At 66.4% G+C, this 56,737-nt stretch carries 53 protein-coding genes, 1 pseudogene and 1 riboswitch; of the genes and pseudogenes, 38 read left to right on the top strand and 16 right to left on the bottom strand.

The genetic code is table 11. The annotated features are described in order from the left end of the window. The first annotated feature begins 69 nt into the window (after positions 1–69). The 8 genes from coxB to LC092_RS18475 all read left to right on the top strand — a co-directional run bounded on the left by coxB (position 70) and on the right by LC092_RS18475 (position 7,029). Positions 70–960, top strand: coding sequence for a cytochrome c oxidase subunit II (gene coxB / locus LC092_RS18510; RefSeq protein ID WP_224808947.1), 891 nt, complete (start codon positions 70–72; stop codon positions 958–960). A 104-nt stretch (positions 961–1,064) separates the two neighbouring features. Next, positions 1,065–2,663, top strand: a complete 1,599-nt coding sequence (gene ctaD / locus LC092_RS18505; protein ID WP_224808939.1) for a cytochrome c oxidase subunit I — start codon at positions 1,065–1,067, stop codon at positions 2,661–2,663. A 172-nt stretch (positions 2,664–2,835) separates the two neighbouring features. Further along, entirely contained in the window at positions 2,836–3,786 is a 951-nt protein-coding gene (locus LC092_RS18500; protein WP_224808937.1) for a heme o synthase, read from the top strand. Continuing rightward, the gene (locus tag LC092_RS18495; protein WP_224808936.1) at positions 3,783–3,944 is read left to right on the top strand and encodes a hypothetical protein; all 162 of its coding nucleotides are present in this window, start codon (positions 3,783–3,785) and stop codon (positions 3,942–3,944) included. The genes LC092_RS18500 and LC092_RS18495 overlap by 4 nt, the downstream gene beginning before the upstream one ends. Before the next feature lie 13 nt (positions 3,945–3,957). Next, positions 3,958–4,611: a cytochrome c oxidase assembly protein gene (locus LC092_RS18490; protein WP_224808934.1), complete on the top strand. Its 654-nt coding sequence runs from the start codon at positions 3,958–3,960 to the stop codon at positions 4,609–4,611. Between the two features lie 54 nt (positions 4,612–4,665). After that, a complete protein-coding gene (locus LC092_RS18485) occupies positions 4,666–5,526 on the top strand; it encodes a cytochrome c oxidase subunit 3 (RefSeq protein WP_224808932.1) in 861 nt (286 codons plus the stop codon). 281 nt (positions 5,527–5,807) lie between these two features. Beyond that, complete coding sequence (locus tag LC092_RS18480; protein WP_224808930.1) at positions 5,808–6,218, top strand: DUF983 domain-containing protein; 411 nt, start codon at positions 5,808–5,810, stop codon at positions 6,216–6,218. Next, positions 6,208–7,029 carry an SURF1 family protein gene (locus LC092_RS18475; RefSeq protein ID WP_224808928.1) on the top strand — a complete coding sequence of 274 codons (822 nt, stop codon included), beginning with the start codon at positions 6,208–6,210 and terminating at the stop codon, positions 7,027–7,029. The genes LC092_RS18480 and LC092_RS18475 overlap by 11 nt, the downstream gene beginning before the upstream one ends. A 72-nt stretch (positions 7,030–7,101) precedes the next feature. Here LC092_RS18475 and LC092_RS18470 read toward each other — a convergent pair whose 3' ends face one another. Next, positions 7,102–7,590: a peroxiredoxin gene (locus tag LC092_RS18470; RefSeq protein ID WP_224808926.1), complete on the bottom strand. Its 489-nt coding sequence runs from the start codon at positions 7,588–7,590 to the stop codon at positions 7,102–7,104. A gap of 145 nt (positions 7,591–7,735) precedes the next feature. Further along, positions 7,736–8,575 carry a protein-disulfide reductase DsbD domain-containing protein gene (locus LC092_RS18465; RefSeq protein ID WP_224808923.1) on the bottom strand — a complete coding sequence of 280 codons (840 nt, stop codon included), beginning with the start codon at positions 8,573–8,575 and terminating at the stop codon, positions 7,736–7,738. Between the two features lie 308 nt (positions 8,576–8,883). Here LC092_RS18465 and LC092_RS18460 point away from each other — a divergent pair, with 308 nt between their 5' ends. From LC092_RS18460 to LC092_RS18440, 5 genes are all read left to right on the top strand, one after another. After that, entirely contained in the window at positions 8,884–9,471 is a 588-nt protein-coding gene (locus tag LC092_RS18460; RefSeq protein WP_224808921.1) for a YqgE/AlgH family protein, read from the top strand. 286 nt (positions 9,472–9,757) lie between these two features. Beyond that, positions 9,758–11,167 (top strand): threonine synthase, encoded by a 1,410-nt coding sequence (thrC, locus tag LC092_RS18455; RefSeq protein WP_224808920.1) that lies wholly within the window; start codon positions 9,758–9,760, stop codon positions 11,165–11,167. After that, the gene (locus LC092_RS18450; RefSeq protein ID WP_224808919.1) at positions 11,167–12,450 is read left to right on the top strand and encodes a M16 family metallopeptidase; all 1,284 of its coding nucleotides are present in this window, start codon (positions 11,167–11,169) and stop codon (positions 12,448–12,450) included. Before thrC ends, LC092_RS18450 begins: the two co-directional genes overlap by 1 nt. Before the next feature lie 17 nt (positions 12,451–12,467). Further along, positions 12,468–13,178 carry a GNAT family N-acetyltransferase gene (locus LC092_RS18445; RefSeq protein WP_224808918.1) on the top strand — a complete coding sequence of 237 codons (711 nt, stop codon included), beginning with the start codon at positions 12,468–12,470 and terminating at the stop codon, positions 13,176–13,178. Positions 13,179–13,242: 64 nt separating this feature from the next. Then, the gene (locus LC092_RS18440) at positions 13,243–16,122 is read left to right on the top strand and encodes an EAL domain-containing protein (protein ID WP_412103609.1); all 2,880 of its coding nucleotides are present in this window, start codon (positions 13,243–13,245) and stop codon (positions 16,120–16,122) included. 77 nt (positions 16,123–16,199) lie between these two features. Here the strand turns inward: LC092_RS18440 and rnhA are convergent, their stop codons facing one another. From rnhA to ispH, 4 genes are read right to left on the bottom strand one after another with little or no spacing between them, the layout of a single operon-like run. Beyond that, positions 16,200–16,658: a ribonuclease HI gene (rnhA, locus tag LC092_RS18435; RefSeq protein ID WP_224808916.1), complete on the bottom strand. Its 459-nt coding sequence runs from the start codon at positions 16,656–16,658 to the stop codon at positions 16,200–16,202. Next, positions 16,655–17,620 carry a homoserine kinase gene (thrB, locus tag LC092_RS18430; protein ID WP_224808915.1) on the bottom strand — a complete coding sequence of 322 codons (966 nt, stop codon included), beginning with the start codon at positions 17,618–17,620 and terminating at the stop codon, positions 16,655–16,657. Before thrB ends, rnhA begins: the two co-directional genes overlap by 4 nt. 58 nt (positions 17,621–17,678) lie before the next feature. After that, entirely contained in the window at positions 17,679–18,311 is a 633-nt protein-coding gene (locus LC092_RS18425; RefSeq protein ID WP_224808914.1) for a LysE family translocator, read from the bottom strand. 53 nt (positions 18,312–18,364) lie between these two features. Then, entirely contained in the window at positions 18,365–19,312 is a 948-nt protein-coding gene (ispH, locus tag LC092_RS18420) for a 4-hydroxy-3-methylbut-2-enyl diphosphate reductase (protein ID WP_318245935.1), read from the bottom strand. Between the two features lie 303 nt (positions 19,313–19,615). Between ispH and LC092_RS18415 the strand changes: the two genes are divergently transcribed. The 9 genes from LC092_RS18415 (at position 19,616) to LC092_RS18375 (ending at position 27,705) form a co-directional block, all read left to right on the top strand. Then, a complete protein-coding gene (locus LC092_RS18415) occupies positions 19,616–20,236 on the top strand; it encodes a hypothetical protein (protein WP_224808912.1) in 621 nt (206 codons plus the stop codon). Between the two features lie 130 nt (positions 20,237–20,366). Further along, positions 20,367–20,457, top strand: a riboswitch (glycine riboswitch). 183 nt (positions 20,458–20,640) lie between these two features. Then, entirely contained in the window at positions 20,641–21,780 is a 1,140-nt protein-coding gene (gene gcvT / locus LC092_RS18410) for a glycine cleavage system aminomethyltransferase GcvT (protein WP_224808910.1), read from the top strand. Between the two features lie 118 nt (positions 21,781–21,898). Continuing rightward, complete coding sequence (gcvH, locus tag LC092_RS18405; protein ID WP_224808908.1) at positions 21,899–22,270, top strand: glycine cleavage system protein GcvH; 372 nt, start codon at positions 21,899–21,901, stop codon at positions 22,268–22,270. A 4-nt stretch (positions 22,271–22,274) separates the two neighbouring features. Then, the gene (locus LC092_RS18400) at positions 22,275–22,796 is read left to right on the top strand and encodes an OsmC family protein (protein WP_224808906.1); all 522 of its coding nucleotides are present in this window, start codon (positions 22,275–22,277) and stop codon (positions 22,794–22,796) included. Position 22,797: 1 nt separating this feature from the next. Next, positions 22,798–24,144, top strand: a complete 1,347-nt coding sequence (gcvPA, locus tag LC092_RS18395) for an aminomethyl-transferring glycine dehydrogenase subunit GcvPA (RefSeq protein ID WP_224808905.1) — start codon at positions 22,798–22,800, stop codon at positions 24,142–24,144. Continuing rightward, complete coding sequence (gcvPB, locus tag LC092_RS18390) at positions 24,141–25,733, top strand: aminomethyl-transferring glycine dehydrogenase subunit GcvPB (RefSeq protein ID WP_224808904.1); 1,593 nt, start codon at positions 24,141–24,143, stop codon at positions 25,731–25,733. Before gcvPA ends, gcvPB begins: the two co-directional genes overlap by 4 nt. 133 nt (positions 25,734–25,866) lie before the next feature. Further along, positions 25,867–26,337: a MarR family winged helix-turn-helix transcriptional regulator gene (locus tag LC092_RS18385; protein WP_224808903.1), complete on the top strand. Its 471-nt coding sequence runs from the start codon at positions 25,867–25,869 to the stop codon at positions 26,335–26,337. A gap of 22 nt (positions 26,338–26,359) precedes the next feature. Continuing rightward, positions 26,360–27,043, top strand: coding sequence for a cysteine hydrolase family protein (locus LC092_RS18380; RefSeq protein ID WP_224808902.1), 684 nt, complete (start codon positions 26,360–26,362; stop codon positions 27,041–27,043). A 77-nt stretch (positions 27,044–27,120) separates the two neighbouring features. After that, the gene (locus LC092_RS18375; protein WP_224808901.1) at positions 27,121–27,705 is read left to right on the top strand and encodes a hemerythrin domain-containing protein; all 585 of its coding nucleotides are present in this window, start codon (positions 27,121–27,123) and stop codon (positions 27,703–27,705) included. 121 nt (positions 27,706–27,826) lie between these two features. Here LC092_RS18375 and LC092_RS18370 read toward each other — a convergent pair whose 3' ends face one another. Further along, positions 27,827–28,987: a site-specific DNA-methyltransferase gene (locus LC092_RS18370; protein WP_224808900.1), complete on the bottom strand. Its 1,161-nt coding sequence runs from the start codon at positions 28,985–28,987 to the stop codon at positions 27,827–27,829. A 458-nt stretch (positions 28,988–29,445) separates the two neighbouring features. Between LC092_RS18370 and LC092_RS18365 the strand changes: the two genes are divergently transcribed. Further along, on the top strand, positions 29,446–30,915 hold the full coding sequence (locus LC092_RS18365; RefSeq protein ID WP_224808946.1) for an AMP nucleosidase: 1,470 nt from the start codon (positions 29,446–29,448) through the stop codon (positions 30,913–30,915). 15 nt (positions 30,916–30,930) lie between these two features. Here LC092_RS18365 and LC092_RS18360 read toward each other — a convergent pair whose 3' ends face one another. Together LC092_RS18360 and mutY are read right to left on the bottom strand one after the other, a co-directional pair. Then, a complete protein-coding gene (locus LC092_RS18360) occupies positions 30,931–31,479 on the bottom strand; it encodes a 2OG-Fe(II) oxygenase (protein ID WP_224808899.1) in 549 nt (182 codons plus the stop codon). An 85-nt stretch (positions 31,480–31,564) separates the two neighbouring features. Next, complete coding sequence (mutY, locus tag LC092_RS18355) at positions 31,565–32,680, bottom strand: A/G-specific adenine glycosylase (protein ID WP_224808898.1); 1,116 nt, start codon at positions 32,678–32,680, stop codon at positions 31,565–31,567. Positions 32,681–32,893: 213 nt separating this feature from the next. Between mutY and LC092_RS18350 the strand changes: the two genes are divergently transcribed. The 8 genes from LC092_RS18350 (at position 32,894) to LC092_RS18315 (ending at position 40,595) form a co-directional block, all read left to right on the top strand. Further along, complete coding sequence (locus LC092_RS18350; RefSeq protein WP_224808897.1) at positions 32,894–33,442, top strand: DUF721 domain-containing protein; 549 nt, start codon at positions 32,894–32,896, stop codon at positions 33,440–33,442. A 142-nt stretch (positions 33,443–33,584) separates the two neighbouring features. Beyond that, entirely contained in the window at positions 33,585–34,220 is a 636-nt protein-coding gene (locus LC092_RS18345) for a DsbA family protein (protein ID WP_224808896.1), read from the top strand. 66 nt (positions 34,221–34,286) lie between these two features. Beyond that, positions 34,287–37,757 carry a chromosome segregation protein SMC gene (gene smc, locus LC092_RS18340; RefSeq protein ID WP_224808893.1) on the top strand — a complete coding sequence of 1,157 codons (3,471 nt, stop codon included), beginning with the start codon at positions 34,287–34,289 and terminating at the stop codon, positions 37,755–37,757. A gap of 197 nt (positions 37,758–37,954) precedes the next feature. Next, positions 37,955–38,323, top strand: coding sequence for an AtpZ/AtpI family protein (locus LC092_RS18335; RefSeq protein ID WP_224808891.1), 369 nt, complete (start codon positions 37,955–37,957; stop codon positions 38,321–38,323). A 54-nt stretch (positions 38,324–38,377) separates the two neighbouring features. After that, on the top strand, positions 38,378–39,136 hold the full coding sequence (locus LC092_RS18330) for a F0F1 ATP synthase subunit A (RefSeq protein WP_224808889.1): 759 nt from the start codon (positions 38,378–38,380) through the stop codon (positions 39,134–39,136). Positions 39,137–39,215: 79 nt separating this feature from the next. After that, positions 39,216–39,443: a F0F1 ATP synthase subunit C gene (locus LC092_RS18325; protein WP_029060187.1), complete on the top strand. Its 228-nt coding sequence runs from the start codon at positions 39,216–39,218 to the stop codon at positions 39,441–39,443. A 101-nt stretch (positions 39,444–39,544) separates the two neighbouring features. Further along, positions 39,545–40,105, top strand: a complete 561-nt coding sequence (locus tag LC092_RS18320; RefSeq protein WP_318245934.1) for a F0F1 ATP synthase subunit B — start codon at positions 39,545–39,547, stop codon at positions 40,103–40,105. Positions 40,106–40,115: 10 nt separating this feature from the next. Then, positions 40,116–40,595: a F0F1 ATP synthase subunit B gene (locus tag LC092_RS18315; RefSeq protein ID WP_224808885.1), complete on the top strand. Its 480-nt coding sequence runs from the start codon at positions 40,116–40,118 to the stop codon at positions 40,593–40,595. A gap of 64 nt (positions 40,596–40,659) precedes the next feature. Here LC092_RS18315 and LC092_RS18310 read toward each other — a convergent pair whose 3' ends face one another. From LC092_RS18310 to LC092_RS18295, 4 genes are all read right to left on the bottom strand, one after another. Then, positions 40,660–41,319: a ribonuclease HII gene (locus tag LC092_RS18310; RefSeq protein ID WP_224808884.1), complete on the bottom strand. Its 660-nt coding sequence runs from the start codon at positions 41,317–41,319 to the stop codon at positions 40,660–40,662. A gap of 81 nt (positions 41,320–41,400) precedes the next feature. Continuing rightward, positions 41,401–42,543 carry a PA0069 family radical SAM protein gene (locus tag LC092_RS18305; protein ID WP_412103607.1) on the bottom strand — a complete coding sequence of 381 codons (1,143 nt, stop codon included), beginning with the start codon at positions 42,541–42,543 and terminating at the stop codon, positions 41,401–41,403. 166 nt (positions 42,544–42,709) lie between these two features. Beyond that, positions 42,710–42,943, bottom strand: coding sequence for an EF-hand domain-containing protein (locus LC092_RS18300; protein ID WP_224808883.1), 234 nt, complete (start codon positions 42,941–42,943; stop codon positions 42,710–42,712). 315 nt (positions 42,944–43,258) lie between these two features. Next, positions 43,259–44,245 carry a helix-turn-helix domain-containing protein gene (locus LC092_RS18295; protein ID WP_224808882.1) on the bottom strand — a complete coding sequence of 329 codons (987 nt, stop codon included), beginning with the start codon at positions 44,243–44,245 and terminating at the stop codon, positions 43,259–43,261. A gap of 198 nt (positions 44,246–44,443) precedes the next feature. On the opposite strand from LC092_RS18295, the gene LC092_RS18290 reads away from it, so the two are divergent. The 3 genes from LC092_RS18290 to LC092_RS18280 all read left to right on the top strand — a co-directional run bounded on the left by LC092_RS18290 (position 44,444) and on the right by LC092_RS18280 (position 48,763). Then, positions 44,444–46,381 (top strand): methyl-accepting chemotaxis protein, encoded by a 1,938-nt coding sequence (locus LC092_RS18290; RefSeq protein WP_224808881.1) that lies wholly within the window; start codon positions 44,444–44,446, stop codon positions 46,379–46,381. A 283-nt stretch (positions 46,382–46,664) separates the two neighbouring features. Then, positions 46,665–47,165: a cupin domain-containing protein gene (locus tag LC092_RS18285; protein WP_224808880.1), complete on the top strand. Its 501-nt coding sequence runs from the start codon at positions 46,665–46,667 to the stop codon at positions 47,163–47,165. Positions 47,166–47,236: 71 nt separating this feature from the next. Next, positions 47,237–48,763, top strand: a complete 1,527-nt coding sequence (locus tag LC092_RS18280; RefSeq protein ID WP_224808879.1) for a flavin-containing monooxygenase — start codon at positions 47,237–47,239, stop codon at positions 48,761–48,763. A gap of 291 nt (positions 48,764–49,054) precedes the next feature. Here LC092_RS18280 and LC092_RS18275 read toward each other — a convergent pair whose 3' ends face one another. Next, positions 49,055–50,023: an MBL fold metallo-hydrolase gene (locus LC092_RS18275; RefSeq protein WP_224808878.1), complete on the bottom strand. Its 969-nt coding sequence runs from the start codon at positions 50,021–50,023 to the stop codon at positions 49,055–49,057. 116 nt (positions 50,024–50,139) lie between these two features. After that, a complete protein-coding gene (gene moaB, locus LC092_RS18270) occupies positions 50,140–50,697 on the bottom strand; it encodes a molybdenum cofactor biosynthesis protein B (protein ID WP_224808877.1) in 558 nt (185 codons plus the stop codon). 133 nt (positions 50,698–50,830) lie between these two features. Between moaB and LC092_RS18265 the strand changes: the two genes are divergently transcribed. The 3 genes from LC092_RS18265 to LC092_RS18255 all read left to right on the top strand — a co-directional run bounded on the left by LC092_RS18265 (position 50,831) and on the right by LC092_RS18255 (position 54,545). Next, a complete protein-coding gene (locus tag LC092_RS18265) occupies positions 50,831–51,493 on the top strand; it encodes a ceramidase domain-containing protein (protein ID WP_224808876.1) in 663 nt (220 codons plus the stop codon). 81 nt (positions 51,494–51,574) lie between these two features. Then, positions 51,575–53,890 (top strand): NADP-dependent malic enzyme, encoded by a 2,316-nt coding sequence (locus LC092_RS18260; RefSeq protein WP_224808875.1) that lies wholly within the window; start codon positions 51,575–51,577, stop codon positions 53,888–53,890. Between the two features lie 97 nt (positions 53,891–53,987). Continuing rightward, a complete protein-coding gene (locus tag LC092_RS18255; protein ID WP_224808873.1) occupies positions 53,988–54,545 on the top strand; it encodes a flavodoxin domain-containing protein in 558 nt (185 codons plus the stop codon). Positions 54,546–54,641: 96 nt separating this feature from the next. On the opposite strand, the gene LC092_RS18250 is transcribed toward LC092_RS18255, so the two are convergent. After that, positions 54,642–56,321 (bottom strand): electron transfer flavoprotein-ubiquinone oxidoreductase, encoded by a 1,680-nt coding sequence (locus tag LC092_RS18250; protein WP_224808871.1) that lies wholly within the window; start codon positions 56,319–56,321, stop codon positions 54,642–54,644. A gap of 177 nt (positions 56,322–56,498) precedes the next feature. On the opposite strand from LC092_RS18250, the pseudogene LC092_RS18245 reads away from it, so the two are divergent. Further along, positions 56,499–56,737, top strand: a pseudogene (locus LC092_RS18245) (hypothetical protein); the annotation flags it as partial.

Raw genomic sequence — 56,737 nt, 5'->3', positions numbered from 1 at the left:
CCGGACCTCATGCGACGGTCGGGTCAGGAAGGGAGACCGGACGTGACACAGTTGGTCAAGCGTCTGACGATGATCGGCGCGGCGATCGCCGCGCTCAGCGGATTTGCCGGCGGCGCGTTCGCTGCACAGCCCACGGACTGGCAGATGGGCTTCCAGCCCTCGGTCACGACCGTGATGGACGACATCACCTGGTTCAACAATTTCACGCTGGTGATCATCACGGTGATCACGCTGTTCGTGCTGGCGCTGTTGCTGTGGTGCATCTTCCGCTTCAACGCGAAGGCGAATCCGACGCCGTCGCGCACCTCCCACAACACCATGATCGAGGTGGTGTGGACGCTGGCGCCGATCCTGATCCTGGTGATGATCTCCATTCCCTCCTTCCGCCTGCTCTACAAGCAGATCGAGGTGCCGGAATACGACATGACCATCAAGGCGACCGGCCTGCAGTGGGCCTGGAGCTATGCCTACACCGACGAGGGCATGGAGGACGTCATCCTTGATTCCTACATGCTCGACAACGAGGGACGCGCCGAAAAGGCCGCCCAGTTCAACCGCCCGGCGGAAGAATTCCCGCGCCTTCTGGCCGTCGACTACGAGATGGTCGTTCCGGTCGACAAGGTCGTCCGCCTGCAGGTCACCGCAGCCGACGTCCTGCACTCCTTCGCCATGCCGGCCTTCGGCGTGAAGATGGATGCGGTGCCCGGCCGCCTGAACGAGACCTGGTTCAAGGCCGAGAAGACCGGCATCTACTACGGCCAGTGCTCGGAGCTTTGCGGCAAGGACCATGCCTTCATGCCGATCGCCATCCGCGTGGTCGAGGAAGAGCAGTACCAGGCGTGGGCGGATGCCGCCAAGGACGACGTCGATGCCGCCAACGAGCAGCTGATGGCGTCGATCAACGCCGCCGCCAAGACCGCCGACGCCGGCACTGGCGAACTGGATGTCGCGACGCGCTGATCGCGCGTCGCCGAACCGCAATTCCGCAGGCTATGGCGCCTGCGGCCGAGATCCGACCGCGGTGACTGGCCCGGTCGGGCGACTGTGAAAGAGGGAGCTGGAAGATGGCCTATGCAGCGCACGCGCAAGGCGACCATGACCATCCGACCGGATGGACGCGCTGGGTCTATTCGACCAACCACAAGGATATCGGCGTTCTGTATCTGATCTTCGCGATCATCGCCGGCATCATCGGCGGCGCGCTCAGCGTCGGCATCCGCATGGAACTGCAGGAACCGGGGATGCAGTTCTTCTCCGATCCGCATGTGTTCAACGTGTTCACGACCTCGCACGGCCTGATCATGATCTTCTTCATGGTGATGCCTGCGCTGATCGGCGGTTTCGCCAACTTCTTCGTGCCGATCATGATCGGCGCGCCGGACATGGCCTTCCCGCGGATGAACAACATCTCGTTCTGGCTGCTGCCGCCGGCATTCCTGCTGCTGCTGCTGTCGCTCTTCGTCGAAGGGCCCCCGGGCGCCAACGGCGTGGGCGGTGGCTGGACGATCTACCCGCCGCTGTCGACCTCGGGCCAGCCCGGTCCGGCGATGGATCTCGCGATCCTGTCGCTGCACGTGGCCGGCGCCTCGTCGATCCTGGGTGCGATCAACTTCATCACCACGATTTTCAACATGCGCGCCCCGGGCATGACGCTGCACAAGATGCCGCTCTTCGCCTGGTCCGTGCTGGTGACGGCCTTCCTGCTGGTGCTCTCGCTCCCGGTTCTCGCCGGCGGCATCACCATGCTGCTGACCGACCGCAACTTCGGCACGACCTTCTTCGATCCGGCCGGCGGCGGTGACCCGATCCTGTTCCAGCACCTGTTCTGGTTCTTCGGTCACCCGGAAGTGTACATCCTGATCCTGCCGGCCTTCGGCATCGTCAGCCACATCATTTCCACCTTCGCCCGCAAGCCGATCTTCGGCTATCTCGGCATGGCCTACGCCATGGTCGCGATCGGCGTCGTCGGCTTCATCGTCTGGGCCCACCACATGTACACCGTCGGTCTCGACGTGGACACGCAGGCCTATTTCGTCGCCGCCACGATGGTCATCGCGGTGCCGACCGGCGTGAAGATCTTCTCCTGGATCGCCACCATGTGGCAGGGGTCGATCACCTTCAAGACGCCGATGCTGTGGGCCGTGGGCTTCATCTTCCTGTTCACCGTCGGCGGTGTGACGGGCGTGCAGCTCGCCAACGCCGGTCTCGACCGGGCGATGCACGACACCTACTACGTCGTGGCGCACTTCCACTACGTGCTGTCGCTGGGTGCGGTGTTCGGCATCTTCGGAGCCTGGTACTACTGGTTCCCGAAAATGTTCGGCTACATGTACAACGAGACGATCGGCAAGGCCCATTTCTGGATCACCTTCGTGGGCGTGAACCTGATCTTCTTCCCGCAGCACTTCCTCGGGCTCGCCGGCATGCCGCGCCGCTATGTCGACTATCCCGATGCAATGGCCGGGTGGAACGCGGTCTCCTCCTACGGGTCCTACATCTCGGCCTTCGCGGTCCTGGTGTTCCTGTTCGGCATCGTCGAGGCCTTCTCCAAGAAGCGCGTCGCCGCCGACAATCCGTGGGGCGAAGGTGCGACCACGCTGGAGTGGACGCTGTCCTCTCCGCCGCCGTACCACCAGTTCGAGACCCTGCCGCGCATCCGCTAAGCGCGACGGGCCTGTAGCAAGACGACCGCGCCGGCATCCCGCCGGCGCGGTCATCGTCCGGCGGACGACGATGGGCGAGGGGCCGCATCGTCACCAAGCCGGCACGTATTCGAGACTGCCAGCCGAATGGACCCGGACCGGTTCCGGGCCGCGAACGCGAAAGACCTGCTTGATGTCGCTTGCCGAAATCCAGGACACACCGCTCGACGAAACCGGCTTCGGTGGAGGCCAGGGCGAGGTCGGCGATTACATCGCGCTCCTGAAGCCGCGGGTGATGTCGCTCGTCATCTTCACCGCCTTCGTCGGCATGCTGATCGCGCCGGGCGGGATCCATCCCGTTCTGGGCGCAGTCGCCATCCTGTGCATCGCCATCGGGGCCGGCGCCTCGGGCGCGCTGAACATGTGGTATGACGCCGACATCGACGCCGTGATGTCGCGCACCAAGGGCCGTCCCGTCCCCGCCGGCAAGGTCACGGCGCAGGAGGCGCTTGTCTTCGGGCTGACGCTGTCGGCCTTTTCGGTCCTCGTGCTCGGACTGACCGTGAACTGGCTTGCCGCCGGACTGCTGGCCTTCACCATCTTCTTCTATGCCGTGATCTACACGATGTGGCTGAAGCGCGCGACGCCGCAGAACATCGTCATCGGCGGCGCCGCCGGCGCCTTTCCTCCGATGATCGGCTGGGCGGCTGTGACCGGCGACATCTCTGTCGAGAGCGTCGTCCTGTTCCTGATCATCTTCATGTGGACGCCGCCGCATTTCTGGGCGCTGTCGCTGTTCAAGCGCGGCGACTACGAGAGCGCGCGCATCCCGATGCTGCCCGTCGTGGCCGGCGAGGATGCGACCCGTCGCCAGATCCTTGCCTATTCGGTCCTGCTTGCCCCCGTCGGCGTCGCGCCGGCGCTGCTCGGCTTTGCCTCGCCGGTCTATGGCGCGATTGCGGCCGTCCTCGGCGTCGCCTTCGTCTGGTATGCGGTCAAGGTGTTTCGGGAGCGCGAGGGCGATGCGGCACGCAAGGCCTCGGTGCAGCTCTTCAAGTTCTCGCTGCTCTATCTGTTCCTGGTGTTTGCGCTGCTGCTCGGCGACAGCCTCTTCGCGGCCCTCTTTTCCGGAGGTTTTGCATGAGTGACGACGACGGCATCCGCCTGAGCGACGACCAGAAGCGGCGCCAGCGCGGACGATCCATCGCCATCGGCCTCGCGCTTGCGGGTCTTGTGGTGCTTTTCTATGTCGTGACCCTGGTCAAGATGGGACCGGGCGTGCTCGACAAGGGCATGTATTGAGGAGGTGACCCGCATGACGCGCGAATCCGATTCGACCTCGCGAGACCATGACGCGCAGCCGGTGGCGGACGCAGGCAGCAACACCCGCCTGCAGCGGTCCAACCGCCGCGTGGCGATTGCCGTTTTCGGCGGCGTCGTCGCGATGACGGGCATGGCCTATGCGGCGGTGCCGCTCTACGAATTGTTCTGCCAGGTCACCGGCTACGGCGGGACCACGCAGCGCGCCGAAGCTTCTTTCGGGGAGGTCATCGACCGCAAGATCACGGTGCGCTTCGACGGCAACGTCAACGCGGCGCTGCCCTGGAAGTTCGGCCCCGAGGTGCGCTCCGTCACGCTCAAGATGGGCGAGACGACGCAGATGGCCTATTCCGCGACCAACCAGGGCGCAGCGGGCACCGTCGGCACGTCGACCTTCAACGTCACGCCCTTCGAGGCCGGCGCCTATTTCAACAAGATTGACTGTTTCTGCTTCACCGAGCAGCCGCTTGCCTCCGGTGAAAGCGTCGAGATGCCGGTCGTGTTCTTCGTCGATCCGGAGATGGACAAGGACCCGAAGTTGAAGCACATCAAGGAGATCACGCTCTCCTACACGTTCTTCCCGGCAAAGCAGCCGGAAACACCCGTAGCGGCCCGGCCGGATGCGACCGGCACCCGCGACAACCTATAACTCTGCACGCCCGCGGCATGCGCGGCACTCGTTGAAAGATCGGGGGAGACACCCATGGCGCACGCCAAGAACCACGACTACCATCTCGTCGATCCGAGCCCCTGGCCGTTTCTTGGCGGCGTCGGCGCCTTCATTATGGCGCTCGGGGCCATCGGCCTGATGAAATATACGCAGGACCGCGAGTTCCTCCTGTTCGGCGTCGATCTGGCCGGTTGGGGCATCTTCACGGTCGGAACGCTGATCGTTCTCTACGTGATGTACGGCTGGTGGCGCGACACCGTGCGCGAGTCGCTTGCCGGCGATCACACGCCCGTCGTGCAGCTGCATCTGCGCTACGGCATGCTGCTGTTCATCGCCTCGGAAGTGATGTTCTTTGTGGCCTGGTTCTGGGCGTTCTTCGACGCGTCGCTCTTCACCAATGAAGCCGCGCAGTTCGCCCGCGTCGAGGCGACCGGTGGCGTCTGGCCGCCCGAGGGCATCGAGACTTTCGATCCCTGGCACCTGCCGCTGTTCAACACGCTGATCCTGCTGACCTCCGGCACCACGGTGACCTGGGCGCATCACTCCCTGCTGCACAACGACCGCGAGGGCCTGAAGTGGGGCCTGACGCTGACCGTGGTGCTCGGCGTGCTGTTCTCCATCGTCCAGGCCTATGAGTACAGCCATGCGGCCTTCGGCTTCTCCGGCTCGATCTACGGCGCGACCTTTTACATGGCGACCGGCTTCCACGGCTTCCATGTGATCGTCGGCACCATCTTCCTGCTGGTCTGCCTGATCCGCGCGTCGATGGGACAGTTCACCCCGCTGAAGCACTTCGGCTTCGAGGCTGCCGCCTGGTACTGGCACTTCGTTGACGTGGTGTGGCTGTTCCTCTTCGTGTCGATCTACGTCTGGGCCGCCGGCCCGGCGCATTGACCGGGGCGGGCGCATCAGCCAGAGCCAGAGCCTGAGCCTGAGGGCATCGTCGCCCGATCCAGAGTTTCGCGTCCGCGGCGGTTCCCACCGTCGCGGACGTTTCGTTTCAGCCCGGGAAACCGGATCCGCGCCGACCGGCCGGCGTCTTCCGGTCCGCAGGGGCGACCGGTGCCTCCAGACGGTGCATCAATCTGTCGTCTCGACAAATGCCTGCGCCGCCGGCAGGCAGACGCGACATGCAGGCGCGCCCGGCCGGGCGTGCAACACGGGATCACGAGATCATGACGCAGCCACCGCGCACCGACCAAAGCCCTCAGGGCGATCGCGCGCAATATCCGCAGCAGAACCCGCTGCGCACCGGCCTGCGCGGGCGGTGTCCGCGCTGCGGGCAGGGTCGTCTGTTCGATGGCTTTTTGACCGTGCGGCCGCAGTGCGGCAATTGCGGTCTGGCGTTCGATTTCGCCGACAGCGGCGACGGACCGGCGGTGTTCATCATCATGCTCGTCGGCTTTGTCGTGGTCGGGCTGGCGCTGGTGGTCGAGGTTGCCTTCCAGCCGCCGATCTGGCTGCATATGGCGCTCTGGTTGCCGCTGACCCTCGTTCTGGGGCTCGGCATGCTGCGCCCGCTGAAAGGGCTGATGATCGCCCAGCAATACCGGCACAGCGCAAAGGAGGGTCGCCTTGACGACTGACGCGTCGCGAAATCCGCCGGATGCACCGGTTCGCCCGCTGGCCCGGCGGCTGCTGTGGCCGGCGCTGGCAACGGCCGTGGTCTTTGCCGTGCTCTTGACCCTCGGCTCCTGGCAGGTCGCCCGGCTCACCTGGAAGCTCGAGCTGATCGAACGGGTGGAATCGCGTGTCGACGCGGCACCTGTGCCCGCTCCCGGTCCGGCGGCCTGGCCGGATCTGGAAACGGACGACTGGGACTATCGTCCGGTCGAGGTCAGCGGCCGCTTTCTTGACGGCGAGCTCTATTATTACATCGCGCTGAGCGACGCCCGCGGGCCCGTCGGCGGTCCCGGCTATTTCGTCTATGCGCCGTTCGAGACCGACGACGGCTTCGTGGTGATGGTCAATCGCGGCTTCGTGCCCGATGGCCGGCAACCGCCGGAGAGCCGGCCCGGAAGCGAAGCGCCGGACGGGCCGCTGACGCTCACCGGCCTGTGGCGCCGCGACGAACGGGGCAACATGTTCACGCTGGAAGCGGACAAGGGGATCTGGTTCGTGCGTGAGGCGCGCAAGATGGCGGCGTCTCTCGGCATCGACCCTCAGCAAACGCGCGTCGCGCCCTTCACCATCGACGCGCGGGCCGACTTCACGCCGGCATCGGGCCTGCCGCAGGCCGGAGAGACGATCGTCAGCTTCACCAACAACCACCTGCAATATGTGGTGACCTGGTACGGGCTGGCGCTTGTGCTTCTGGCGGTGTTCTTCGCCTATGCGCGCGGGGAGGCACGGCGCGGAGAAGATGCGCGCGGGGAGGCACGGGGCGGGAACGACTGAGGCCGGGGCGGATCAAAAACGCCCGCCGGCGGACCGACGGGCGCTTGAAAGGTCGGATGTCCCTGAGGGAAATCAGCCGAGCTGGTTGAGAATCTCTGCCGCGCCGGACGCCTCGGCCGTTCCGGGGGCTTCCTCGATGTTGAGGGTCTCGACCACACCGTCCTTGACGATCATCGAGTAGCGGCGCGAGCGAATGCCCATGCCGAAACCGGAGGCGTCGAGCTCAAGGCCGATTGCCTTGGTGAATTCGGCGCTGCCGTCGGCGAGGAAGTGGATCTTGCCGGCGTTGCCGCTGGCCTTTGCCCAGGCATCCATGACGAAGACATCGTTCACCGACACGACGGCGATCTCGTCGACGCCCTTGGCGCGGATCGTGTCGAAATGCTCGACGAACCCCGGCAGGTGATTGTTGTGACAGGTGGGGGTGAAGGCCCCCGGCACCGCGAAGAGAACGACCGTCTTTCCGGAAAACAGCTCTGCCGTGGTCGTTTCGGCCGGTCCGTCTGCGGTCATGATCTTGAACGTCGCGTCGGGAAGCTTGTCCCCAGCCTTGATGGTCATTTGAAATCTCCGGATTGATGCGGGAAAAACAGGAAGCCGTCGGCAATCGACGGGCTTCCTCGTTCACATAGGGTCTTGCGGTGACTGCGTCGAGAGGTCGCGAGCACATGCGATCCCTCTCCGCCCGTTCGCGGCATGAGAGGGGTCAGCGCGGCTCCAGCGTCTCGGCGTCGACGACGTGCTGCACGGCCGTCGTGCCGTTGACAAGCACCAGGGTGAGGGGGCGTCCGTCGGCCGTGCGCGCCAGACCATGGGTGGAGAGCGCGAAGACGGCGCGCGTGCCGTCGCGCTCGATCAGGCGCGGCACCTCGTTGTAGGACCCCTCCGCGCCTTGCGCGAAAAGGTCGACGGCGAGATTGCCGCCCGCCAGCGCGACCTCGATGGTCAACCCACGCTCGCCGGCGTCGTCCGTCGGTCCGGCCACGACGCGGGAAATCCGCGGCGGCTGGTCGCCCTGCGGCTTGGGAACGGCGAGCCTTGCGCTGGTGATCGCCATGCGGTGCTGCAGCGTGTCCTGCTGCGGCGGCACGGAGAGCGACAGCGAGGCCTCGGCCGGAACGCAGATGTCGCTGCACACGCCGAACAGGACGTCGGCGGAAAGCGACGCCGAGCCGTCCGTTTGGTCGAGCGTGAAGTCGACAGGCAGGATCACCCGGTTCTGATAGACGATCGAGGTGGAGGTGCCGTCGTCGTAGCGCAGCGGCGCGGGGAAGCCGAGGCGGGCGTCGGACACGCCGACAGAGCGGCTGAAGTCCGCCGTCGTCGGAATGCCGGCCTCTCCGGGAAAGCGCCAGTAGGTATGCCAGCCGGGCTCCATCACGATCTCGAGCGCCGCATCCGTGCGCTCCGGCGCGCCGGGGGCGCCGACGGCGATCATGCGGATCTTGCCGCCGGTGACCTCCTGCCAGTCGGTTTGCGCGGCGTCGGCGACCGTGGCCGCGATGAGGACGGCGAGTGCCGGCAGGAGTCGGAGGACGGATGTCATGAGGTGTGGCCCTGGCAAGAACATTGCCATCCAGTGTTGCCGCAAAAACCCGGGGCGGTCCACAGTAGCGCCGACCAATTTCGCGTGAGTGCGCCCGGGCCGGTGCTTGCGCCGGGCATCAACCGGGAGGCGGCGGAGAAACAGGAGGCGGTTAACATTCGCCCGGAGGCGGCGTACAATCGGGTCAGGCAAAGATCCGCGTCCGCGCAAGTGCGCCCGAGCCGGTGCGGCCGCAAGCGCGTCGGCTTGTAGCGGGGCGATGGCGGATCGATGCGGGTTGCAGATGCAAGCAGGTGACGCGGGACGACATGGCGGACAGTGATTTTCTGACGGGCCGGCTTCTGATTGCCATGCCGCAGATGGCGGACGAGCGCTTTGCGCATGCCGTCATCTATCTGTGCTCCCATACGGCTGACGGCGCGATGGGCATCATCGTGAACCAGCCGGCCGCCAATCTGACCTTCCCGGACCTGTTGCGCCAGCTCGACCTGATCCCCGAGGATGCGGACATCGTGCTGCCGCGGCTGGCGACGCGCATGCAGGTGCATCGCGGCGGACCGGTGGAGACCGGGCGCGGCTTCGTCCTGCACTCCGAGGATTTCGTCATCGACAATTCCACCATGCTGATCCAGGACGGCATCTGCCTGACGGCGACGCTCGACATCCTGCGCGCCATCGCCGAGGGTCGCGGGCCGAGCGAGGCGATGCTGGCGCTCGGCTATGCCGGCTGGGGCGCGGGCCAGCTGGAAACCGAGATCCAGGAAAACGGCTGGATCATCGCGCCGGCCGACAGCGCGATCCTGTTCGACCACGCGGTCGACAGCAAATGGGATCGCGCGCTCGCCAAACTGGGCATCAGCCCCGGCATGCTGTCGAGCGAAGCCGGGCACGCCTGAGCCTTCAAACCACCGGCCAACGCGCTTGCCCGTTCCGGGTCGGGGCGATAGTGTGCGCGATGGTCTGCCCACGGGCGTCGCCCGGCCGCAGAGGGCCGGGGCACATGCACGCCGGGGATCCGGGACCAACAAACGTCATGCGACGATCCGCCGTCCGTCGGCTGCGGATCACAACACACCGCGCCGGGCAGGCCCGGTGACAGCGGGCCGGTCTTCCGTGGCGGAGGGCGGTGCGCGGGGCGCGCATCGGCCGCCCCGGACGATCGAACTGGAGGACGTCGCCACCGTGAAATACGTCAGTACGAGGGGCGAGGCCCCTGAGCTGGGCTTTGCAGATGTTCTTCTGACCGGGCTTGCCGCCGACGGCGGGCTCTATGTGCCGCAAACCTGGCCGGAGCTCTCCGCCGAGACCATCGCGGGTTTTGCCGGCAAGCCGTATGCCGAGGTCGCCGAGGCCGTGATCGCGCCCTTCGTCGGCGACGACATCGACCGCGCGACGCTGGCGCGCATGATCCGCGAGGCCTATGCCGAGTTCCGCCATCCGGCGGTGACGCCGCTGGTGCAGCTGGCGCCGAACCGCTTCGTGATGGAGCTGTTCCACGGTCCGACGCTTGCCTTCAAGGATGTCGCCATGCAGCTGCTCGGGCGGCTGATGGATCATGTGCTTGCCGAACGCGGCCAGCGCGCCACCATCGTCGGCGCGACGTCGGGCGACACCGGCGGCGCCGCCATCGAGGCCTTTCGCGGGCGCGAGCGTACCGACATCTTCATCCTGTTTCCCGACGGGCGCGTGTCCGACGTCCAGCGTCGGCAGATGACCACGCCGACGGAAGACAACGTCCACACGCTGTCGCTGTCTGGCACCTTTGACGACTGCCAGACCATCGTGAAGGGCATGTTCACCCACGCCGCCTTCCGCGACCGGGTGCAGCTCGCCGGCGTGAACTCGATCAACTGGGCGCGCATCGTCGCCCAGGTCGTCTATTACTTCGTCGCCGGCGCCGCGCTCGGCGCGCCGCATCGCCCGGTGTCCTTCACCGTGCCGACCGGAAACTTCGGCGATATCTTCGCGGGCTTCGTCGCCGCGAAGATGGGGCTGCCGATCGAGCGGCTCGTGATTGCCACCAATGCCAACGACATTCTCACCCGCACGCTGGAAAGCGGCGCCTATGAGACGCGCGGCGTGATGCCGACCATCGCGCCGTCGATGGACATCCAGATTTCCTCGAATTTCGAGCGGCTTCTGTTCGAGGTGCACGGGCGCGACGGCGGCGAGATCCGCCGGCTGATGGCCCGTCTCGGCCAGTCGGGCGGTTTCACCCTCGCCGGGCCGGCGCTGGAGGCGATCCGCACGCGTTTCGATGCCGGGCGCACCAGCGAGGCGGAGATTTCCGCGACCATCGACCGGACGCTGCAGCAAAGCGGCTACCTGCTCGATCCGCATACCGCGATCGGCCTGCATGTCGCCGAACAGCGTCCGGACGACGGTGCGCCGATGGTGCTGCTGGCGACCGCCCATCCGGCGAAGTTCCCGGATGCGGTGGAGGCGGCCTGCGGCGTGCGGCCCGCGCTGCCGCCGGCGCTTCAGTCGATGATGCAGGCACCGGAACGCTTCGAACGTCTCGATGCGACGCGTGAAAGCGTCGAGGCGCATATTCTGTCCACGGCCCGCGCGGTCGGACTGGAGGTTGGCTGATGAATGTACGCACGACCCGGCTCGAAAACGGCCTGAGGGTCGTGACGGACACGATGCCCCACTTGCGGACCGCCGCATTGGGGGTCTGGGTCGAGGCGGGATCGCGCTCCGAACGGCCGGAGCAGAACGGCATCACCCACCTGCTTGAACATATGGCCTTCAAGGGCACGGCGACCCGCTCGGCGCGGCGGATCGCCGAGGAAATCGAGGCGGTGGGCGGCGAGCTCAACGCCGCGACCAGCGTCGAGCACACCAACTATCATGCCCGCGTGCTGGCCGAGGACGTGCCGCTCGCGGTCGACATGATCTCCGACATCCTGCAGAACTCCGTCTTCGACGAGGAGGAGCTGGCGCGCGAGAAGCATGTCATCCTCCAGGAGCTCGGCGCAGCACACGACACGCCCGACGACAAGGTCTTCGACCAGTTCCAGGAAACCGCCTGGGCGCGTCAGGCCATCGGGCGCCCGATCCTCGGCACCCGCGAAACGGTGATGAGCTTCACGCCGGACGATCTTCGCACCTATCTCGCCGACCATTACCGGGCCGACAACATGGTGCTGGCGGCGGCCGGTGCGGTCGATCACGACGCGCTGGTCGAGCTTGCCCGCGACCGGTTCTCCGGCCTGTCGTCCAAGGCCTCGCCGGAGCTTGCGCCGGCCCATTACACCGGCGGCACCGGACGCATCGAGCGCGACCTGATGGAGGTCCAACTGGTGCTCGGCTTCGAGGGGCAGCCCTACAAGGCGCCGGATTATTACGCGGTTCAGGTCCTGGCATCGGTCATGGGCGGGGGCATGTCGTCGCGTCTCTTCCAGGAGATCCGCGAGCGCCTCGGGTTGTGCTACGCGATCTACGCTTTCCACTGGGCTTTTCAGGATACCGGCGTCTTCGCCATCCACGCCGCAACGGGCGAGGAGGACGTGGCCGCCCTGTTCCCGGCGCTTATGGAAGAGCTTGCCGGGGCCGCCGACGGCATCGCGCAGGACGATCTCGACCGCGCCAAGGCACAGATTCGCGCCGGGTTGATGATGTCGCTGGAAAGCCCCGCCGCGCGCGCCGGGCAGATCGCCCGGCAACTGATGATCCACGGCCATGTCATGTCGCTGGAGGAAATTCAGGCGCGCATCGACAGGGTGACGCTCGATTGCCTCAAGCGGGTGGCGGCCGCGACCTTCGCCACGGCGCCGACCCTGTCGACGGTGGGGCCGGCCAGTGTGGTTCTCAGCGCCGATGACGTGGCGCAAAGCCTCGGGCACCGGCTGGCACGGGCCGTCGGCGCCTGATCGAAGCGGAGGCCGGCATGTCGTTTCTGCGGGGTCTCGGGGGGCATGAAGCGGCGCGGATCCTGACCGGGGAGGGCGTGCGGCTGCGCGCGCCCGCCGCTCACGATCACCCCGACTGGGCGCGGCTGCGCGAGGAAAGTCGCGACTTCCTCCAGCCCTGGGAACCGATGTGGGCGCGCGACGAGCTGACCCGCGCCGCCTACCGCCGTCGCTTGCGCCGCTATTCCCGCGAAATCCGCGAGGACCGGGCCTATCCCTTCTTCATCTTTCGCGCCGAGGACGATGCGCTGGTCGGCGGCGCGACCCTGTCGAACCTGCGCCGGGGCGTCGCGCAGACCTGCGTGCTCGGCTACTGGATGGGCGCGCCCTATGCGGGCCGGGGCTATATGACCGCCGCCGTGCGCGCGCTTGTCGGCTTCGCCTTCGGCGATCTCGCCCTCCACAGGATCGAGGCCGCCTGCCTTCCGCACAATGCGGCATCGCGGCGTCTCCTTGAAAAGGCCGGATTTCAGGTCGAAGGCTTCGCCCGCCGGTATCTGCGCATCGCGGGCGACTGGCAGGACCATGTGCTGTTCGCACGTCTTTCCAGCGATCCCGATCCTCTCGTGGACGGTCGTGAGGAGCAGGCCCGTCTCTCGCCGGTGTGGCGCGGGCAGGCAATGCGACCCGACGGCCAGCCTGCAGACCGGTCCGCCGGCCGGCCGGGCGGCCAGAAAGAAATCTTGTGAGATGTTACGGATGCCGATATGTGTCCGCCACATCGTGAACGCCGAATCTCAGCGGGTAATACGGTTGCGTTTCTTGAAAATCCTCCTCCTCGTGCTGTCTGCGTGGCTCGCCACTCTGGCTCCGGTCGCCGCGCTGGAGGCCGTCGAGGTGCCCGCCAACGCGGATGCGATCGACCTGACGTCGGCGGTCGATCTCTATTCCGGCACGGGCGCGAGCCTGCAGGTCTCCACGGCGCCCGGCGCCGACGGGATCGTGCGCCGCATCGAGGTGAATTCCCGCGACGATGAAAACACCAGCTGGGCGGTCTTCGCGCTGTCGAACCCGGGCGACGAGCAGATCGACCGGCTGATCGTCGCACCGTTCTTCCAGCTCGTCGGGTCGCGGTTGATCTGGCCCGACCTCGGCGCCTCGCGTATCGCCTCGATCACGCCGAGCCAGGGCATCGCCCCGGAACGCCAGTCGAGCCAGGAGGCGGACGTCTTTCTGGTCACGCTCGATCCGGGCGCGGTCGTCACCTATGTCGTCGAGCTGAGAACCGAGAACCTGCCGCAGATCCGCCTGTGGGAGCCGGACGTCTACAAGGACACGGTGAATGCCTATACGCTCTATCGCGGCATCATCCTCGGCATTTCCGGCCTGCTGGCGCTGTTCCTGACCATTCTCTTCGTGGTCAAGGGAACCATCATGTTCCCGGCCACCGCCACGCTCGCCTGGTCGGTGCTGGCCTATCTGACCATCGATTTCGGCTTCTGGAACAAGGTGCTGCAGATCACGCCGGGCGACGAGCAGCTTTATCGCGCCTGCGCGGAAGTTGCCCTTGCCGCCAGCCTTATCATCTTCCTCTACGCCTATCTCAACCTGAACCGCTGGCACATTCGCTACAGCCATCTGGCGCTGGCGACGCTGATCCTGGTGCTCGGCCTCTTGGGCGTCGCCGTCTGGGATCCGTCGGTGGCAGCCGGCATCGCGCGCATCTCGCTCGGCATCATCGGCGTGCTCGGCTTTGCGATCATCGTCGCGCTGGTGGCGCAGGGCTACGACCGGGCGATCATGCTGGTGCCCACATGGGTGCTGCTCCTGTCCTGGCTCGTCGGCGCGGGCATGACGGTGACGGGCGCGCTCGCCAACGACATCGTCCAGCCGGCGCTGGCCGGCGGGCTGGTGCTGGTGGTGCTTCTGATCGGCTTCACGGTGATGCAGCACGCCTTCGCCGGCGGTGCCATCGCGCAAGGCCTGATTTCCGACGTGGAGCGGCGGGCGCTGGCGCTCACCGGTTGCGGCGACATCATCTGGGACTGGGACATCGACCGCGACCGCATCTCCACCGGCAATGAGGTGGAAGAACTGCTCGGCCTCAAGCAGGGCCTGCTCGAAGGCCCGGCGCGCGACTGGCTGGACGTGCTGCACCCCCAGGACCGCGACACCTTCCGCGGCACGCTGGACGCGGTCATCGACCAGCGCCGCGGGCGGATCTCGCAGGCCTTCCGCCTGCGCTCGGAAGACGGCCACTACCGCTGGTTCCGCCTGCGGGCGCGTCCGATCATCGGTTCCGACGGCGAGGTGATCCGCTGCGTCGGCACGCTGCTCGACATCACCGAACAGAAGGTGACGGAAGAGCGCCTGCTGCATGATGCGGTCCACGACAATCTGACGGGCCTGCCGAACCGCGAACTCTTCCTCGACCGGCTGCAGGCAGCCCTTGCTCGCGCCCGCGCCGAAGGTCTGGCGCGCCCTTCCGTGCTGATGATCGACCTCGACCGCTTCAAGCAGGTCAATGATTCCATCGGCCTGTCGGCCGGCGACAGCATCCTGCTGACGGTGGCGCGGCGCATCTCGCGTCAGCTCAAGCCGCAGGACGCGCTTGCCCGGCTGAGCGGCGACACCTACGGGCTGCTGCTCCTGTCGGAACAGTCGGCCGACCGCGTCGCCGCCTTCGCCGACGCGATCCGCAGGGCCGTGCGCTCGCCGATCACCTTCGGCGATCAGGAGGTGTTCCTGACCTCCTCGGTCGGCATTGCCATCTACGAGGGCAACGAGAGCGAGGTCAGCGCGCCGGAGATGATGCGCGAGGCCGACATGGCCATGAACCATGCCAAGCGCATGGGCGGCGACCGGGTCGAGGTGTTCCGCCCGTCGCTGCAGTCGAGTGGCGCCAGCCGGGTCGAGCTGGAAGCGGACCTGCGCAAGGCGCTCAATACCGACGGGATCACGGTCTTCTACCAGCCGATCGTGCGTCTGGCGGACCGCTCCATCGCCGGCTTCGAGGTGCTGGCGCGCTGGAACCATCCGCGCCGCGGGGCGGTGTCGCCGACCGAATTCATCCCGATTGCCGAACAGTCGGGCCTGATCAACGAGCTGGGGCTCTTCGTGCTCGACCGCTCCGCGCGCCAGCTGTCGGAGTGGCAGTCGAAGTTCCGCGTTCCGGTTCCCCATTTCATCAGCGTCAATGTGTCGTCGCTGCAGTTGCTGCGCCATGAGCTGATCAACGACGTCAAGCAGGTGCTGTCGCGCTCCGCGCTGGCGCCGGGAACGCTGAAGCTGGAACTGACCGAATCCGTGGTGATGGCCAATCCGGAATATTCCGCGCGCATGCTGGAACGGCTGCGCGGGCTCGGCGCCGGCCTGTCGCTCGACGACTTCGGCACCGGCTATTCCTCGCTGAGCTACCTGCAGCGGTTCCGTTTCGATACGATCAAGGTCGACCAGTCCTTCGTGCGGCCGAACGGCCGCAGCGCGCGGCCCGTGATCCTGCGCTCGATTATCGCGCTCGGACACGACCTGGGAATGCAGGTGGTGGCGGAAGGCGCGGAGACGGAATCGGATTCGCTGGAACTGCATCAGCTCGGCTGCGAGTTCGCGCAAGGCTTCCTCTACGGCCAGCCGATGGAGGCCTCCGAGGCGACGAAACTGCTTCAGGCGGAAATGGAAGCGCTCAGCGCCTGAGGCGCGGGCGCGGCGACCCTTCCCTCACGCGTCTTTGCGATCATATGGCTGTGCGGCGGCCGCGCATGGTCGCGCCGTCAGCCCTTGAAGGGCGCCATGCCGCGCCGCGCGAGCTCGTCGGCGCGTTCGTTGTCGTCATGGCCGGCGTGGCCCTTGACCCAGTGCCAGACGACCTCGTGGCGCTTGCGCGCCTCGTCCAGCGCCTGCCAGAGTTCCGCGTTCTTCACCGGCTTCTTGTCGGCGGTCTTCCAGTTGTTGCGCTTCCAGTTGTGCAGCCACTTGGTGATGCCGTCGCGCACATAGGTGCTGTCGGTGTGAAGATCCACCGCACAGGGCCGTTTCAGCGCGTTCAGCGCCTCGATCGCCGCGGTCAGCTCCATGCGGTTGTTGGTGGTCTGCCCCGCGCCGCCGCACAATTCGCGCTCGTGCGCGCCGAAGCGCATCAAGGCGCCCCAGCCGCCGGGTCCGGGATTTCCCGAGCAGGCGCCGTCGGTGTAGATCGTCACGCGCAACGGGGTATCGCTGACGTCGCTCATTCGCTCAGCCCGTAGTCGGTCGCGGTGGCGACCCCCTGGTGGACGCGCAGCTTCTTCAGGTATTCCAGCGGATCCTTCGGCGTCACCAGCGCGCCTTCGGGTACGCGCAGCCAGTCGTGCAGCCGGGTCAAAAGGAAGCGCAGCGCCGCGCCGCGCGCAAGCAGCGGCAGGGCGTCGAATTCGGCCTGCGTGAAGGGCCGCACCGCGCGATAGGCGTTGAGGAGCGCGCGCGCCTTGGTCACGTTGAACGACATGTCCGGCTCGAAACACCAGGCATTCAGACAGATCGCGACGTCATAGGCGAAGGCGTCGTTGCAGGCGAAATAGAAGTCGATCAGGCCCGACAGCCGGTCGCCGAGGAAGAAGACGTTGTCGGGAAAGAGGTCGGCATGGATCACGCCGGAGGGCAGGTCGCGCGGCCAATGCGCTTCCAGATGGTCGAGCTCGGCGGTGAGTTCTGCGGCGAGCCCCGCGCTGATCGTGTCGGCCTGATCGATGGAATCGGCGAGCAGTGGCCGCCAGCTGTCGACCGACAGCGTGTTGGGGCGGGTGAGCGCGAAATCCTTGCCGGCGAGATGAAACTTCGCCAGCGCTGCGCCGAGTGCTGCGCAATGATCGCGCTTCGGCCGGCGCACCCACATGCCGTCGAGAAAGGAGATGATCGCCGCCGGCCGGCCGGCAAGCCGGCCGAGCATCCTGCCGTCGCGCGCGGCGACGGGGGTCGGGCAGGAGATGCCCTTGTCGGCGAGATGGCGCATCAGCTCGATGAAAAACGGAAGATCCGCCGGGTCGACGCGCTTTTCGTAGAGCGTGAGGATGAAATAGCCGGCGTCGGTATGGAGCAGGAAGTTGGAGTTCTCGACCCCTTCCGCGATGCCCTTGCAGGCAAGCACGCCGCCAATGTCATATCCCTCGAGGAAAGCCGCAAGCTCCTCGTCGGACACATCCGTATAAACTGCCATTTCGGTTCTTTTTCTTTTGGTGGGGATTGCGTTTGGAGCGGTCGCCAGGGCGAAGCGATCAGGGGGTGACGGGGGTGCGGGCATCCGCCAGCAGGCGGCCGCCGATGGCGATGAAACAGGCCCCGGCCACCCGCTCGATCCAGTGCTGCAGGCCGGCGAAGCGGCGAAGCACGGGGCCCGAGGACATGAACAGGGCGACGAGTGTGTACCACACGGCCGCCGCCGCCACGACAAGCACGACCATGGCGACAAGCACCCAGGCGGGCGTCTCGGCCGTCACGGCGGTCGCAAAGACGCTGGCGAAGAGCACGATGGCCTTGGGATTGGTCATCGTCACGAGAAAGCCGAACAGCATCGGATTGCGTCGTGGGCTGCTGTCTGCGGCGTCGATCTCCAGCGCTTCGGGTCGGGCGAACAGCAGCTTGAGGCCGAGCCAGGCGAGATAGAGCCCGCCGGCAACCCTGAGCACGATGGCGAGCCACTGATACTCGACCAGAAGCGCGGAGAGCCCGACCAGCGACAGCGTTGCATAGACGCCAAGCCCGAGGGCGACGCCGGCCGTGGTCAGCAGTCCCGCGCGGGTGCCGCGTGCCATCGACGAGCGCACCACGGCGATGAAGTCCGGTCCCGGAAGCATCAGGGCCGGCAGGAAGATCGCGAAAACCGCGATGAAGATGCCGAGCCACTCCATGTCCGTCTCCTCAACTCGCCAATCCGGGCGGCCCCGCCGGGCGCATCCGCTGTTTATTCCGCCGCCTCGCGCAGGGCGCGCGGCAGGTTGAAAGCGATCGTCTCTTCCGCCGTGCGCACGCTCTCCACCGCCACGTCGTAACGCTCGGCGAAGGCGCCGATGATCTCTTCCACCAGCACCTCCGGTGCCGAGGCGCCGGCGGTGATGCCGAGGCTCGAAAGCCCGGAAAACCGCTCCCAGGGAATGTCGGAGGCGCGCTGCACCAGAACCGCGAAGGGGCAGCCGGCACGTTCGGCGACCTCGCGCAGGCGCTGCGAGTTGGAGGAATTCGGCGCGCCGACCACGATCATTGCATCCACTTCGGGGGCAACGGCCTTGACCGCTTCCTGCCGGTTGGTGGTGGCGTAGCAGATGTCGTCCTTGTGCGGCGCGACGATCTCGGGAAAGCGCTCGGTGAGCACCTCGACGATGGCGCGCGTGTCATCGACGGACAGCGTCGTCTGGGTGATCCAGGCGAGCGGCTTGCCGCCGGTCGGCTCGTAGGTCCGCGCGTCCTCCACCGTCTCGACGAGGCGCACGGCGCCGTCGGGCAGTTGGCCCATGGTGCCGATCACCTCCGGATGACCGGCATGGCCGATCAGGATGATCTCGCGGCCGCGCCGGTGATGGATCTCGGCTTCCTTGTGCACCTTGGAGACGAGCGGGCAGGTGGCGTCGAGATAGAACATGTTGCGCGCCTGCGCCGCCGCCGGCACGGATTTCGGCACGCCGTGGGCGGAAAACACCACCGGCCGCTCGACATCCTCGTCCGGGATCTCGGTCAGTTCCTCGATGAAGACGGCGCCCTTGGTCTTGAGGCTTTCCACCACGTATTTGTTGTGCACGATCTCGTGGCGGACGTAGACCGGCGCGCCGAAGCGCTCCAGCGCCAGCTCGACGATCTGCACGGCGCGGTCGACGCCGGCGCAAAAGCCGCGCGGCGCGCACAGCAGCACGCGCAAGGGGCCGCGGGTCTGTGCGGAGCCGGTGGATGCCGTCGTATCGCTGGATGTCGAAGCCAAGCCGGGCCTCCTTCGCCGTTTCGCCTGCCCGCGAGGGGCAAATTCCTGCCCGGCGCCTTGATCGCGAAGATGCGCAACCGGTTCCCGGCAATAGAGGGACGCACCCGGCACCTGTCAAGGGTTGCCGGCCGGCAGCCGCATTGTCGCGGCGCGAGGGGTGGCGTCTCGCCAAGTCCGCGACGGGCTGATATAGACGGGCGCTGTCGAGAATTCGGGACACGGGTCGAAGTGGAAGAGACGGATATGCACAAGACTGTCGGAATGCGCCGGGCGGGATCTGTCGCGGCTGCTGTCATGGTGCTGGCACTGGCCGGCTGTGGCGGCGATGGCGGCGGGGCCGGTGGCGTCTTCGGCGGCGGCGATGTCGGCAAGACGATCATTTCCGGCAATGCGGCGAGCCAGTCCGCCGTCGACGTCAATCCGGACGTCTTCCGCCAGGATGTGCCCTGTCCGGCGATCGAGGTCGAGGACGGCGGCTATATCGTCATGAAGTCGCAGCGCGGCAAGGACGACGATCCGCGCGCGCTGCAATATCAGGCGAACCTGGAGAAATGGGCACGCAAGTGCCGCCGCGAGGGCGGCGAGGTCAAGATGACGCTCGGCGTCTCCGGTCGCGTCACCCCGGGTCCGGCCTGGGAGGGCGGCGAGATCTTCCTGCCGATCCGCGCGACCTTCGTGTCGCTGGAGGATGACGCCGACACCAAACGCGGGCCGAAGCCGACCGTGCTGACCGTTCCGGTCACGCTCGGCGCCGGCGCGCCGGCCGAGCAATGGGCGCTGGTGGAACAGAACCTCGTGGTGCCGCAGGGCGGTTCGGTCAAACTCGAAATAGCGCTGGACGACGGCCGCAATCGGCGGCAATAGGGAGCGGTGATTGACAGTCCGAGTCGGAGTGCCGACAATGACTGGACGGAACTGACGCGGCGTTTTCGTTGTGCGCCGCAGGTTTTCCCGCATTTACCGACCGTTGGCCGGTCGGCGAAGGGGAGATCCGAAACGACTTGCGGGAGAGGTCGGCGCAGGGCGCCGGCGCCGAAGGAGCAACCGCCCCGGAAACTCTCAGGCAAAAGGACCGCTGGTCGAGCAACGCTCTGGAAAGCAGGACGCGCAAGCCCTTTGGCGTGCACGGCCTCACCGAAGGAGTAACCGCCACCGAGACGCGCATGATCCTTGCGCGGGCGGGAAATCTCTCAGGTCGTCGGGACAGAGGGGGTGCGTGTGAGCCGTTTGCTTTCGCGTCACCATTCCCTCTTGCGCCAGGACGCCCCATGACCGACGCCTCCCTGTTGTCGACGCCGCTGACCGATCTCCACCGTGAGCTTGGCGCAAGGCTCGTGCCCTTCGCCGGGTACGAGATGCCGGTGCAATATCCGCAAGGCATTATCGCCGAGCACAGCCATACGCGCGAGAAGGCGGGGCTGTTCGACGTCTCCCACATGGGGCAGGCCTGGCTCGTCGGTCCGGACTTCGAGACGACCGCCGCAGCGCTCGAACGCATCACGCCGTCCGCCATCGCCGCGCTCAAGCCGGGTCGCCAGCGCTACACCGTGCTGCTGAACGAGACCGGCGGCATCGTCGACGACCTGATGGTGAGCCGCCCGGATGGTGCTGAAAACGACGGCCGGCTGTTCCTTGTCGTGAACGCGTCGCGCAAGGCGGTCGACTACGAGATGATCGCGAAGAGCCTCCCCGAGAACGTCAAGCTGGAGCCGGTGGAAGACCGCGCGCTGATCGCGTTGCAGGGGCCGATGGCCGCCGATGTCCTGAAGGCGCATGCGCCGGATGCCGCCGACATGGCCTTCATGGCGGTACGGTCCATGGAATTCGACGGCATCGCCGTTCATGTCTCGCGCTCCGGCTACACCGGCGAGGATGGCTACGAGCTGTCGGTGCCGGCGGGCGCGGCGGAGGCGATTGCCCGTGCGCTGCTCGCCGATGAGCGCGTCGCGCCGATCGGGCTCGGCGCGCGCGATTCGCTGCGCCTGGAAGCGGGCCTGTGCCTTTACGGCCATGACATCGACGAGACCACCTCGCCGGTCGAGGGCGCCATCACCTTCGTGCTGCAGAAGCGGCGCAAGGAGGCGGGCGACTTCCCCGGCGCGGAACGGATCCTGAAGGAACTGGAAGACGGGCCGTCGCGGGTGCGCGTCGGTTTCACCCTTGAAGGCCGGGCGCCGGCGCGCGAGGGCGCGGAGATCCGCAACAGCGAGGGCCGGACCGTCGGTGTCGTCACCTCCGGCGGCTTCGCGCCGACGCTGGGTGCACCGATTGCCATGGGCTACGTCGAGACATCCTGCGCGGACGTCGGCACCAGGCTGACCCTCGTCGTGCGGGGCCGCGAGCTTCCCGCCACCGTGGCGGAGATGCCCTTCGTGCCGCAGCGCTACTATCGCAAGCCGTCCGCCTGAGCCGATTTTTGCAGACGCCCTCCCGCGTCTTTCATCCCTGGACGCTCGAAGCGTCCGCCCTCTCTGGACGCCTGAAGACGTCCGTACCATGTGACTTTCCATCTGGAGGAACGAGACCATGTCGACCCGCTACACCGAAGATCACGAATGGATCACCGTCGACGGCGATGTCGCCACTGTCGGCATCACCAATTACGCCCAGGAGCAACTGGGCGATGTCGTTTTCGTCGAACTGCCCGAAGTCGGCCGCAAGGTCTCCAAGGGCGACGAGGCCGCCGTGGTCGAGAGCGTCAAGGCGGCGTCGGAAGTCTATGCGCCGCTCGACGGCGAGGTCGTCGGCGCCAATGACGTGCTGGCCGACGAGCCGGGCAAGGTGAACGAGGATCCCGAAGGTGCCGCCTGGTTCGTCAAGATCAAGATGTCGGACACCGGCCAGCTCGACGGCCTGATGGACGAAGCCGCCTACAAGGCGCATCTCGAAGGCCTGTAAGCCGATGGCGAAGCACCTTTACCGGGCCGATGTCAGCTGGCGGTGTTCGGGCGATTTCTCCGCGAACGCCTACAGCCGGGGTCACCAGTGGTCGTTCGACGGCGGGATCACCGTTCCCGCGTCGGCGTCTCCCACGGTGGTGCCGCTTCCCGCGTCCGTGGAAGCGGCCATCGACCCGGAAGAGGCCTTCGTCGCCGCGATTTCAAGCTGCCACATGCTGTGGTTCCTCGATCTGGCGCGCCGCGACGGCCTGGAGGTTGCAAGCTACACCGACCGGGCGGAGGGCCGCATGGAGCGGGTCGCGCCCGGCAAGATGGCCGTGACCCATGTGGCGCTTCGCCCGGAGGTCGTCTTTTCGGGCGACGTTCTGCCCGATGCCGACCGGCTCGAGGACCTGCATCACAAGGCCCATGAGGCGTGTTTCATCGCCAATTCCGTCAAGAGCGAGATCGTGATCGAGGCCTTGCCCGCGCGTCTCGCCCAGGATCGACACGACGACGATCAAGACGACCGACAAGGAGCGTAACATGCGCTATCTCCCGCTTTCCGACGCCGACCGCGCCGACATGCGCGCCCGTGTCGGTGTCTCAGACATCGACGAGATCTTCGTCGATATTCCGAAAAGCGCCCGTCTCGACGGGCTGCTCGACCTGCCGCTGCGCCAGAGCGAATTCGCGGTGGAGCGAGACCTGTCGCGCATGGCGCTGAAGAACGTGCCGGCCTCCGCCGTGCCCTTCTTCGTCGGCGCCGGTGCCTACAAGCATCATGTGCCGGCAAGCGTCGATCACCTGATCCAGCGCTCCGAGTTCCTAACCTCCTACACGCCCTATCAGCCCGAGGTCACGCAGGGCACGCTGCAGTATCTCTTCGAGTTCCAGACCCAGGTCGCAGCCCTGACCGCCATGGACGTGGCCAATGCCTCCATGTACGACGGCTCGACCGGCACGGCCGAAGCCGTGCTGATGGCGCACCGGGTGACCAAGCGCAACAAGGCGGTTCTCTCCGGCGGATTGCACCCGCAGTATCGTGACGTGGTCGAGGGCCTGAGCGCCATGGCCGGCGACCGGGTGGAAAGCCTGCCCGCCGATCCGAACGCGACCGAGGACATCCTGTCCAGGATCGATGACGAGACTTCCTGCGTCGTCGTGCAGTCGCCGTCCTTCTACGGCCAGCTGATCGACCTGAAGCCGATTGCGGAGAAGGCGCATGCCCATGGCGCGCTGCTGATCGCCGTCTTCACCGAAGTGATGTCGCTCGGCCTGATCGAGCCGCCGGGCGCGCAAGGCGCGGATATCGTTGTCGGCGAGGGCCAGTCCATCGGCAACGGGCTGAACTTCGGCGGGCCTTACGTCGGTCTTTTCGCCACGCGGCAGAAGTACATCCGCCAGATGCCGGGACGGCTCTGCGGCGAGACGGTCGACGCCAACGGCAAGCGCGGCTTCGTGCTGACGCTTTCGACCCGCGAGCAGCACATCCGCCGCGACAAGGCGACGTCGAACATCTGCACAAACTCCGGCCTCTGCTGCCTGGCCTTCACCATCCACATGACGCTTCTGGGCGGCAAGGGGCTGGAGAAGCTGGCGAGGATCAACCACGCCCATGCGGTGAAGCTGAAGGCGATGCTGGAAGCGATTCCCGGCGTCTCGGTGATCAACGACGCCTTCTTCAACGAGTTCACCGTGAAGCTGCCGATGGAAGCTGCCGCCGTGGTCGAGGCGCTTGCGCGCCAGGGCATTCTCGGCGGCGTGCCCGTCTCGCGGCTGGAGCCGGGCAAGAGCGATCTGGAAAACCTGCTGCTCGTGGCATCGAGCGAAGTCAATTCCGACGAGGACCGCGACGCCTTCGTCGCGGCGCTGAAGGAGGTGCTGGCATGAGCATGAACAATCAGGGACGCCCCTCCGCTCCGACCGAAACGGGCGGACTGACCGAGCATCCGACCTTCACCGGCAACAAGGCGTTGCAGATGGAGGAACCGCTGCTGTTCGAGACCGGCCGCACCGACATTTGCGGTGTCGATCTCGACGAGCCGGCGGATTTCACGCCCGCACTCGGCGGCCATGCCCGCACGGCGGAGCTGGATCTTCCCGCGCTCACCGAGCCGGAGACGATGCGTCACTTCGTGCGCCTGTCGTCGAAGAACTACGCCATCGACGCAGGGCTCTATCCGCTCGGCTCCTGCACGATGAAGCACAATCCGCGTCTCAACGAGAAGATGGCGCGGCTGCCGGGCTTTGGCGACATTCATCCGCTGCAGCCGCTGTCCACCGTGTCGGGTGCCATCGACCTGATCGACGAGCTGTCCCATTGGCTGATGACCATGACCGGCATGAGCGCGGTGGCGATGAGCCCCAAGGCCGGCGCCCACGGCGAATTGTGCGGCATGATGGCGATCAAGGCGGCGCATAGCGCGGCTGGGCGCGACCCCAAGATCGTGCTTGTTCCTGAATCCGCCCATGGCACCAATCCGGCGACCGCCGCCCTTCTCGGCTACAAGGTCGTCTCCATCGAGGCGCGCGAGGACGGCACGGTCGATACCGCTGCCGTCAAGGCGCGGATCGCGGAGCATGAGGGCGACATCGCCGGCATCATGCTGACCAATCCGAACACCTGCGGGCTGTTCGAGCGCGACATCATCGCCATCGCCGACGCGATCCACGAGGCCAACGGCTATTTCTACTGCGACGGGGCGAATTTCAACGCCATCGTCGGAAAGGCGCGGCCCGGCGATCTCGGCGTCGATGCGATGCACATCAACCTGCACAAGACCTTCTCCACCCCGCATGGCGGCGGCGGACCGGGCTCCGGCCCGGTGGTGCTGTCGGACCGTCTGGCGCCCTTCGCGCCGCTGCCCTTCCTGCGCAAGGACAGCGCCGGCGTCACCTGGGTGGAAAGCGAGACCGAGCTGAAGGAGGGCGAGAAGCCCTTCGGCCGCATGACCGCCTTCCACGGGCAGATGGGCATGTATGTGCGCGCGCTCGCCTACATGAAGAGCCACGGCGCCGACGGTCTGCGCCAGGCCTCCGAGGATGCGGTCCTGAACGCCAACTACGTGCGCGTCGGTCTGGAAGACCTGATGAGCCTGCCGTTCGGCTCGCGCTGGTGCATGCATGAGGTGCTGTTCGACGACAGTTTCCTCAAGGACACCGGCGTCACCACGCTCGACTTCGCCAAGGCGATGATCGACGAGGGCTATCACCCGATGACCATGTATTTCCCGCTGGTCGTCCATGGCGCGATGCTGATCGAGCCGACGGAATCGGAAAGCCGCTCCTCGCTCGACCTCTTCATCGCCACCATGCGCGATCTGGTGATGAGCGCGCAAAAGGGCGAGACCGACCGCTTCAAGGGCGCGCCGTTCCATGCGCCGCGCGCGCGTCTCGACGAGACCCGCGCCGCCCGCAAGCCGGTGCTCAAGTGGGAACGCCCCGCCGCACGCGAGGTGCAGCCGCAGGCCGCGGAGTAGGGTCGGCCCGCAAGCCGCGACCAAAGAGACGAACGCCCGGCCATCGCGCCGGGCGTTTTCGTTTCGCAAGGGCTATTGCCTTTTGTAATCTCGTGTGTCTATTAGACATATCAAATGTCAAATAGAGGCGATGATGACGGACAAGGCCCGGACGCTCTACGACCTGCTGCAGATGGTGCGGCCGCTGCACCGGCGTGTCGCCCGCTCGGTTGGCGGTCATCTGGAGGGCGCGGGCATCGGCGTCGGCGAGCGCGCGGTGCTGGCGCTTCTCGTCGAGGACGCGCCCTTGAGCGTTCCGGCGATCGGGCGCGCGCTCTTCCTGCCGCGCCAGAACATCCAGAAATGGGTGGACGGTCTCCGCGCTGCCGGACTTGCCGAGCGCCGGCCGAATCCGGCCCATCGCCGCTCGTATCTCATCGCCGCGACGCCTCAGGGCCGCGACTTGTTTGCAGGGATCCGCAAGCGCGAGGACGCCGCGATTGCCGACCTCGCCGAGCGCCTGTCGCCGGCGGACCTGAAGACCGCATCCAACGTGCTGTCCGCCTGTCTCGAGCATTTCTCGCCGTTCGAGGACGATCCCGATCATCCCCGTCCGCTCGCCTGACACCCGCGCAAGGAGATCGCACATGTGGCTCACCATCCTCGGCGTCGCGCTTGCGGCTCTCGCCGGTCTGGCGCTTTACTTCGTCGCGACGGCGCGGCGCATCGCCCGACCGACCCGCGGGGAGCCGATTGCGGGCGAGGCCACCAAGGGGGCGCTTCTCGTCATCGACATGCAGGAGGACTTCACCCGCTCGCACGGCGCGAATGCCTATGACGGGCAAGAGCGCAACCGGGCGATTGCCCGTATCAACGCTCTCGTCGCGGCCGCACGACAGGCCGGCGAACCGGTCGCCTTCATAAGGCAGGAGCATCAAGGCAGGGCGGTGCGATGGGTCGCGAGCCTTTTGCTCGGCGGCGCCGGCAATCCGGGTCGGCCGGGGGCGCGGCTCGACCGCGATGTCGACGCGGATGGCTGTCCCGTCTTCGTCAAGCATGTGGCAGATGCCTTTTCCGATCCCGCGCTCGATGCCTGGCTGCGCGAGCAGGAGGTCGGCCGTCTCACCCTGACCGGGCTGGACCTCGCCCATTGCGTCAGGGGAACGGCGCTTGGCGCGCGCAACCGCGGCTATCGGGTGACGGTCGACCTGGCCGGATCGCTGGCCGCGCGGGAAAAGCCGGCCTTGCACGCGGTCGACGAAATGGAAACGGCGGGCGTTGTCCTGCGCGGCCCGCAGGACAACGCGCCGCGCGCCGCCGCCATGGTCTGACTGCGGGCGGGTGACGGGCGGTCTTGCCAGTGGCGCGGAAGTGGCCATGTTAGGGCGCAACAACAGGACCGACCGCTATGCCCCATCCAACCGACCTCGACACCCGCACCGGGCTGTCGGAGGAAATGCTTTTCCTGCTGCGCCAGCACCCGCGTGACGTCTGGCAGCGACACCCGAACCTTGGCGGCATGGCCCGCTTCTGGCTCGACCGGCACAACGGCTTTCGCCAGCTCGGCGGCGTGCTGGAAGATGCGCTGTCGCGCTTTCGCGAGGGCGAGATGGAGCCGGCGGCCTTCGGCGGCTTCTTCGCGCCGCGCCTGCAGCACTTCCTCAGCGAGTTGCACCACCACCACATGATCGAGGACCAGCACTATTTCCCGGTTTTCGTGGCAGCCGAGACGCGGCTGACGCGCGGTTTCGAGGTGCTGGAAGGCGATCACGAGGCGATCCACGAGCTCATAGAGCAGGTGATCGCCAGCGCCAACGGGCTGCTCGGCCACCTGCAGGGCACGGACCGCGACGCGATCCGACGCGCCGCCGATGGATATTCCGGGGACAGCGGCCGGCTGATCGGCGGGCTGATGCGCCATCTCGACGACGAGGAAGACCTGATCGTGCCGCTGATTCTGGAGCGCGGCGAGGGGCCGCTCGGCATCGGCTGAGCGACCAGCGCGGCCCACGAACGAAAACCGCCCCCGCCCGAGGGAAGGGCGGAGGCGGGCAGAAGGCGCGGGGAAGCGCTTGGCAAACTCTTCGTCCCGGGCGGCGAGGACCGCCCGCAGTCTATCCGGCCGCCGGGGCCGCCTTGCGGAACGCCTGGCGCAGCACGTCGATCGGCTGGCGCTTGCCGGCTTCCATGATGTGCCAGAAGGTCCAGCCGTTGCAGGCGTCCTGCCCCTGGACCAGGGCACCGACCTTGTGGATCGAGCCGCTGTGATCGCCGGACAGGAGCGAGCCGTCGGCGCGCACCTTGGCCTTGTGCTTGCCCTTGGCGCAGGTCAGTTCCGCGCCCGGCGCGATCATGCCCGCTTCCAGCAGGTTGCCGAAGGGAACGCGCGGCGCGGCCCGTTTGCCCTGCGTCACGGTTAGGGTCGACGGATCGAGCGGATCGATGGCCGCGATCCGCGCGGTGGCCGCGTCGATATAGTCCTGCTCGCGCTCCACGCCGACGAAATGACGTCCGAGCTTCTTGGCGACCGCACCGGTGGTGCCGGTGCCGAAGAAGGGATCGAGCACCACGTCGCCCGGATTGGAGGAGGCCAGCAGCACCCGGTAGAGCAGGCTTTCCGGCTTCTGCGTCGGATGCACCTTCTGGCCGTCCGCATCCTTCAGCCGCTCGCCGCCCGTGCACAGCGGCAGGTGCCAGTCCGAGCGCATCTGAAGATCGTCGTTGAAGGTCTTCAGCGCTTCGTAGTTGAAGGTGTATTTCGCGTCCTTGGCGGGAGACGCCCAGATCATCGTCTCATGGGCATTGGTGAACCGCTTGCCGCGAAAGTTCGGCATCGGGTTCGACTTCAGCCACACCACGTCGTTCAGGATCCAGAACCCGAGGTCCTGCAGGATGCTGCCGACGCGGAAGATGTTGTGATAGGAGCCGATGACCCACAGGCCGCCGTCCGGCTTCAGCACGCGGCGCACGGCAAGCAGCCAGGCCCGGGTGAAGGCGTCATAGGCCTCGAAGCTGGCGAACTGGTCCCAGTGATCGTCGCAGGCATCCACCCGCGACTGGTCGGGGCGGTGCAGGTCTCCGCCGAGCTGTAGATTGTAAGGCGGATCGGCGAAGACGAGATCGACCGAATTCTTCGGCAGACGTTCCAGCGCGGCCACGCAATCCCCCTTGAGGATCGTGTCGAGCCATGCGGGTCCGCTGCCGGGAACCGGCGTTGAACCGTCTTGGTGGAAGCGGGGTGCCACGGCGGGCACCCCTTTACGCTGTACACTCATTGCGACGCAATACCTCACGCAATTACGAGCATCATGGTTACCGGGCTTGGTAAATCAGCGGTTAAGGCGCGAAACAAAAAAGCTTTTATGAATCAATACTCTGTTTACCGTTTTCCCCGTTGCATCGCGGCCTGCTTCGCTTCGTTAACCGAAGGGTCAGAGTCTGTAACCCGGCAGGAACTGCCCAACGGCCTGTGCCGACTGCCGTTTTGCCGAAAGCGTCATCCGGTCGTCTTGCAAATTGCACGAGCGGGTCATGGCAATGGGTTAACGCTGACGGGGGACGGCGACGCCTGATCCGGAGCGGAGAAAAAACTTTTCACGCCATGAAATAATATTCATAGTTGGCAACGGCCTGCGGAAAGGGCCGGCGCCGGGCAATGGGGCCTGTGCGCGGCAAGGGCAAGAGGCAGGACAGCATGGCAGAAAACGAAGCGGACCGCGGACGCGAAACCGGCATGGCGATACACGAGCCCCCCGCCGGTCCCTTCACCGGTTACCGCGATGCCGCCGCCGCCGTCGCGCGCCTGGAGGAGATTTTCGAGACCAACACGGCCTTCCTGCGCGATGCCTTCCAGCAATTCCTGGCCGGCGACATTCCGCAAGGCCGCGTGCGGGCCTGCTACCCCGAAATCCGGCTGGTGACGGAAACCCACGGGCGGGTCGACAGTCGGCTGGCCTATGGCTTCGTGTCTGGACCGGGGGTGCATTCCACCTCGGTGACCCGGCCGGACCTTTTTCGCGACTATCTGCTGGAACAGGTCGAGCTCCTGATCCGCAATCATGAAGTTCCGGTGGAGGTTGGCGTCAGCGATCTGCCGATCCCGCTGCATTTCGCCTTTTACGACGGCACCCATGTGGAAGGCGCGGCGGTGGCGCTGCAACGCCCGCTCGCCGATGTCTTCGACCTGCCGGACCTCTCGGTGCTCGACGACGCCATCGTCAACGGCACCTTCGAGGCGGGGCCGGGCATGCCGCGTCCGCTCGCGCCCTTCACCGCGCCGCGGGTCGACTATTCGCTGCACCGCCTGCAGCATTACACGGCAACCGCCGCCGGCCACTTCCAGAACTACGTGATCCTGACGAACTACCAGTTCTACATGGACGAGTTCTGCCGGCTGGCGCGCGACCTCCTGGCCGATCCCGACAGCGGCTATACCCATTTCGTCGAGCCGGGCAATGTGATCACCCGGGCGGGCGACATGGAGCCGCAGGAAGGCGAGGCGCCGGCGCGGCTGCCGCAGATGCCGGCCTATCATCTCGCCCGGTCCGACCACTCGGGCATCACCATGATCAACATCGGCGTCGGTCCCTCCAACGCCAAGACGATCACCGACCATGTCGCCGTGCTCAGGCCCCATGCTTGGCTGATGCTCGGCCATTGCGCGGGCTTGAGAAACAGCCAGCAGCTCGGCGACTACGTGCTAGCCCATGGCTATGTGCGCGAGGATCACGTGCTCGACGCCGACCTGCCGGCCTGGGTGCCGATCCCGCCGCTGGCCGAGATCCAGGTCGCGCTGGAAGGCGCGGTGGAAGAGGTGACCGGGCTTGCCGGCTACGAGCTGAAGCGGGTGATGCGCACCGGAACGGTCGCCTCCATCGACAACCGCAACTGGGAACTGAGGGACCACCGCGAGCCGGTGCAGCGCTTCTCGCAGTCGCGGGCGATTGCGCTCGACATGGAATCGGCGACGATTGCCGCCAACGGCTTCCGCTTCCGCGTGCCCTACGGCACGCTGCTCTGCGTCTCCGACAAGCCGCTGCATGGCGAATTGAAGCTGCCGGGCATGGCAACGGATTTCTACAAGCGCCAGGTCGCCCAGCACTTGCGGATCGGCATCCTGAGTATGGAAAAACTCCGCGCCATGCCGCGCGAGCGCCTGCATTCGCGCAAGCTTCGCAGTTTCGCCGAGACGGCGTTCCAGTAGGGCGCGCGTGTCGGATCAGCGAAACGCCGGGCCGTGGCACCAGCAGGTCAGCGAATGGCGGGTGCCGCGCGTGACCGGCGCGACCCGGTGCAGCATGAAGGAGGCGAAGAGCGTGGCGTCGCCGACGCCGCGCTCCGCTGTCGCGCAGGCGCTGCCGAGATTGATCTCCAGAGCGCCGCCGTCATAGCTCTCCGGCTCGCTCAACTGCACGACGATGGTCAGCTTGCGCCAGCGCGCGATCGGCCCGTCGCCGATATCCGAGTGCCAGTCGTAGTGGCCCTCGACGCTCTCGTCGTAGCTTGCGACCTGTAGCCGCTCGCGAAAATCCGTGATGTCGAAATCGAAGCGGTCGCGGTTGGCCTCGGCCACGCTTGAGACGATGCGCTCCATCACCCAGGCCGCACTGGTCTTGTCGTCGAGCCAGGCGATGTCGGCGCGGCGGATGTTGTGATTGTGCAACCCGCCGACGAGCCCGCCGGAGCGTGTCTGGGCGTCGGCCGCAAGCCGGATGACCTCGGCCGCTTCGGCCCTGGAAAAAAGCGCTGGATGAGAATGCGTGAACATGGGCCGAAGTCTCCGCAACGGCAAAAGGATGCGGGTCTATGCGGCAGACGACGGCGAAACGCAACTTGAAAACGCAGCGTCCGCGTCAGTCGCGCAGGCCCGCGGCAAGAACCTTTCGCATGACGGTCGGCAGAGCCTCGCCGTCCAGCGCCTCGGGCGCCGACCACCAGTGTCCGTCGGGGGCTTGCGGCATGCCGCCGACCTCCGCGCGCCAGACCGCGAGTTCCAGATGGAAATGGGTAAACGTGTGGCGCACGTCGCCGGCGGCGCGCCACCATCTCGGAGCGAACCCCGCTAGCGTATCGGGGACCTGCGCAAGATCGTCTTGCGCGGCGGTTTCAGACCAGTCGCTCACCGGCGGCTCGCTCATGCCGCCGAGCAGACCCTTGGGCGGGCGGCGGCGCAGCAACACGGCACCGTCGCCGCGCGTGACGACGAAGGCCATGCCCCGCCGGGTCGGCTTGGCCTGTTTCGGGGCCTTCTTCGGCAGCGTCTCGGCAATTCCGGCGCGATGCGCGGCGCAGGCCTCGACCCAGGGGCAGAGCGCGCAGGCGGGCCTCTTCGGACTGCACAGGCTGGCGCCGAGATCCATTGTCGCCTGGGCGAAGTCGCCGGGCCGGTCATCGGGGACAAGCTCGGCGGTCGCCGCGCGGATTTCGGGCTTTGCGGCGGGAAGCGGCGTTTCGATGGCGCGCAGCCGGCTGATCACCCGCTCCACATTGCCGTCGACCACGGCCGCCGGCCGGTCGAAGGCGATCGCCGCAATCGCCGCCGCCGTATAGGGACCGATGCCGGGCAGGGCCAGAAGCCCGGCCTCCGTATCTGGAAAGACGCCGCCATGCTCGCGCGCGACCGTCTCGGCGCAGGCCTTGAGGTTGCGGGCGCGCGAATAATATCCAAGCCCCGCCCAGGCCTTCATCACGTCTTCCTCATGCGCCTCGGCGAGGTCGCGCACGTCCGGCCAGCGACGGGTGAAGGCCTCGAAATAGGGTTTCACCGCCTGCACGGTTGTCTGCTGCAGCATGATTTCCGACAGCCACACCCGGTAGGGATCGGTGATCTCCCCGTTGGCGCGATCCTCCGGCAGCACCCGCCAGGGCAGGGTGCGCGCATGCCGGTCGTACCAGGCAAGCAACTGGCCTGTGAGCGAGTTGGCGGTTTGTGCGGGGCGGATGGCGGAGACGGGGCTGTCGGCTGTCATGGGAGACAGGATCGGGCGTCCGGCGGCGAATTCAAGGGTGCTCGACCCCGATCCGGCGCTTATCCCGACAAATCGCAGGCGCGGCGCAGCATATCCCGGATTGTCGCCCTGTCCTGTGGGAGACGGTGCATTGCGGGGAGGAGCGTTGCGATTTCCGCCCGATCCGCAGAAAGGCGTCGCGAAATGGGCGCAATTGCCCCAAAAAGCTTGGACATGAGTGATTCGCACGCAAACCAGCGCAAGGCAGGACGCGCCGCACCCGCACCGGGTGCGCGCCGGGTCACCCGTGCGCGCCCGCTCGGTGATCTGATCGGCGCCTCGCTCGACAAGGCCTGCCGGCGCCGCGGCTTCGCGACCTCCGACCTGGTGGCCGACTGGCCGGAGATCGTCGGAGCGCGCTATGCCGGGCGGGTCCAGCCCCTGCGCCTCGACTGGCCGCGCGTGAAGGGCGGCGAGGATGCCGAGCCGAAGCCGGCGACCCTGGTGGTGCAGACCGACGGCGCCACGGCGCTGATGCTGACCCATGACATGCCGCAGGTGATCGAGCGTATCAACGGGTTCTTCGGCTGGGCCGCGATCGGGCGGATCCGCATCCTGCAGGGACCGGTGTCGCCGCCCCGGCGCAATCGCCCGCCGAAGCTGCGCGAGCTCACCAGCGAGGAAGAGGCGGAGCTGAAGCGCACGATCGCCGGCGTTGAGGGCGACAAGCTGCAGGCGGCGCTGGAAAAACTCGGACGGGCGGTGCTGGCGAAGACCCGGTGACGCGTGCTCACACAGCTGTGAGCGCGACGCTTGCCCCTGCTCCCAAAGACGCCACATTGTCCGTGTCCGGTTGACCGACCCGCCAAAGGCGATAAACAAGCTTTAAGCGGCCTTCAATTCTAGAAGACATGGGAAAAAGCTCGTGAGCCTTAATCGCCGACAGTTACTTCTTCGCGCTTCCGCCGGTCTCGTTGCGGCCGGGACGGTCCTGCCCGCCCTTCCGGCCTTCGCGCAATCCGTGGACGCGGCCAAGCTGCTGGAGCCCGGCGTTCTGCCGGACAAGGTGCTGGGCGACGAGAACGCGCCGGTCGCGGTCGTCGAATACGCCTCGATGACCTGCGGCCACTGCGCCAACTTCCATAAGGAAGGCTATCCGCATCTCAAGTCGGAGTATATCGAGACCGGCAAGGTGCGTTTCATCTTCCGCGAATTCCCGCTCGACCCCGTCGCTGCCGCCGCCTTCATGCTGGCGCGTTGCGCGCCGGAGGAAAAATACTTCGACGTCGTCGACCTGATGTTTGAAGAGCAGCGCAGCTGGGCCTTCACGCAAAATCCCTATGAATCGCTGCTGAAGTTCGCCAGACAGATCGGCTTCACCCAGGAAAGCTTCGAGACCTGCCTGAAGGATCAGGCGCTGCTCGACGGAATCTATGCCGCGCGCGACCGGGGCAAGGAATTTGGCGTGAACTCCACGCCGACATTCTTCTTCAACGGCGAGATGGAAAGAGGCGCGCTGTCGGTCGCGCAACTCGACGCGGCGATCGCCGACCATCTCTAGCATCGGGATCGGGGGCCGGGCGGTCATGCGCCGTCCGGCCTCCGGCCCCGAGATCAGGCGCCCCTCATGAAGTTCACCAAGCTGCGCGTCCTCGGCTTCAAGTCCTTCGTCGAACCGATGGATTTCATCATCGGCGACGGACTGACCGGCGTCGTCGGCCCGAACGGCTGCGGCAAGTCCAATCTTGTCGAGGCGCTGCGCTGGGTGATGGGGGAAAACTCCTACAAGAACATGCGCGCGTCCGGCATGGACGACGTGATCTTTTCCGGCAGCCTGAACCGTCCGGCCCGCAACACCGCGGAAGTGACGCTGTTCCTCGACAATGCCGACCGCACCGCGCCTTCCGGCTTCAACGACAGCGACACGCTGGAAGTCACCCGCCGCATCGAGCGCGAGGGCGGCTCCAACTACAAGATCAACGCCCGTGATGTGCGCGCCCGCGACGTGCAGCTGCTTTTCGCGGATGCCTCCACCGGCGCCCGCTCGCCCGCGCTCGTGCGCCAGGGCCAGATCGGCGAGCTGATCGCGGCAAAGCCGACCTCGCGTCGGCAGATCCTGGAAGAGGCTGCCGGTATCTCCGGCCTGCACTCGCGCCGTCACGAGGCGGAACTGCGCCTGCGGGCCGCGGAATCCAATCTGGAACGTCTCGAGGACGTGCTCGGCCAGATCGACGGCCAGCTCGACAGCCTGAAGCGGCAGGCGCGCCAGGCCGGCCGCTTCCGCAACCTGTCCTCCGAAATCCGCTCCGCAGAGGCAGCGCTCTACCATCTGCGCTGGATTGCCTGCCGCGACCATCTGGTGGAAACGGAGACCGAATTCACCGCCGCCGAGGCGCGGGTGCGCGAGGTGGCCGGGGCCCAGACGCAAGCCGCGACCGGACAGGCGGTTGCCGCGCGCAAGGTGCCGGAAGCGCGCGATGCGGCGGCCCGCGCCGGCGCGACGCTGCAGCGGCTGGTGATCTCCCGCAACGAGCTCGACGGCGAGGAACGGCGGGTGCGCGAGCGGCTGAGCGATCTCGGCGCACGCCTCCAGCAGCTGCATCAGGACATCGCCCGCGAGCAGGCGCTGATTTCCGAAAACGACGAGCATCTCGCGACGCTTGCCGAGGAGGAGGAAGAGCTGCGCGCCGAGGCGATGGCCGAGGAAGAGCGCGCCGAGACCTCCGCGACGCGGGTGGAAGAGGCGGAAAGCCGGGTCGCCGAGGCCGAGGAACGGCTTGCCGCGCTGACCGAGGAACAGGCCGGCACGGTGGCGCGGCGGCGCCAGCTGAGCGAGGCGCATGACGCAGCAAAGGTGCGGGTCGACCGGCTGGCGCGCCAGCATGACGAGACGGCGGCGCAACTGTCCGCGCTCGTGTCCGAACTGGAAGCCGCGCCGGCACTCGAAGCCGCCCGCGAAGCCCAGCTGATCGCCGAGGAACGGCTTGCCGCGGGCGAGGAGGCCGTGCTTGCCGGCGAGGACCAGACCGGTGCCGCGCGCAGCGCGCTGGAAGCCGCGCGCGGACCGCTCGCCGACGCGCAGGCGCAGGTCTCCAGGCTTGAGACCGAGGCGCGCACCCTGGCCGATATCCTGAGCGAGGGACACGCCGGCGACTGGCCGGCGGTTGTCGATGCCATGTCGGCAAAGCCCGGATATGAAACGGCGCTGGGCGCCGCACTTGGCGAGGACCTCGATGCGCCCGTCGGCGGAGATGCGCCGATGCGCTGGAGCGAGAGCGGCGGCGCGACCGCTGCCGCCTCGTCCGATCCGGCCTTGCCGCAAGGGGCAACGCCGCTGTCGGACTACGTCACCGCACCTAAGGCCCTTGCCCGCCGACTGGCGCAGATCGGCGTTGTCGACGCCGAGACCGCCCTGCACCTGAAGGACAGTCTGGCGCCGGGGCAGCGGCTGGTGTCGCGCGACGGCGCGCTTTGGCGCTGGGACGGCTTCACCGTTTCGGCCGACGCGCCGACGGCCGCCGCGCAGCGCCTTGCCCGCAAGAACCGGCTTGCCGCGCTCCAGGAGGACATCGAGGCGGCGCGGGAGGTCCTGTTAGCGCGCCAGACGGAGTTTGAGACGCTTACCGCCGCCGTGCGCACGGCCTCCGAGGCCGAGCAGGCCGCGCGCGGACAATTGCGCGGGTTGCGCCAGGCGGCCGACGAGGCCCGGGCGCAGGTGACCAGGCTTGAGCGCGCGCATGCGGAAGCCGAGGCCCGCCGTGCAGCACTTGAAGAGGGCGTCGCGCGTGTGGATGCGGATCTTGCCGAGGCGCGCGAGGCGGCCGAAGAGGCGCGCATGGCGCTGGAGGAGCTTCCCGCCGACGACGGGCTTGCAAGCCGCATCGACAGGGTGCGCGCCGAAACGTCCGAGGCGCGCGCGACGCTGTCGCGCGAGCGCGCGGCTGCCGAGGGGCTGGCACGGGAGCGCGAGATGCGCAAACGGCGCCAGGACGCGCTTGCGCGCGAGCGAGCAAGCTGGGTCCAGCGCGCCTCGGGCGCGCGGCAGCAGGTCGAGGTGCTGGGCGAGCGGATGGCGGCGGCCGAAGAAGAGCGCGCCGAACTGCTGGAAGCCCCCGATGACATCGACATCAGGCGGCGCGGGCTGTTGAGCGAGATTTTCAAGGCGGAAGCCGCGCGCGCGGCTGCCGACGATGCGCTGGCGCAGGCGGAAGCAGCCCAACGCGAGGCGGATGCCGAGGCGCAGGCCGCGTTGACGCATCTCTCCGAGGCGCGCGAGCGGCGCATCCGGGCCGAAGAGCGGCTGGCGGCGGCCCGCACCCGCAAGGCGGAAATCGAGGCCCGCATCGACGAGGCGCTGGAAGTCTCCGTCGAGGCGCTGGCCGGTCTTGCCGGCCTGAAGGAGGGGGCGCCGCTGCCCGATGCCGATGCGCTTGAGCGTCGGGTCGACCGGCTCAAGGCGGAGCGCGAGCGGCTCGGCGGGGTCAACCTGCGCGCCGAGGAAGAGCTGGGCGAGATCGAGACCCAGCGCGGCACGCTGATCTCCGACCGCGACGACCTGATCGAGGCGATCAAGCGGCTGCGCGGCGCGATCTCCAACATCAACAAGGAGGCGCGCGAGCGCCTGCTGACCGCCTTCGAGACGGTGAACGCCCAGTTCCAGCGCCTGTTCACCCATCTGTTCGGCGGCGGCACCGCCGAATTGCGCCTTGTGGACGCGGAAGATCCGCTCGATGCCGGGCTGGAAATCATTGCCCGTCCGCCGGGCAAGAAGCCGCAGACCATGACGCTGCTGTCCGGCGGCGAACAGGCGCTCACCGCGATGGCGCTGATCTTTGCCGTGTTCCTGACCAACCCGGCGCCGATCTGCGTGCTCGACGAGGTCGACGCCCCGCTCGACGATGCCAATGTGGAGCGCTACTGCGACCTTCTCGACGAGATGGCCCGCAGCACCGACACGCGTTTCGTGGTGATCACCCACAACCCGATCACCATGGCGCGGATGAACCGGCTGTTCGGCGTGACGATGGCGGAACGCGGCATCTCGCAACTCGTCTCGGTCGATCTCGAGACGGCGGAGCGATTCCGCGAGGCAGGCTAGCGGCGCGCGGCTCTCCGCAATTGGTGGAATAAGCTGTTCGCAGTCTTCCTGAAAACTTAAATTTATTCTGAAAAACAAATACTTAGGTGGCATCCGTGTTGTCTTGACAGGGCCGGGGGTGCCGACTATGGTGCGCCCGACTTCCAGAGGCATGCGGGCATCGCGCCGGTGCGCATCGAGAAAGGGGGCTGGGTAACATGTCTCCCGACGAGAGCGGACAGGAAAGCGAGAAGCGCGCGCTTAGGGAAGCGGAACTGTCCGAGCGAAAGAACCGGCTGGTGCAATCGCTTGAGGAACGCTCGCCGGAGGCGCAACAGCGCAAGGGCGAAAACTCTTCAGGCGCGGGGCAGGGGTTTGCGCAGGCCATGAAGCTGTCGACGGAATTCGTCGCAGGCGTCGTGGTCGGAGCGGGCCTGGGCTGGCTGATCGACAGGGGACTGGGGACGAGCCCGTGGGGCTTGATCATCTTCCTCTTGTTGGGGTTCTGCGCGGGCGTGCTGAATGTCTTGCGGTCTGCCGGCGTTGTGGCCGAGCCCCATGACAGGACGCGCGACGGCGGTTCCTGAACCTGTTTCCGGCGCGAAAGCGTCTCATGCGACCGCTAAAGAGGGGCTGACCCGGTGGCGAACAATCCGATAGATCAGTTCAGGATCACCGAAATCGTTCCGATCGAGGTCGGCGGCCTCAATCTGTCCTTCACCAACTCCGCGCTGTTCATGGTGGTGACGACCGCGCTGGTCGCGACCTTCCTGATCCTGTCGACCGGCGGACGCGGCCTGGTGCCGAGCCGCTGGCAGTCGCTGGCGGAGATGAGCTACGAATTCGTGGCGAACACGCTTAGAAGTTCGGCCGGCAACGAGGGCATGCGCTTCTTCCCGCTGGTGTTCTCGCTGTTCATGTTCGTGCTTTTCGCCAACCTGATCGGCATGTTCCCCTATTTCTTCACCGTCACCAGCCACATCATCGTCACCTTCATGCTGTCGCTGCTGGTGATCGGCACGGTCACGGTCTACGGCTTCGCGAAGCACGGCACCAAGTTCCTGCACCTGTTCGCACCGTCGGGTGTTCCTCCGATCATGTATCTGCTGGTGACGCCGATCGAGGTGATCTCGTTCCTCTCGCGTCCGGTCAGCCTGTCGGTTCGTCTCTTCGCCAACATGCTGGCGGGCCACATCACGCTGAAGGTCTTCGCCGGCTTCGTGGTGTCGCTCATCGCAGCGGACGGTCTTGGCGCGATCGGTCCGATCATGGCGATCCTGCCGCTCTTGATGACGATCGCGATCACCGCGCTGGAGTTCCTGGTCTCCTTCCTCCAGGCCTATGTTTTCACGGTTCTGACTTGCATGTACCTCAACGATGCGCTGCATCCGAGCCACTAGAAGTCAGTCTGGTTAGGCTCCGCAATGAAGCGGAGCCGCCTCTCTCGTCGCTGCAATCTCTACTCAAGGAGCAAGTGTCATGGAAGCTGAAGCAGCTAAGTACATCGGTGCCGGTCTCGCCTGTCTGGGCATGGGCGGCGCCGCCCTCGGCCTCGGCAACATTTTCGGCAACTACCTGTCGGGCGCCCTGCGCAACCCGTCTGCCGCCGACGGCCAGTTCGGCCGCCTCATCCTCGGCTTCGCCGTGACCGAGGCGCTCGGCATTTTCTCGCTTCTCGTCGCGCTTCTCCTGCTCTTCGCCGTCTAATCACGACGGAGTGCGTCAGCGACGCGGATTATCCGACCGGGTGCGCTCGCCGTGCCCGGTCGGCCTGTCCCCAAAGCTGAGAGGCAGCACAAGCTGCGGCATTGGAGATCAAGATGGCCACGACTAGCGCCGAAACCCAGACCGGAACCGTTGTTCCCGCCGACAACCTGCCGGATACGTTTCCGCCTTTCGACGGAACGACCTACGCATCCCAGATTCTCTGGCTGGCGATCACCTTCGGCCTGCTCTACTGGATCATGAGCCGGGTGGCTCTGCCGCGCATCAGTGGCATCCTGGAAGATCGCCGCGACCGGATTGCCGGCGACATCGCCGAGGCGAACCGTCTGAACGACGAGAGCAACGCCGCCATCGCCGCCTACGAACAGGCTCTGGCCGAGGCCCGTGCGAACGCACATGGCATCGCGCAGGAAACCCGCGACAAGCTCAAGGCCGACGTCGAACGCCGGCGTGCGGCAACCGAGGCGGATCTTGCGGCGAAACTCTCGGACGCAGAGCAGCGCATTCAAGATATCAAGGCGGCCGCCATGGAAAACGTGGGCGAGATCGCATCCGAAACCACCACCGCGCTGGTCGAGAGCCTGATCGGCAAGGCGCCGACCAAGACGGAGCTTTCCAAGGCCGTCGACGGCGCAATGAAGTGAGGACGGCCTGATGGACGCTTCAGCATGGGCACTGGTCGGGCTTCTGCTTTTTCTGGCCCTGATCGCATATCTCAAGGTTCCCGGCACCGTCGGCGCCAGCCTCGACAAGCGCGCCGATAACATCCGCAAGGAACTCGACGACGCGCGCAAGCTGCGCGAAGAAGCCCAGTCGCTTCTCGCCGACTACCAGCGCCGTCGCCAGGAAGCCGAAGCCGAGGCCGAAGGCATCGTCGCCGAAGCCAAGCGCGAGGCCGAGCGGATGACCGAAGAGGCCAACGCCGCGCTCGAGGAGATGATCCAGCGCCGCACCGAGGCGGCCGAGCGCAAGATCGCCCAGGCCGAAGGCCAGGCAATCGCCGACGTCAAGGCCCGCGCCGCCGACATCGCGGTCGCCGCCGCCGAGGTGATCCTGGCGAAGAAGGTCGAAGGCAAGATCGGCGAAGATCTTCTGGCAAAATCGATCAAGGACGTGTCCGCCCGTCTCAACTGAGCGGCCGGACATCGGACTGAGTGAATTGGGCGGCCCTCGGGCCGCCTTTTTCGTATCTGGCGTCCTAGTCGGGATCGAGTGTTGCGCGCACGGGCCGAAAACTCACCCGGTGCAGCGGGCAGGGACCGGCCGCGGTCAGCGCGGCTGCGTGTGCTGCGGTGCCATAGCCCTTGTGTCCGGCAAAGCCGTAGTCCGGCCAGTGTTCGCCCATCTTCGCCATCAACCGGTCGCGCGCCGTCTTGGCGACGATCGAGGCGGCGGCGATGCACAGAATGCGCGCGTCGCCCTTGATCGCCGATTGCCCGGAGCAGGGAAGACCCGGGGGCACGTCCCGCCCGTCGATCAGGCAGGCCGAGGGCGTTCGGGCAAGGCCCGCCGCCGCCCGGGCCATGGCGTCCAGCGTTGCGGCGCGGATGTTGCGGAGGTCGATGGTCCGCGGCGCGGCAAAGGCCAGCGCCACCTCGGCGCTTTCCAGGATCTCGTCATGCAGCCGCTCGCGCTCCGCCGGTTTGAGCGCCTTGGAATCGGCGAGCCCCGACGGAAGATTGTCATAATCGAGAATGACGGCGGCGCAGGCGACGGGGCCCGCCCAGGGGCCGCGTCCGGCTTCGTCGATCCCGGCAAGGGCGCCGCCGAACCGGTCCGCCAGCGCGCGTTCGCTCCTGGGATCGAGGCGGTGGGGCAGGTCCAGCGCCATGTCGGCGTGAAGGGTAAAGCGCATCATGCCCGCATGGTTTCAGCCTTTGCCGGAACCGGCAAGGCCGGGACTTCGCCGGTGCGGCGCGATCCCCCGCAAACTGCGGCTTCAGAACAGGTTGAGCTGAACGCCGCCGGCCTGCGGCGGACTGAAGAGCTCGGATGTCAGTGACCGCCTCCGGCTGTTCATGCCGATCCGCTTGCAGGCAAGCGAGAAGCGGTTCGCCAGCTGTTTGGCATAGGGACCGTCGCCGCGCATGCGCTTGCCCCATTGCGCGTCGTAATCCTTGCCGCCGCGCATCGAGCGGATCAGGTTCATCACATGCCGGTAGCTGTCCGGCCGGTGCCGGAGCAGCCAGTCGCGAAACAGCGGGCTGACCTCGATGGGCAGCCGCAGCAGGATGTAACCGGCTTCGCGCGCGCCGTGCTCGTGGGCGGCTTCCAGAATGCGCTCCATTTCATGGTCGGTGAGGGCCGGGATCACCGGCGCGACCATCACGGTTGCCGGAATGCCGGCCTCCGACAGGCCCCTGAGCGCGGCGAGGCGGCGCGACGGCGTTGCCGCGCGCGGTTCCATCGTGCGGGCAAGCTTGCGGTCCAGCGTGGTGATGGACAGCGCGACCTTGGCCAGCCCGCGCTCGGCCATGGGTGCCAGAATGTCGATGTCGCGCAGTACCAGCGCTGACTTGGTGACGATGCCGACCGGATGGTTGCAGCGCGCCAGCACCGTGAGGATCTCGCGCATCACGCCCCGGTCTCGTTCGATCGGCTGATAGGGGTCGGTGTTGGTACCGATGGCGATGGTGCGCGGCTTGTAGCCGGGTTTGGAGAGTTCGCGCTCCAGCAGTTCCGCCGCATTGGGCTTGACGGTCAGGCGGGTCTCGAAATCGAGGCCGGGCGACAGTCCGGCATAGGCGTGGCTTGGTCGCGCGAAACAATAGACGCAGCCGTGCTCGCAGCCCCGATAGGGATTGATCGAGCGGTCGAAGGAAATGTCCGGCGATTCGTTGCGGGTGATGATGGTGCGGGCGCGTTCCTCCTGCACCTGCGTCTTGAGCACGGGGATGTCGTCGAGCGTCCCCCAGCCGTCATCGAAGGCCTCGCAGCTTTCCCGCTCGAAACGTCCCGCCATGTTGAGTCCCGCGCCGCGGCCCCTGGCGCCGCGAATGTCGCCAGTGGGTTTCGTGCCCGGCTCGGGTGGGGTGAGGTTGCCGGTTTGGCCGGAAACAGGCGTGTGCTGGGAGGCGCGCATTGCTGTTCCATTCCTGAGGAATCAGACCCGACGAACGGGACGGAATAGAACATATCAGGAACATAAAGCGCTGAAAAGCGGTGTCCGCGCCAACGGGTGAGGCCACCCCGTTTCCATGAAACGGGGTGGCCACCAGGGCAAATGGGAGAAGATTCAGCGAAAAGGATCAGCCGTCGGACTTGGAGGTTGCGGCGGCGAATTCCTCTTCCGACAGCGTGCCGTTGGCATCGGTGTCGGCTTCGGTGTAGGCCTCCATCGTCATGTCGGGCATGGTCGCCGTGACCTCGGCGTAGGTCAGCTCGCCGTTCTGGTCGACATCCAGCTCCGCGAAGCTCGCAGCTTGGGCGACTGCGGCGGTGGCAAAGGTCAGGGCCGCAAGGGTTGCGAGTGTCTTCTTCATGGGTTCAGCCTCCGTTGTTCATCTTCAAGACGGCCTTTCCGGCAGTGCCGGGGCAAGGCCGCCTGCGGACGACCTCTCGCCGTCCACGAGAAACAAGATCGGCTCCGATAGTGGTTGATAGATGAAAACGGCAGGGAAATATTTTGGAAAGATCATGTCACTCCAAAGACAGGGCAAAATATAGAAAGAATTCGTCGTAAATTATGGCATATTCGTATTTTATTTCATGAATATGGTGATTGTTGAGATTATGAAATGATATGATAAGTAAAAATTGCCACAATGGGCGATAATTTCGCAAGATAAGAGAAGTGGTTACTTTCGGCGCTTCAGTGTATCGCTCGGGCGTTCGCCGAAGGCGGCGCGATAGGCACTCGCCGCCCGGCCCAGATGGGCAAAGCCGCAGGCGTGGACCAGCTCGGTTACGCTGTCGTCGCCGGAGCCCGCCAGCAGGCGCTCGCGCAACAGCGCAAGGCGCCGGCCTTGCACGGCCTCGGTCAGCGTTTCGCCGCGATGGGTCTTGAAGGCCGCCTGCAGCGCGCGCGGCGAGCAGCCGCAATGCCGGGCGAGGGCGGCAAGGTCGAGCGGCTGGTCGATATGGGCGTCGATATGCTCCAGCGCGGCGGCGATCCGTCGCGGCGGCGCCGGCTGGTCCTGGCCCGGCCCGCCGACAAGAGCCGTGCGCCGGTCGCTGTCATGCTGCCAGAGCAGCGTATGGCCGATGGCCTCGCCGATCCGGCGCAGCAGATCTGCGTCGTCGGCGCCGGTGTCCTGCGCCAGCCGGGCCAGATGCGCGACCTGGCTGGCGATGCTGCGGCCGGGTTCGCGGTCGAGCGGCATGAGCGGCGCGAACACGATCTCGTCGACCTCGCGCCCGAGATAGGCGGCGATGGTGCGTTCCAGCGGCGCGCGGTCGAGCATCAGGATCAACTGCCCGCAGGACGCCCGCCAGCGCATCTGCGCCGGGCGCGTCGGCGACAGCAGCGAGGCGGCGCGTCCGGGGCGCGTCTCGGTGATCTCGCGGCCGCAGGCGATGTCGGCGCCGCCACGCAAGGGGATCTGCAACAGGAAGAAGCGCTCCAGGCATCCCGGGTCGATTTCGACATCTCCGCCATAGGCGACATAGTTGATCGACCCGCCGGGGAACCGCCGGCTGTTGTGAACGGCGGAAAATGTCTGCGCCCGATCGAGCGGCGTCAGCCGGTGTTCGCAGAAAATGCGCCCGACCTGTTCGGCGGCCTGCGAGACGTCGCGGGTCGCGACCTTCGCATGGCCTGAAAGCGGCATCGCAGTGCCCGTCATTCCTACCCTTGCATTCTCTGGAATCGGGCGTTTGCTGCCCTGGTTCTTGCGCGCAGCATAGCATGGAAAGCGGAAGCGTTTCAGTCTTCCCTATAGTCATATTTTAATACTTGAATGTGAACTTGGCTTTCAGGTCCTGGATTCGACCTGTGCGGCCACGCCGCAAGCGGGCATTCCCTGTGCACTCGGAGACGAAGAATGAAGACGATCCGCGCTCGATTGACGTTCGTTATCCTCGGTCTGGCTTTGCTGGGATCCGCTTCGGTCTTCGTCCTCTCCCAATGGGTCGCGGCGGACCTGACCGAAACGGCCCTTCACCGCGAGGTGACCAACGCCAAGCAGCAGCTCAAGGCCAAGATCGCTGCGGAAAGCCGGCAGGCCCTGCTTCTGGCCAAGGTGGTTGCCGGTCAGACGGGCGTCCAGGAGAAGTTCGCCGCGCGCGACCGCGACGGCCTCGCCGAAGAATTCGTCTCCGGCTTCGCGGAGTTGAAGACGGACTATGGCATCCGCCAGTTCCAGTTCCATCTGCCACCGGCGCAATCCTTCCTGCGCGTTCACAAGCCGGAGAAATTCGGCGACGACCTCTCCGGTTTCCGCAACACCGTGGTTGAGACCAACACCAGGGGAGCCGTCATTTCGGGACTGGAAAAGGGCGTTGCCGGCATCGGCAATCGCGGCGTGGTCCCGATCACCCGCGACGGGCTCGCTCTCGGTTCGGTGGAATTCGGTCTCGGCTTCCATGATCTTTTCGTCGCCGATTTCACCAGCCAGAGCGGATATCCGCTGGCGATCCTGAGGGACGGCGAGAGCGGGGCGGAAGTGATCGGCTCGCAATTGCCGGAGGGCATGGACCCGCTCGCGATGGTCGAGGCAACGGCGAACGGAGGGATCGTCGACGCAAGCGGCCGCTACTTTGTCGACCGGGTCGCAATCGAGGACTTTTCCGGCAATCCGATCGCCACGGCGATCATCGGCGTCGACCAGAGCGCCTATCAGGCGATCGCCGGATCGGCCCGCACGCTCGGCATCGGCGTGAGCCTCTTCCTGCTGGCGATTGCCGGGGGAACGCTTGTCTTCGCAAGCTGCTGCATCTTCTCGCCGCTGCGCACCGTCACCTCCCAGATCATGGAACTGGCCGGCGGCAATGCGGATCTCGCGATCAAGGGCATCGACCGGCCGGACGAGGTCGGCGACATCGCCCGCGCCGTTTCCGTATGTTGCGAGAACCGCAAGGAGCAGGACCGTCTCGAGGCGCAGCAGGCCAGCGACCGCGCGACGCGCCAGCAGAGCCAGGAGCAGGTCAGGGCTCTGATCGAGGGGTTCAAGGAGACCTCCCAGGATCTGCTGGCGGCCGTCGACCGGGCGAATGCAAGCCTGGAGGCGACGGCGGGAACGCTCGATCAGGTGGCAACCTCGAGCGCCGGGCAGGCGAGGCAAGCCGCCGGCGCCTCGCATGACGCCTCGGAGAACGTCCAGTCGATTGCCAGCGGGACGGAGGAACTTGCCTCCTCCATCCACGAAATCTCGCAGCAGATCGGGCGCACCACCGAGATCGTCACCCAGGCAACCGACGGCGTGCGCGCCACCAACGACAAGATCGCCGGACTGGCGCTCTCCGCCAGCAAGATCGGCGAGGTCGTCACGCTTATTCGGGCAATCGCGGAACAGACCAACCTGTTGGCGCTCAATGCCACCATCGAGGCGGCGCGGGCAGGCGAGGCCGGCAAGGGCTTTGCGGTCGTGGCAGCGGAAGTGAAGGACCTGGCGACCCAGACCTCCAAGGCGACCGAGGAGATCTCCTCGCAGATCGCCGAGATCCAGTCGTCGACAGACGACGCGGTCAAGGCCATCGGTGCCATCGCCGGCACGATGAGCGAGGTGAACGAGTACACCGGAGCGATTGCCGCCTCCGTCGTCCAGCAGGGCGCGGCCACCAACGAGATCAACGCCAACGTCCAGAATGCGGCCTCCAGAACCCAGTCCGTGGTGGCAAGCATCGGCGAGCTCGACAATGCGGTCGGCGAGACCACGCGCTCCGCGGCCTCGGTCCTGGGCGCAACGCGCGAGGCCTTCGAAAGCACGGGCCGCCTGCGCACGGAAATCCAGACGTTCCTGAAAGGCGTGACCGCGGCCTGATCCAGCCTTGTCTCGTCTTTATTGATGTTGCGCAGCGGCACGGATTTTCCGCGGTGCAGCATCGTTTTTCTCTCCAGATTCGCAACAATCCTGCGCCGGATGGACAGGCGCGTCGCTCAGCGGATAGACGCGCAGGCCCATTCTCCGCTCTCCTCACTGTCGCAGGATCGCGGTCCTGACGAAAACGAACCGGCGATGCGCCGCGACATGGCGCACGAGAAAACAAAGCCCGGTCCAGAGGACGATCCGCGCGATGTCGCGCGCGAAATTTCGGGAGAGAGCAATGAAGAAATCCATCGCCAACATGGTCCAGGTGTGCACCGAACCCGGCATCACGCCGGCCGGCACCGGCATCGAGCAGGTCGAGTGGAGCATCCTCGGCCATACCTACTGGCTGAAGTCGGAGGGCGAGAGCTGCTTCTGCTTCGAGACCCTCGATCCGCCGGGCACCTTCGTGCCGCCGCATATCCATCCGACCCAGGACGAGTTCATCTATGTGCTGGAAGGCCGTTTCGACCTCTATCTCGACGGCCAGCATCATCAGGCCAATGCCGGCGATCTGGTGCGTATGCCGATGGGTATCCCGCACGGCTACTACAATCTGACGGACCAGACCGCGCGCGGTCTGTTCTGGGTCAGCCCGGCGCGGCGCCTGCGCGAGCTCTTCGACAATCTGCACAATCTGGGCGACCCGGAAGAGGTGGTGCGCCAGTCCGCCATGCGCGAGGTGAACTTCCTCTCTCCCGATGAAATGGCCTTCGACCCGCTCTCCCTGAAGGGCTGATCCTTCGGGTCACCTGGTGGTCCTGTCGTCGCGGCGGGGCCACCCTTTTTCGAGGCTTCAGGAGAGACGATATGGTCAAGCGCAAGCGGGTCTGCGTCATCGGCGCAGGCGTGAGCGGACTTGCGTCCGCGCAAGCCTTCAGGGACCGGGGACACGACGTCACGGTGCTGGAGCGCAGCCACGATCTGGGTGGCGTATGGGAGCCGTCCAGGTCCTATCCGGGGATCAAGACGCAAAGCCCCAAGGATCTCTATCGCTATGTCGGCATGGCGATGCCCGACGACTACCCCGAATGGCCGTCGGGCCGGCAGGTCTATGAGTATCTGCGCGCCTTCGCGACGGCCAAGGGCCTGTTGCCGCTGATCCGCTTCGGTCATGCCGTGCGGGCCATGGCGCGCAAGCCGGACGGCGGCTGGCGATTGACGGTCGACACCCCCGACGAAGGGGCCGCCGATCTGGTCTTCGACTTCGTCGTGGTTGCCAGCGGCACCTTCAGCGACAAGAACGTCCTCACCCACCCCGGACAGGACGGCTTCGAATATGCCGGCGGCACGGTGCTGCATTCGTGCGAATACACCGATCCGGCGCTGGTGCGGGGCAAGAAGGTGGTGGTGCTCGGCTTTTCCAAATCCGCCACCGATGTCGCCGTCAACGCGGTGCGCGAGGGTGCCGACGAGGTCACCATCGTCTATCTGGAGCCGGTCTGGCGGGTGCCCTACAAGTTCGCGGGTCTCGTCAACTTCAAGCGCATCCTCTATTGCCGCGCGTCGGAAAGCATGTTCCCGCCCTGGGGCATGGGGGCGGCCGGCAAGCTGGCGCATGCGCTTGCCAAACCGCTGGTCTGGGCGAATTGGCGCGGGCTGGAAACGCTGCTCAACCTCCAGTTCGGGCTGAAGAAGCTGGGCCTGCGCCCGAAAAAGCCCATCGAGGAGACGATCTCCTGCGGTCTGCCGATCGCGACCGAAGGGTTCTTCAAGTTCCTCAAGGAGGGCCGGATCAAGGCGGTGCAAGGCACCATCGACCACTATGAGGACGGCGATGTCGTGCTCACCGGCGGGGAGCGGATTGCGGCCGATGTGGTGGTGCAGGCTGTCGGCTGGAAGCTCGGCATTCCCTATCTGGGCGCGGACGAAAAGCGCGCGCTGATCGAGGAGGACGGCCAGTACAAGCTCTACCGGCTGATCGTCAATCCGCAGATCCCCGATCTCGGCTTCGTCGGCTTCAACTCGTCCTTCGCCACGGTGCTGACCAGCAACATCGCCGCGGAATGGCTGGTGCGTTTCGCGGATGGCAAGCTTGCCCGTCAGCCGAAGGCGGCCGAGATGGACGGCTGGATCGCGCGTCATCTCACATGGCGGCGCAAGGAACGTCCCGCCGCCGGCGTCTACGGCGGCCTGTGCTCCGCGCCCTATCATTTCCGCCATCTCGACGAGCTTCTGGCCGACATGGGCGCGCGCAAGCGGCGCAAGGCGAACCCGCTCGCTGAGACCTTCCTGCCGCCCGATGCGGACGCCTATGCCAGCTATCTGGCAAGCGTGCCGGACTACACCATCGACGCGGAGCCGGCGACGGCAGAGCGGGTCGCGGCGGCCGGTTGAGGCAGGGGAAACCCGGGTCGGCAGGAAAAAGCCCCGGGCGGTGTGCCCGGGGCTTAGGTGTGATGACAAACAGCAACGGATCGTCCTCCCGGCCGAATGCAATGAGAGCCGGGATCGGAGAGGCACCGCCTGTCGGCGTCTCTTCGTCGAAGAAGTCTGGGCTTTTGGCTCTCCGATACCGGGTCGCGTTGGCGCTTGCCCGGTATGACGCCTGGAGAAACGCCACCTTTGTCAGCAAGTTGGCCCCGGGCGCATGGCCCGGGGCTTTTCGTTTGCGGGTGCCTTGGTCGATCAGACCTTGAACTGGTAGGAGGCGGGCAGCCAGCGGTAGCCGCCGCCGCGCGTGTCGATGTAGCCGATGGCCGGGAAGGGCATGTGATAGCCGGTCACGGGCACCTTGTCGGCGGAGACCATGTCGAAGACGCGCTTGCGGGTCGCGGCCGCCTTTTCCTTGTCCATGTCGAAACGCACATGCCAGTCGGGACGCTGGATCGAGGCGACGAAATGGTTGGCGACATCGCCCCAGATCAGCAGGCGCTGGCCGGCGCTTTCGATGTGATAGGACATGTGGCCCGGCGTGTGGCCGGAGGTGTCCATGCCGGTGATGCCGGTGACGACGTCGGCGCCGTCGCCGATGAAGGTCATTTTGTCGGCCATCGGCGTCACATTCGACTGGACGAGCTTGGCGACCCGTTCGGTCGGGCCGGTGAGCTTGTCCTCGCCCGACCAGAAGTCGTATTCGGCCTGGCCGGTGACATAGCGCGCATTCGGGAACGTCGGAGTGCCACCGGTCATCAGCCCGCCGATGTGGTCGGGGTGCATGTGGGTGATCACCACGATGTCGATCTGCTCGGGCGTGTAGCCGGCAGCGGCCAGTTGCTGCGTCAGCGAGCCGGCGTCGCCGCCAAGGCCGGTGTCGAACAGGACGAGCTCGGAGCCGGTGTTGACCACGACCGGCGTGAAGACGAATTCGGTGCGCGTCGGCGGCAGGAAGTTTTCTTCCATCAAGGCGGCAACGGCATCCGCTTCCTGGTTCTGGCCGAAGATCGGATGCGGACCGTCGGAACCGCGCTGGCCGTCAAGCAGGGTGGTGATCTCGAACTCGCCAAGCTTGATGCGGTTGAAGGTGGCGCTCGAGGCGCCCATCAGCGGGGCCTCCGCAAAGGACGGCGTGGCGGACGTCAGGATGGCGGGCGCGGCGAGCGTCGTGGTGGCGGCGCCGGCCAGAACCGCCCGGCGGCTAAGCGAAAAGTGGCTCATAGGATCAATCCTCCCTCTTGGAGATGCGACATATGTGTCGAAGCTGCCATGTAGCCGGGAACGGCGAGGGGGGAAGCTGCGTTCACGAAAGCGTGACCGCCTTGGCGCGCCGGACCTCAGGCCTGCTGGAGCTTGCCGCGCTTCAGATGCTCGTCGAGCCGGGGCAGGATCTCCACGAAATTGCAGGGCATGTGCCGGTAGTCGAGCTGCCACTTGAGGATCCCGTCCCAGGCGTCCTTGCAGGCGCCGGGCGATCCCGGCAGGACGAAGATATAGGTGGCGTTGGCGACCCCGCCGGTCGCGCGCGACTGGATGGTCGAGGTGCCGATCTTGTCATAGGAGATGCGGTGGAACACCTCCGAGAAGCCGTCCATGCGCTTCTCGAACAGCGGTTCGATCGCCTCCGGTGTCACGTCGCGTCCTGTGAAGCCGGTGCCGCCGGTGGAAATGACCACGTCGACGTCGGCGGAAGCGATCCAGCGGTTCACGACCTCGCGGATCGCCTCCACGTCGTCGGTGGCGATGGCGCGGTCGGCGAGCCGGTGCCCGGCCTCCGTCAGCCGGTTGACCAGCGTGTCGCCGGAGCGGTCGTCGCCGGGCGTGCGCGTGTCGGAGACCGTGAGGACGGCAATGCGCAAGGGAATGAACGGGCGGCTGTCATCAATGCGATGCATGGGTCTGATTTCCCTTCCTCCAGGAGGCCTTTGCGGCCGACAATAGGCCGGGCTCCGGCAACTGGCCAGTGGTTGTGTCGGCCCCTTTGGTCGCAGGGGCGCGCCTGCAACGGGATGTCTGCGGAGATCGAGGATGGACTGGACGGCAGCGGTCGACGCCTATTGCGAGCGGATCGGACCGGCGTTTTGGGCAGAACCCGTGAACGCGCTGACCAATGCGGCCTTTCTCGTGGCGGCCTTTTGGGCGCTGCGGCAGTGGCAGCGTCAGCCGCGACGGGATGGCGCGGCCCTCGCGCTGATCCTCGTGGTCGCGCTTGTCGGGATCGGCTCCTTTCTGTTCCATACGCTCGCCACGCGCTGGGCGGGGCTTGCAGATGTCGTTCCGATCGCGGTGTTCATTCATCTGTATTTCTTCTTCGCGATGCGGCGCGTCCTTGCGCTGCGGCCCTGGCCCTCGGCTGCCCTCACGCTGGGCTTTTTCATCGCCGGACTGGCGCTTGGACCCCAGCTTGGCCGGCTGCTCGGCTCCTCGGGCGGCTATGCGCCGGCAGCGCTCGCCATCTTTGCCGTGGCCCTTGTCGCGCGCTGGCGCGCGCCCGCGCTGGCCGTGCCGCTTGCCGGCGTTGGCGTGCTGTTCCTGATTTCGCTTGCCTTCAGAACGGGTGATATGCTGGTTTGCCCGTCTTTCCCAACGGGCACGCATTTCGTATGGCATTGCCTGAATGCGGCGGTTTTGTACCTGTTGATTCGCATCCTGATGCGCGCGTCCCGGCCACCCGCCGCAATGGGGGCATGACCGCACGCCGATGTGGCGATAGGCTGCACCGACTGCCCTTTGCCCGAACTGACACAGCCCGCCAGCCGCAAGTGGATCCCCATGACCAAGAAGCCGACCGCCCACCCGTCTCCCAGCGAACTCGATGAAGCGGCGCTTTTCTACCACCGCTATCCGCATCCCGGGAAACTGGAGATCCAGGCGACCAAGCCGCTCGGCAACCAGCGCGACCTGGCGCTGGCCTATTCGCCGGGCGTCGCGGCGCCCTGCATGGAGATCGCGCGCGACCCCGCGCTTGCCGCCGACTACACCGCCCGCAGCAATCTCGTCGGGGTGATCTCCAACGGCACGGCGGTTCTGGGGCTGGGTGCCATTGGTCCGCTCGCCTCCAAGCCGGTGATGGAGGGCAAGGCTGTGCTCTTCAAGAAGTTCGCCGGGATCGACGTGTTCGACATCGAGGTCGACGAACTGGATGTCGAACGTTTCGTCGATGCCGTCGCCGTGCTCGAGCCGACCTTCGGCGGCATCAACCTGGAAGACATCAAGGCGCCCGAGTGCTTCATGATCGAGCGCGACCTGCGCGCGCGCATGAACATCCCCGTGTTCCACGACGACCAGCACGGCACGGCGATCATCGTCGCGGCGGCGGTGATGAACGCGCTGGAACTGGCCGGCAAGGACATCGCCAAGGCCAAGATCGTCGCATCGGGCGCGGGGGCTGCGGCGCTCGCCTGCCTCAACCTGCTGTGCGCGTTGGGCGCCAGCCGGGAAAACGTCTTCGTCACCGACATCGAAGGTGTCGTCTACAAGGGCCGCGAGGCGCTGATGGACGAGTGGAAGTCCGTCTTCGCGCAGGAGACCGACGCGCGCACGCTCGCCGAGGTCATCCCCGGCGCCGACGTGTTCCTGGGTCTTTCGGCCGCCGGCGTGCTTAAGCCGGAGATGGTCGCCGCCATGGCGGACAAGCCGCTGATCCTGGCGCTCGCCAACCCGCGCCCCGAGATCATGCCGGAGGACGCGCTTGCCGTGCGCGACGACGTGATGATGTGCACGGGCCGCTCCGACTATCCCAACCAGGTCAACAATGTCCTGTGCTTCCCCTATATATTCCGCGGCGCGCTCGATGCCGGCGCGACGACGATCAACGAGGAAATGAAGCTCGCCGCCGTCAAGGCGATCGCCGAGCTTGCCCGCGAGGAACCGTCCGAGGTCGCGGCCCGCGCCTATGGCGGCGTCAGCGAGACCTTCGGCCCGAAATACCTGATCCCGTCGCCCTTCGACCAGCGGCTGATCCTGCGGATCGCGCCGGCGGTGGCCCGCGCGGCGATGGAGACGGGCGTCGCTGCCCGTCCGATCACCGATTTCGAGGCCTACAACGACCGGCTGAACCGGTTTGTTTTCCGCTCCGGCCTGATCATGAAGCCGGTGATCGCGGCGGCGCGCGAAAGCCAGACCCGCATCATCTATTCCAACGGCGAGGACGAGCGCGTGCTGCGCGCCGCCCAGGTGCTGATGGAGGACAAGCTGGCGCAGCCGATCCTGATCGGCCGTCCCTCGGTGATCGAGGCGCGCTGCGAGCGGTTCGGCCTCAGGATCCGCCCCGGTGTCGACTTCGAATGCACCAATCCGGAGGACGATCCGCGCTACCGCGACTATGTCGACACGCTCTTTGCGCTGCTCGGCCGGCGCGGCGTGACGCCGGAAGCCGCCCGCACCATGGTGCGCTCCAACACCACGGTGATCGGCGCCATCGCCCTGCACCGGGGCGAGGCGGATGCGCTGATCTGCGGGCTCGAGGGCCGCTATTCCAAACATCTGGCGGATGTCGCCGGCATCATCGGCACCGCGCCCGGCGTGCAGGATTTCTCGGCGCTGTCGCTCCTGATCAATTCCGGCGGCGCGACCTTCTTTACCGATACCTATGTGACGGTCGATCCGAGCGCGCGCGAGATCGCCGAGACGACGGTGCTGGCCGCCGAGGAGATCCGCCGTTTCGGCATCACGCCGCGTGCAGCGCTCCTGAGCGCATCGAACTTCGGCTCGCGCGACATGGCCTCGGCCGACAAGATGCGCGCGGCTCTGGAGATCCTGCGCAAGCTTGCCCCCGATCTCGAGGTCGATGGCGAGATGCACGGCGACAGCGCGCTGTCGCTGGCGATGCGCGAGCGGGTGATGCCGGATTCGCGCCTGACGGATCAGGCCAACCTGCTGGTCTTCCCCTCGCTCGATGCTGCCAATATCGCGCTCAACCTGGTGAAGGTGATGACCGACAGCCTGCATGTCGGGCCGATCCTGCTCGGCACGGCCAAGCCGGTGCATATCCTCACCCCCTCGGTGACCTCGCGCGGGGTGGTCAACATGTCCGCCTTCGCGGCGGTCGAGGCCTGCACGCGCAAGCGCGAGCTGCTCGCCGGTTGATTTGCCGGCTTTAGCCGGATCGCCTTGACTCCTGTCATGGAAGCGTCGTCACCTTGATGCACACTATGCGTGTGGTGGGCGCATTCAGGAGGCAGGCATGGCACATATCCTCGTGGTCTATGCCACGACCGAGGGGCAGACCCGCAAGATCGCGGACCGCGCGGCGTCCCGCATTCGCGCCGCCGGTCACGCGGTCACCCTGGTCGATGCGCGGGCGGCGGCGGCAACCGAGCTCGGCACCTTCGACGCCGCCCTTCTGGCCGCCTCGCTGCATGTGAAGCGTCACCAGCCGGAGATCGTCGAGTTCATCCGCAAGCAGCGCGCGCGGCTTGAACGCGTGCCGACCGCCTTCGTCTCGGTGAGCCTGTCGGCCTCCTCGTCGGACCGACAGGACCTCGACAATGCCCGCGCCGTGGTGGAGGAGATGTTCGACGAGGTCGACTGGGAGGCAAGCCTCGTGCATCTCGCCGCAGGCGCCGTCCACGACCGCCAGATGAATTTCCTCAAGCGTTGGATGATCCATCGCATCCTGCGCGAGAAGGGCGTGGAGATGGATCCCTCCGGCGACATGGAGTTCACCGACTGGCAGGCGCTCGACGTCTTCGTCGACACCTTCCTGGAGCGGTGCCGTCAGGCGGCCGGGGCCGTGGCCTGAGCACGATCCACCTGCCGCGACACGAAAACGCCCGCGCAACGGCTGTCGCGCGGGCGTCTTGGTGAGGGTTTGCAGCCGGTTGCCGGCGGCCGGGTCTCACATGTTCGGGTAGTTCGGTCCGCCAGCGCCTTCCGGCACGGTCCAGGTGATGTTGCCGTTCGGGTCCTTGATGTCGCAGGTCTTGCAGTGGACGCAGTTCTGCGCGTTGATCTGGAAGCGCGGCGCATCCGCGCCTTCCTCGATCCACTCGTAGACGCCGGCCGGGCAATAGCGGTTCGACGGCCCCGCGTAGACATCGTGTTCCGAGGTCTTCTGCAGCTTGTCGTCCTTCACCTTGAGGTGGATCGGCTGGTCCTCCTCATGGTTGGTGTTCGACAGGAACACGGAGGAGAGCTTGTCGAAGGACACCTCGCCGTCGGGCTTGGGATAGGCGATCGGCGTGTGCTTCGCCGCCGGCTCCAGGCTTTCCGCGTCGGTCTTGCCGTGTTTCAGCGTGCCGAAGAAGGATTTGCCGAAGAGCTCGTTGGTCCACATGTCGAGGCCGCCGAGCGCGATGCCCAGCACCGTGCCGAAGCGCGACCACAGCGGCTTGACGTTGCGCACCTTCTTCAGGTCCGCGCCGATCTCGCTCTCGCGCCAGGCGGTGTCGAAGGCGGAAAGCTCGGTGTTCGCCTCGCCGCGTGCCAGTGCGGCGGCGATTTCCTCGGCTGCGAGCATGCCCGACAGCATGGCGTTGTGCGAGCCCTTGATGCGCGGCACGTTGACGAAGCCGGCCGAGCAGCCGATCAGCAGGCCGCCGGGGAAGGAGAGCTTCGGGACCGACTGGAAGCCGCCCTCGGTGATCGCGCGCGCGCCGTAAGAGATGCGCTTGCCGCCCTCGAAGGTTTCGCGGATCGCCGGATGCGTCTTGAAGCGCTGGAACTCGTCGAAGGGCGAGAGATAGGGGTTCTTGTAGTTCAGGTGCAGCACGAAGCCGACCGCGACCTGATTGTCCTCCAGATGGTAGAGGAACGAGCCGCCGCCGGTCTTGTTGTCGAGCGGCCAGCCGAAGGAGTGCTGGACCAGTCCCGGGCGGTGCTTTGACGGATCGACCTGCCACAGTTCCTTGATGCCGATGCCGAACTTCGGCACGTCGCTGTCGGCATCGAGATTGAATTTCGCGATCAGCTCCTTGGCGAGCGACCCGCGCACGCCTTCGCCGATCAAGACGTATTTGCCGCGCAGCTCCATGCCGCGGGTGAAACTCGCGTTCGGCTTGCCGTCGCGCCCGACGCCCATGTCGCCGGTGGCGACGCCGACGACGCGTCCCTCGTCGTCATAGAGAACCTCGGCAGCGGCAAAGCCCGGATAGATCTCCACGCCGAGCGCTTCCGCCTTTTCGGCGAGCCAGCGGCAGACATTGCCGAGCGAGACGATGTAATTGCCGTGGTTGTTCATGAGTTTCGGCATGAACATGTTCGGCAGGCGGATCGAGCCGGCCGGGCCGAGCACCAGGAAATGGTCCGCCGTCACCGGGGTCTTGAACGGCGTGTCGCTTTCCTCGCGCCACTCCGGCAGCAGCTTGTCGACACCGACGGGGTCGATCACCGCGCCGGAGAGGATATGCGCGCCGACCTCCGAGCCCTTTTCCAGCACGACGACGGAGAGCTCCTCGCCCTTGTCGTTGGCGATCTGTTTCAGCCGGATCGCGGCGGACAGGCCGGCCGGGCCCGCTCCGACGATCACGACGTCGAAATCCATGCTTTCGCGTTCCGGAAGGGTTTCCGTTTCGCTCATACCTGTCTCCCCCGCAAATCCTCGATCCGTGTCACTCCGTTTCTGTTTAGTGCAGCGCGAAAGCCGCTGCAATGCGCATGCAAGACCAGATGTGACATTTCCCTTTACGTAAACGGAATAATCTACCCGTACCCTGTCTCCGTTGCGCCTTTCACCGGGATGCGGCACAACGGTCTCATGGAACCTGGCGACAGCAACGACCCGCATCCTTCCGGCGCCGAGCGCGCCCGCGCGCTTGAAGCGCTGCTCGACTTTTTTGTTGGCGCGGGCGCGGATGCCTGGATCGACACCGATCCGGTCGACGCCTTCGAGCTGTCGACGCGCCCGCTCGCGCGGGCGGCTCCCGTGTCGCCGGCCTCAGCGCCTGCGTCCGGGCCGGCGCAGCAGCCGGCGCGCCCCTCCGGGCACGCTGAGCC

Origin of the sequence: Stappia stellulata, from assembly GCF_020176715.1 — a bacterium.
Lineage (GTDB): Bacteria > Pseudomonadota > Alphaproteobacteria > Rhizobiales > Stappiaceae > Stappia.
Note: the sequence above shows the minus strand (reverse complement) of the source record. Positions and strands in the feature narration are given on the sequence as shown.

Coding starts and splice junctions, on each gene's coding strand:
- coxB (WP_224808947.1), top strand. CDS start 70: ATGATCGGCGCGGCGATCGCCGCGCTCAGCGGATTTGCCGGCGGCGCG.
- ctaD (WP_224808939.1), top strand. CDS start 1,065: ATGGCCTATGCAGCGCACGCGCAAGGCGACCATGACCATCCGACCGGA.
- LC092_RS18500 (WP_224808937.1), top strand. CDS start 2,836: ATGTCGCTTGCCGAAATCCAGGACACACCGCTCGACGAAACCGGCTTC.
- LC092_RS18495 (WP_224808936.1), top strand. CDS start 3,783: ATGAGTGACGACGACGGCATCCGCCTGAGCGACGACCAGAAGCGGCGC.
- LC092_RS18490 (WP_224808934.1), top strand. CDS start 3,958: ATGACGCGCGAATCCGATTCGACCTCGCGAGACCATGACGCGCAGCCG.
- LC092_RS18485 (WP_224808932.1), top strand. CDS start 4,666: ATGGCGCACGCCAAGAACCACGACTACCATCTCGTCGATCCGAGCCCC.
- LC092_RS18480 (WP_224808930.1), top strand. CDS start 5,808: ATGACGCAGCCACCGCGCACCGACCAAAGCCCTCAGGGCGATCGCGCG.
- LC092_RS18470 (WP_224808926.1), bottom strand. CDS start 7,590: ATGACCATCAAGGCTGGGGACAAGCTTCCCGACGCGACGTTCAAGATC.
- LC092_RS18465 (WP_224808923.1), bottom strand. CDS start 8,575: ATGACATCCGTCCTCCGACTCCTGCCGGCACTCGCCGTCCTCATCGCG.
- LC092_RS18460 (WP_224808921.1), top strand. CDS start 8,884: ATGGCGGACAGTGATTTTCTGACGGGCCGGCTTCTGATTGCCATGCCG.
- LC092_RS18450 (WP_224808919.1), top strand. CDS start 11,167: ATGAATGTACGCACGACCCGGCTCGAAAACGGCCTGAGGGTCGTGACG.
- LC092_RS18445 (WP_224808918.1), top strand. CDS start 12,468: ATGTCGTTTCTGCGGGGTCTCGGGGGGCATGAAGCGGCGCGGATCCTG.
- rnhA (WP_224808916.1), bottom strand. CDS start 16,658: ATGAGCGACGTCAGCGATACCCCGTTGCGCGTGACGATCTACACCGAC.
- thrB (WP_224808915.1), bottom strand. CDS start 17,620: ATGGCAGTTTATACGGATGTGTCCGACGAGGAGCTTGCGGCTTTCCTC.
- LC092_RS18425 (WP_224808914.1), bottom strand. CDS start 18,311: ATGGAGTGGCTCGGCATCTTCATCGCGGTTTTCGCGATCTTCCTGCCG.
- LC092_RS18415 (WP_224808912.1), top strand. CDS start 19,616: ATGCACAAGACTGTCGGAATGCGCCGGGCGGGATCTGTCGCGGCTGCT.
- gcvT (WP_224808910.1), top strand. CDS start 20,641: ATGACCGACGCCTCCCTGTTGTCGACGCCGCTGACCGATCTCCACCGT.
- gcvH (WP_224808908.1), top strand. CDS start 21,899: ATGTCGACCCGCTACACCGAAGATCACGAATGGATCACCGTCGACGGC.
- LC092_RS18400 (WP_224808906.1), top strand. CDS start 22,275: ATGGCGAAGCACCTTTACCGGGCCGATGTCAGCTGGCGGTGTTCGGGC.
- gcvPA (WP_224808905.1), top strand. CDS start 22,798: ATGCGCTATCTCCCGCTTTCCGACGCCGACCGCGCCGACATGCGCGCC.
- gcvPB (WP_224808904.1), top strand. CDS start 24,141: ATGAGCATGAACAATCAGGGACGCCCCTCCGCTCCGACCGAAACGGGC.
- LC092_RS18385 (WP_224808903.1), top strand. CDS start 25,867: ATGACGGACAAGGCCCGGACGCTCTACGACCTGCTGCAGATGGTGCGG.
- LC092_RS18380 (WP_224808902.1), top strand. CDS start 26,360: ATGTGGCTCACCATCCTCGGCGTCGCGCTTGCGGCTCTCGCCGGTCTG.
- LC092_RS18375 (WP_224808901.1), top strand. CDS start 27,121: ATGCCCCATCCAACCGACCTCGACACCCGCACCGGGCTGTCGGAGGAA.
- LC092_RS18370 (WP_224808900.1), bottom strand. CDS start 28,987: ATGAGTGTACAGCGTAAAGGGGTGCCCGCCGTGGCACCCCGCTTCCAC.
- LC092_RS18365 (WP_224808946.1), top strand. CDS start 29,446: ATGGCGATACACGAGCCCCCCGCCGGTCCCTTCACCGGTTACCGCGAT.
- LC092_RS18360 (WP_224808899.1), bottom strand. CDS start 31,479: ATGTTCACGCATTCTCATCCAGCGCTTTTTTCCAGGGCCGAAGCGGCC.
- mutY (WP_224808898.1), bottom strand. CDS start 32,680: ATGACAGCCGACAGCCCCGTCTCCGCCATCCGCCCCGCACAAACCGCC.
- LC092_RS18350 (WP_224808897.1), top strand. CDS start 32,894: ATGAGTGATTCGCACGCAAACCAGCGCAAGGCAGGACGCGCCGCACCC.
- smc (WP_224808893.1), top strand. CDS start 34,287: ATGAAGTTCACCAAGCTGCGCGTCCTCGGCTTCAAGTCCTTCGTCGAA.
- LC092_RS18335 (WP_224808891.1), top strand. CDS start 37,955: ATGTCTCCCGACGAGAGCGGACAGGAAAGCGAGAAGCGCGCGCTTAGG.
- LC092_RS18325 (WP_029060187.1), top strand. CDS start 39,216: ATGGAAGCTGAAGCAGCTAAGTACATCGGTGCCGGTCTCGCCTGTCTG.
- LC092_RS18315 (WP_224808885.1), top strand. CDS start 40,116: ATGGACGCTTCAGCATGGGCACTGGTCGGGCTTCTGCTTTTTCTGGCC.
- LC092_RS18310 (WP_224808884.1), bottom strand. CDS start 41,319: ATGATGCGCTTTACCCTTCACGCCGACATGGCGCTGGACCTGCCCCAC.
- LC092_RS18305 (WP_412103607.1), bottom strand. CDS start 42,543: ATGCGCGCCTCCCAGCACACGCCTGTTTCCGGCCAAACCGGCAACCTC.
- LC092_RS18300 (WP_224808883.1), bottom strand. CDS start 42,943: ATGAAGAAGACACTCGCAACCCTTGCGGCCCTGACCTTTGCCACCGCC.
- LC092_RS18295 (WP_224808882.1), bottom strand. CDS start 44,245: ATGACGGGCACTGCGATGCCGCTTTCAGGCCATGCGAAGGTCGCGACC.
- LC092_RS18290 (WP_224808881.1), top strand. CDS start 44,444: ATGAAGACGATCCGCGCTCGATTGACGTTCGTTATCCTCGGTCTGGCT.
- LC092_RS18285 (WP_224808880.1), top strand. CDS start 46,665: ATGAAGAAATCCATCGCCAACATGGTCCAGGTGTGCACCGAACCCGGC.
- LC092_RS18280 (WP_224808879.1), top strand. CDS start 47,237: ATGGTCAAGCGCAAGCGGGTCTGCGTCATCGGCGCAGGCGTGAGCGGA.
- LC092_RS18275 (WP_224808878.1), bottom strand. CDS start 50,023: ATGAGCCACTTTTCGCTTAGCCGCCGGGCGGTTCTGGCCGGCGCCGCC.
- moaB (WP_224808877.1), bottom strand. CDS start 50,697: ATGCATCGCATTGATGACAGCCGCCCGTTCATTCCCTTGCGCATTGCC.
- LC092_RS18265 (WP_224808876.1), top strand. CDS start 50,831: ATGGACTGGACGGCAGCGGTCGACGCCTATTGCGAGCGGATCGGACCG.
- LC092_RS18260 (WP_224808875.1), top strand. CDS start 51,575: ATGACCAAGAAGCCGACCGCCCACCCGTCTCCCAGCGAACTCGATGAA.
- LC092_RS18255 (WP_224808873.1), top strand. CDS start 53,988: ATGGCACATATCCTCGTGGTCTATGCCACGACCGAGGGGCAGACCCGC.
- LC092_RS18250 (WP_224808871.1), bottom strand. CDS start 56,321: ATGAGCGAAACGGAAACCCTTCCGGAACGCGAAAGCATGGATTTCGAC.